64 protein-coding genes (2 of these 64 running past the window's edge) are annotated in these 52,381 nt (G+C 66.7%); 29 read left to right on the forward strand and 35 right to left on the reverse strand.

What is annotated here, in order from left to right; translation table 11 throughout:
* A protein-coding gene (lepB, locus tag GGR48_RS03475) for a signal peptidase I (protein ID WP_183950460.1) crosses the window boundary here: on the forward strand, positions 1-328 show its 3' portion. 470 nt of this gene lie to the left of the window's left edge; the window shows 328 of its 798 coding nt (coding positions 471-798); its start codon lies off the left edge, out of view; it ends in the stop codon at positions 326-328.
* Between the two features lie 26 nt (positions 329-354).
* Positions 355-990 carry a ribonuclease III gene (gene rnc, locus GGR48_RS03480; protein WP_240456218.1) on the forward strand — a complete coding sequence of 212 codons (636 nt, stop codon included), beginning with the start codon at positions 355-357 and terminating at the stop codon, positions 988-990.
* A 127-nt stretch (positions 991-1,117) separates the two neighbouring features.
* On the opposite strand, the gene GGR48_RS03485 is transcribed toward rnc, so the two are convergent.
* Positions 1,118-1,339: a hypothetical protein gene (locus GGR48_RS03485; protein WP_183950461.1), complete on the reverse strand. Its 222-nt coding sequence runs from the start codon at positions 1,337-1,339 to the stop codon at positions 1,118-1,120.
* 138 nt (positions 1,340-1,477) lie between these two features.
* On the opposite strand from GGR48_RS03485, the gene era reads away from it, so the two are divergent.
* Positions 1,478-2,374, forward strand: a complete 897-nt coding sequence (era, locus tag GGR48_RS03490; protein WP_183950462.1) for a GTPase Era — start codon at positions 1,478-1,480, stop codon at positions 2,372-2,374.
* A gap of 181 nt (positions 2,375-2,555) precedes the next feature.
* On the opposite strand, the gene queG is transcribed toward era, so the two are convergent.
* The gene (queG, locus tag GGR48_RS03495) at positions 2,556-3,605 is read right to left on the reverse strand and encodes a tRNA epoxyqueuosine(34) reductase QueG (protein WP_183950463.1); all 1,050 of its coding nucleotides are present in this window, start codon (positions 3,603-3,605) and stop codon (positions 2,556-2,558) included.
* 39 nt (positions 3,606-3,644) lie between these two features.
* Between queG and GGR48_RS03500 the strand changes: the two genes are divergently transcribed.
* From GGR48_RS03500 to msrB, 3 genes are read left to right on the forward strand one after another with little or no spacing between them, the layout of a single operon-like run.
* The gene (locus GGR48_RS03500; RefSeq protein ID WP_183950464.1) at positions 3,645-4,562 is read left to right on the forward strand and encodes an ABC transporter ATP-binding protein; all 918 of its coding nucleotides are present in this window, start codon (positions 3,645-3,647) and stop codon (positions 4,560-4,562) included.
* Positions 4,559-5,782, forward strand: coding sequence for an ABC transporter permease (locus GGR48_RS03505; protein ID WP_183950465.1), 1,224 nt, complete (start codon positions 4,559-4,561; stop codon positions 5,780-5,782). Before GGR48_RS03500 ends, GGR48_RS03505 begins: the two co-directional genes overlap by 4 nt.
* Before the next feature lie 56 nt (positions 5,783-5,838).
* Positions 5,839-6,333 (forward strand): peptide-methionine (R)-S-oxide reductase MsrB, encoded by a 495-nt coding sequence (gene msrB / locus GGR48_RS03510; protein WP_183950466.1) that lies wholly within the window; start codon positions 5,839-5,841, stop codon positions 6,331-6,333.
* A 151-nt stretch (positions 6,334-6,484) separates the two neighbouring features.
* On the opposite strand, the gene GGR48_RS03515 is transcribed toward msrB, so the two are convergent.
* Positions 6,485-6,997: a CHAP domain-containing protein gene (locus tag GGR48_RS03515; protein ID WP_183950628.1), complete on the reverse strand. Its 513-nt coding sequence runs from the start codon at positions 6,995-6,997 to the stop codon at positions 6,485-6,487.
* 206 nt (positions 6,998-7,203) lie between these two features.
* Positions 7,204-9,066 (reverse strand): M1 family metallopeptidase, encoded by a 1,863-nt coding sequence (locus GGR48_RS03520; RefSeq protein ID WP_183950467.1) that lies wholly within the window; start codon positions 9,064-9,066, stop codon positions 7,204-7,206.
* Between the two features lie 106 nt (positions 9,067-9,172).
* Here GGR48_RS03520 and GGR48_RS03525 point away from each other — a divergent pair, with 106 nt between their 5' ends.
* Positions 9,173-9,580 (forward strand): HIRAN domain-containing protein, encoded by a 408-nt coding sequence (locus tag GGR48_RS03525; RefSeq protein WP_183950468.1) that lies wholly within the window; start codon positions 9,173-9,175, stop codon positions 9,578-9,580.
* Positions 9,581-9,671: 91 nt separating this feature from the next.
* Here the strand turns inward: GGR48_RS03525 and GGR48_RS03530 are convergent, their stop codons facing one another.
* The 3 genes from GGR48_RS03530 to GGR48_RS03540 form a co-directional block, all read right to left on the reverse strand.
* Entirely contained in the window at positions 9,672-9,908 is a 237-nt protein-coding gene (locus tag GGR48_RS03530) for a hypothetical protein (protein ID WP_183950469.1), read from the reverse strand.
* A gap of 177 nt (positions 9,909-10,085) precedes the next feature.
* The gene (locus GGR48_RS03535) at positions 10,086-10,469 is read right to left on the reverse strand and encodes a hypothetical protein (RefSeq protein ID WP_183950470.1); all 384 of its coding nucleotides are present in this window, start codon (positions 10,467-10,469) and stop codon (positions 10,086-10,088) included.
* Positions 10,466-11,143 (reverse strand): EI24 domain-containing protein, encoded by a 678-nt coding sequence (locus GGR48_RS03540; RefSeq protein ID WP_183950471.1) that lies wholly within the window; start codon positions 11,141-11,143, stop codon positions 10,466-10,468. Before GGR48_RS03540 ends, GGR48_RS03535 begins: the two co-directional genes overlap by 4 nt.
* 154 nt (positions 11,144-11,297) lie before the next feature.
* On the opposite strand from GGR48_RS03540, the gene GGR48_RS03545 reads away from it, so the two are divergent.
* The gene (locus GGR48_RS03545; RefSeq protein WP_183950472.1) at positions 11,298-12,290 is read left to right on the forward strand and encodes an adenosine kinase; all 993 of its coding nucleotides are present in this window, start codon (positions 11,298-11,300) and stop codon (positions 12,288-12,290) included.
* A gap of 183 nt (positions 12,291-12,473) precedes the next feature.
* On the opposite strand, the gene GGR48_RS03550 is transcribed toward GGR48_RS03545, so the two are convergent.
* The 8 genes from GGR48_RS03550 to hisB all read right to left on the reverse strand — a co-directional run bounded on the left by GGR48_RS03550 (position 12,474) and on the right by hisB (position 18,337).
* Positions 12,474-14,012 carry an amino acid permease gene (locus GGR48_RS03550; protein ID WP_183950473.1) on the reverse strand — a complete coding sequence of 513 codons (1,539 nt, stop codon included), beginning with the start codon at positions 14,010-14,012 and terminating at the stop codon, positions 12,474-12,476.
* Between the two features lie 331 nt (positions 14,013-14,343).
* Positions 14,344-14,721, reverse strand: a complete 378-nt coding sequence (locus GGR48_RS03555; RefSeq protein ID WP_183950474.1) for a histidine triad nucleotide-binding protein — start codon at positions 14,719-14,721, stop codon at positions 14,344-14,346.
* A gap of 17 nt (positions 14,722-14,738) precedes the next feature.
* Positions 14,739-15,053, reverse strand: a complete 315-nt coding sequence (locus GGR48_RS03560; RefSeq protein WP_183950629.1) for a phosphoribosyl-ATP diphosphatase — start codon at positions 15,051-15,053, stop codon at positions 14,739-14,741.
* Between the two features lie 32 nt (positions 15,054-15,085).
* Positions 15,086-15,241, reverse strand: coding sequence for a hypothetical protein (locus tag GGR48_RS03565; RefSeq protein WP_183950475.1), 156 nt, complete (start codon positions 15,239-15,241; stop codon positions 15,086-15,088).
* 417 nt (positions 15,242-15,658) lie between these two features.
* Positions 15,659-16,420: an imidazole glycerol phosphate synthase subunit HisF gene (gene hisF / locus GGR48_RS03570; RefSeq protein ID WP_183950476.1), complete on the reverse strand. Its 762-nt coding sequence runs from the start codon at positions 16,418-16,420 to the stop codon at positions 15,659-15,661.
* A complete protein-coding gene (gene hisA / locus GGR48_RS03575) occupies positions 16,417-17,151 on the reverse strand; it encodes a 1-(5-phosphoribosyl)-5-[(5-phosphoribosylamino)methylideneamino]imidazole-4-carboxamide isomerase (RefSeq protein ID WP_183950477.1) in 735 nt (244 codons plus the stop codon). Before hisA ends, hisF begins: the two co-directional genes overlap by 4 nt.
* Positions 17,148-17,753: an imidazole glycerol phosphate synthase subunit HisH gene (hisH, locus tag GGR48_RS03580; RefSeq protein ID WP_183950478.1), complete on the reverse strand. Its 606-nt coding sequence runs from the start codon at positions 17,751-17,753 to the stop codon at positions 17,148-17,150. The genes hisA and hisH overlap by 4 nt, the downstream gene beginning before the upstream one ends.
* On the reverse strand, positions 17,750-18,337 hold the full coding sequence (hisB, locus tag GGR48_RS03585; RefSeq protein WP_007406107.1) for an imidazoleglycerol-phosphate dehydratase HisB: 588 nt from the start codon (positions 18,335-18,337) through the stop codon (positions 17,750-17,752). The genes hisH and hisB overlap by 4 nt, the downstream gene beginning before the upstream one ends.
* A 71-nt stretch (positions 18,338-18,408) precedes the next feature.
* Here hisB and GGR48_RS03590 point away from each other — a divergent pair, with 71 nt between their 5' ends.
* Together GGR48_RS03590 and fumC are read left to right on the forward strand one after the other, a co-directional pair.
* Complete coding sequence (locus tag GGR48_RS03590; protein WP_183950479.1) at positions 18,409-18,894, forward strand: SspB family protein; 486 nt, start codon at positions 18,409-18,411, stop codon at positions 18,892-18,894.
* 713 nt (positions 18,895-19,607) lie between these two features.
* The gene (fumC, locus tag GGR48_RS03595) at positions 19,608-20,999 is read left to right on the forward strand and encodes a class II fumarate hydratase (protein WP_183950480.1); all 1,392 of its coding nucleotides are present in this window, start codon (positions 19,608-19,610) and stop codon (positions 20,997-20,999) included.
* Positions 21,000-21,095: 96 nt separating this feature from the next.
* Here the strand turns inward: fumC and GGR48_RS03600 are convergent, their stop codons facing one another.
* Entirely contained in the window at positions 21,096-21,737 is a 642-nt protein-coding gene (locus GGR48_RS03600) for a trimeric intracellular cation channel family protein (RefSeq protein ID WP_240456173.1), read from the reverse strand.
* A gap of 147 nt (positions 21,738-21,884) precedes the next feature.
* On the opposite strand from GGR48_RS03600, the gene GGR48_RS03605 reads away from it, so the two are divergent.
* Both GGR48_RS03605 and GGR48_RS03610 read left to right on the forward strand, forming a co-directional pair.
* On the forward strand, positions 21,885-22,193 hold the full coding sequence (locus GGR48_RS03605; protein WP_183950481.1) for a glycine zipper 2TM domain-containing protein: 309 nt from the start codon (positions 21,885-21,887) through the stop codon (positions 22,191-22,193).
* A gap of 178 nt (positions 22,194-22,371) precedes the next feature.
* Positions 22,372-22,935 (forward strand): glycine zipper 2TM domain-containing protein, encoded by a 564-nt coding sequence (locus tag GGR48_RS03610; protein ID WP_183950482.1) that lies wholly within the window; start codon positions 22,372-22,374, stop codon positions 22,933-22,935.
* Positions 22,936-22,995: 60 nt separating this feature from the next.
* Here GGR48_RS03610 and GGR48_RS03615 read toward each other — a convergent pair whose 3' ends face one another.
* On the reverse strand, positions 22,996-23,217 hold the full coding sequence (locus GGR48_RS03615; protein ID WP_183950631.1) for a hypothetical protein: 222 nt from the start codon (positions 23,215-23,217) through the stop codon (positions 22,996-22,998).
* Positions 23,218-23,350: 133 nt separating this feature from the next.
* On the opposite strand from GGR48_RS03615, the gene GGR48_RS03620 reads away from it, so the two are divergent.
* From GGR48_RS03620 to GGR48_RS03630, 3 genes are all read left to right on the forward strand, one after another.
* The gene (locus tag GGR48_RS03620) at positions 23,351-24,085 is read left to right on the forward strand and encodes a hypothetical protein (protein WP_183950483.1); all 735 of its coding nucleotides are present in this window, start codon (positions 23,351-23,353) and stop codon (positions 24,083-24,085) included.
* 64 nt (positions 24,086-24,149) lie between these two features.
* Positions 24,150-24,524 carry a fluoride efflux transporter CrcB gene (gene crcB, locus GGR48_RS03625; RefSeq protein WP_183950484.1) on the forward strand — a complete coding sequence of 125 codons (375 nt, stop codon included), beginning with the start codon at positions 24,150-24,152 and terminating at the stop codon, positions 24,522-24,524.
* Positions 24,521-25,618: an RluA family pseudouridine synthase gene (locus GGR48_RS03630; RefSeq protein WP_183950485.1), complete on the forward strand. Its 1,098-nt coding sequence runs from the start codon at positions 24,521-24,523 to the stop codon at positions 25,616-25,618. The genes crcB and GGR48_RS03630 overlap by 4 nt, the downstream gene beginning before the upstream one ends.
* 258 nt (positions 25,619-25,876) lie before the next feature.
* On the opposite strand, the gene GGR48_RS03635 is transcribed toward GGR48_RS03630, so the two are convergent.
* Positions 25,877-26,251 carry a glycine zipper 2TM domain-containing protein gene (locus GGR48_RS03635; protein ID WP_183950486.1) on the reverse strand — a complete coding sequence of 125 codons (375 nt, stop codon included), beginning with the start codon at positions 26,249-26,251 and terminating at the stop codon, positions 25,877-25,879.
* Between GGR48_RS03635 and GGR48_RS17900 the strand changes: the two genes are divergently transcribed.
* The 4 genes from GGR48_RS17900 (at position 26,196) to GGR48_RS03650 (ending at position 28,334) form a co-directional block, all read left to right on the forward strand.
* Positions 26,196-26,333 (forward strand): hypothetical protein, encoded by a 138-nt coding sequence (locus GGR48_RS17900; RefSeq protein ID WP_206362564.1) that lies wholly within the window; start codon positions 26,196-26,198, stop codon positions 26,331-26,333. The genes GGR48_RS03635 and GGR48_RS17900 overlap by 56 nt on opposite strands.
* 443 nt (positions 26,334-26,776) lie before the next feature.
* Positions 26,777-27,442 (forward strand): HAD-IA family hydrolase, encoded by a 666-nt coding sequence (locus GGR48_RS03640; RefSeq protein ID WP_183950487.1) that lies wholly within the window; start codon positions 26,777-26,779, stop codon positions 27,440-27,442.
* Complete coding sequence (locus GGR48_RS03645; protein WP_183950488.1) at positions 27,439-27,654, forward strand: hypothetical protein; 216 nt, start codon at positions 27,439-27,441, stop codon at positions 27,652-27,654. Before GGR48_RS03640 ends, GGR48_RS03645 begins: the two co-directional genes overlap by 4 nt.
* Positions 27,651-28,334 (forward strand): ATP12 family chaperone protein, encoded by a 684-nt coding sequence (locus GGR48_RS03650; protein ID WP_183950489.1) that lies wholly within the window; start codon positions 27,651-27,653, stop codon positions 28,332-28,334. Before GGR48_RS03645 ends, GGR48_RS03650 begins: the two co-directional genes overlap by 4 nt.
* A 555-nt stretch (positions 28,335-28,889) precedes the next feature.
* Here GGR48_RS03650 and gmk read toward each other — a convergent pair.
* From gmk to rsmI, 8 genes are all read right to left on the reverse strand, one after another.
* Positions 28,890-29,549 carry a guanylate kinase gene (gene gmk, locus GGR48_RS03655; protein WP_183950490.1) on the reverse strand — a complete coding sequence of 220 codons (660 nt, stop codon included), beginning with the start codon at positions 29,547-29,549 and terminating at the stop codon, positions 28,890-28,892.
* An 80-nt stretch (positions 29,550-29,629) separates the two neighbouring features.
* The gene (locus tag GGR48_RS03660; RefSeq protein WP_183950491.1) at positions 29,630-29,836 is read right to left on the reverse strand and encodes a hypothetical protein; all 207 of its coding nucleotides are present in this window, start codon (positions 29,834-29,836) and stop codon (positions 29,630-29,632) included.
* Entirely contained in the window at positions 29,833-30,042 is a 210-nt protein-coding gene (locus GGR48_RS03665; RefSeq protein ID WP_183950492.1) for a hypothetical protein, read from the reverse strand. Before GGR48_RS03665 ends, GGR48_RS03660 begins: the two co-directional genes overlap by 4 nt.
* A gap of 69 nt (positions 30,043-30,111) precedes the next feature.
* Complete coding sequence (gene gshB, locus GGR48_RS03670; RefSeq protein ID WP_183950493.1) at positions 30,112-31,074, reverse strand: glutathione synthase; 963 nt, start codon at positions 31,072-31,074, stop codon at positions 30,112-30,114.
* Between the two features lie 61 nt (positions 31,075-31,135).
* Positions 31,136-31,507, reverse strand: a complete 372-nt coding sequence (locus GGR48_RS03675) for a YraN family protein (RefSeq protein ID WP_183950494.1) — start codon at positions 31,505-31,507, stop codon at positions 31,136-31,138.
* Positions 31,508-31,519: 12 nt separating this feature from the next.
* Positions 31,520-31,930 carry a hypothetical protein gene (locus GGR48_RS03680; RefSeq protein ID WP_183950495.1) on the reverse strand — a complete coding sequence of 137 codons (411 nt, stop codon included), beginning with the start codon at positions 31,928-31,930 and terminating at the stop codon, positions 31,520-31,522.
* Between the two features lie 72 nt (positions 31,931-32,002).
* A complete protein-coding gene (locus GGR48_RS03685) occupies positions 32,003-32,371 on the reverse strand; it encodes an STAS/SEC14 domain-containing protein (protein WP_183950496.1) in 369 nt (122 codons plus the stop codon).
* A 61-nt stretch (positions 32,372-32,432) separates the two neighbouring features.
* Complete coding sequence (gene rsmI, locus GGR48_RS03690) at positions 32,433-33,302, reverse strand: 16S rRNA (cytidine(1402)-2'-O)-methyltransferase (RefSeq protein ID WP_183950497.1); 870 nt, start codon at positions 33,300-33,302, stop codon at positions 32,433-32,435.
* Between rsmI and GGR48_RS03695 the strand changes: the two genes are divergently transcribed.
* Positions 33,301-34,533, forward strand: coding sequence for a penicillin-binding protein activator (locus GGR48_RS03695; RefSeq protein WP_420854081.1), 1,233 nt, complete (start codon positions 33,301-33,303; stop codon positions 34,531-34,533). The two genes, rsmI and GGR48_RS03695, sit on opposite strands and share 2 nt — an antisense overlap.
* The gene (cutA, locus tag GGR48_RS03700; protein ID WP_240456174.1) at positions 34,530-34,859 is read left to right on the forward strand and encodes a divalent-cation tolerance protein CutA; all 330 of its coding nucleotides are present in this window, start codon (positions 34,530-34,532) and stop codon (positions 34,857-34,859) included. The genes GGR48_RS03695 and cutA overlap by 4 nt, the downstream gene beginning before the upstream one ends.
* 148 nt (positions 34,860-35,007) lie before the next feature.
* On the opposite strand, the gene hemW is transcribed toward cutA, so the two are convergent.
* On the reverse strand, positions 35,008-36,171 hold the full coding sequence (gene hemW / locus GGR48_RS03705; RefSeq protein ID WP_183950498.1) for a radical SAM family heme chaperone HemW: 1,164 nt from the start codon (positions 36,169-36,171) through the stop codon (positions 35,008-35,010).
* On the opposite strand from hemW, the gene GGR48_RS03710 reads away from it, so the two are divergent.
* Both GGR48_RS03710 and GGR48_RS03715 read left to right on the forward strand, forming a co-directional pair.
* A complete protein-coding gene (locus GGR48_RS03710) occupies positions 36,170-36,790 on the forward strand; it encodes a CAP domain-containing protein (protein ID WP_338110541.1) in 621 nt (206 codons plus the stop codon). The genes hemW and GGR48_RS03710 overlap by 2 nt on opposite strands.
* A 29-nt stretch (positions 36,791-36,819) precedes the next feature.
* A complete protein-coding gene (locus tag GGR48_RS03715; RefSeq protein ID WP_183950499.1) occupies positions 36,820-37,206 on the forward strand; it encodes a hypothetical protein in 387 nt (128 codons plus the stop codon).
* Positions 37,207-37,345: 139 nt separating this feature from the next.
* Here the strand turns inward: GGR48_RS03715 and rdgB are convergent, their stop codons facing one another.
* The gene (gene rdgB / locus GGR48_RS03720; protein ID WP_183950500.1) at positions 37,346-37,972 is read right to left on the reverse strand and encodes an RdgB/HAM1 family non-canonical purine NTP pyrophosphatase; all 627 of its coding nucleotides are present in this window, start codon (positions 37,970-37,972) and stop codon (positions 37,346-37,348) included.
* The gene (gene rph, locus GGR48_RS03725; protein ID WP_183950501.1) at positions 37,969-38,685 is read right to left on the reverse strand and encodes a ribonuclease PH; all 717 of its coding nucleotides are present in this window, start codon (positions 38,683-38,685) and stop codon (positions 37,969-37,971) included. Before rph ends, rdgB begins: the two co-directional genes overlap by 4 nt.
* A 286-nt stretch (positions 38,686-38,971) precedes the next feature.
* On the opposite strand from rph, the gene hrcA reads away from it, so the two are divergent.
* Positions 38,972-40,012, forward strand: a complete 1,041-nt coding sequence (gene hrcA / locus GGR48_RS03730) for a heat-inducible transcriptional repressor HrcA (protein WP_183950502.1) — start codon at positions 38,972-38,974, stop codon at positions 40,010-40,012.
* A gap of 12 nt (positions 40,013-40,024) precedes the next feature.
* Positions 40,025-40,570: a nucleotide exchange factor GrpE gene (gene grpE / locus GGR48_RS03735; RefSeq protein ID WP_183950503.1), complete on the forward strand. Its 546-nt coding sequence runs from the start codon at positions 40,025-40,027 to the stop codon at positions 40,568-40,570.
* A 165-nt stretch (positions 40,571-40,735) separates the two neighbouring features.
* On the opposite strand, the gene GGR48_RS03740 is transcribed toward grpE, so the two are convergent.
* The 3 genes from GGR48_RS03740 to GGR48_RS03750 all read right to left on the reverse strand — a co-directional run bounded on the left by GGR48_RS03740 (position 40,736) and on the right by GGR48_RS03750 (position 44,688).
* Complete coding sequence (locus GGR48_RS03740) at positions 40,736-41,854, reverse strand: flagellin N-terminal helical domain-containing protein (RefSeq protein ID WP_240456175.1); 1,119 nt, start codon at positions 41,852-41,854, stop codon at positions 40,736-40,738.
* 158 nt (positions 41,855-42,012) lie between these two features.
* A complete protein-coding gene (locus tag GGR48_RS03745; RefSeq protein WP_183950504.1) occupies positions 42,013-44,094 on the reverse strand; it encodes a LamG-like jellyroll fold domain-containing protein in 2,082 nt (693 codons plus the stop codon).
* A gap of 159 nt (positions 44,095-44,253) precedes the next feature.
* Complete coding sequence (locus GGR48_RS03750) at positions 44,254-44,688, reverse strand: copper chaperone PCu(A)C (RefSeq protein ID WP_183950505.1); 435 nt, start codon at positions 44,686-44,688, stop codon at positions 44,254-44,256.
* A 179-nt stretch (positions 44,689-44,867) separates the two neighbouring features.
* Here GGR48_RS03750 and dnaK point away from each other — a divergent pair, with 179 nt between their 5' ends.
* Together dnaK and dnaJ are read left to right on the forward strand one after the other, a co-directional pair.
* The gene (gene dnaK, locus GGR48_RS03755) at positions 44,868-46,766 is read left to right on the forward strand and encodes a molecular chaperone DnaK (RefSeq protein ID WP_183950506.1); all 1,899 of its coding nucleotides are present in this window, start codon (positions 44,868-44,870) and stop codon (positions 46,764-46,766) included.
* 175 nt (positions 46,767-46,941) lie between these two features.
* Positions 46,942-48,072: a molecular chaperone DnaJ gene (dnaJ, locus tag GGR48_RS03760; RefSeq protein WP_183950507.1), complete on the forward strand. Its 1,131-nt coding sequence runs from the start codon at positions 46,942-46,944 to the stop codon at positions 48,070-48,072.
* 30 nt (positions 48,073-48,102) lie between these two features.
* On the opposite strand, the gene GGR48_RS03765 is transcribed toward dnaJ, so the two are convergent.
* The gene (locus GGR48_RS03765) at positions 48,103-48,885 is read right to left on the reverse strand and encodes a hypothetical protein (protein ID WP_183950508.1); all 783 of its coding nucleotides are present in this window, start codon (positions 48,883-48,885) and stop codon (positions 48,103-48,105) included.
* A gap of 228 nt (positions 48,886-49,113) precedes the next feature.
* On the opposite strand from GGR48_RS03765, the gene GGR48_RS03770 reads away from it, so the two are divergent.
* Entirely contained in the window at positions 49,114-49,623 is a 510-nt protein-coding gene (locus GGR48_RS03770) for a thioredoxin family protein (RefSeq protein WP_183950509.1), read from the forward strand.
* Between the two features lie 247 nt (positions 49,624-49,870).
* Here GGR48_RS03770 and purB read toward each other — a convergent pair whose 3' ends face one another.
* Complete coding sequence (gene purB / locus GGR48_RS03775) at positions 49,871-51,187, reverse strand: adenylosuccinate lyase (RefSeq protein WP_183950510.1); 1,317 nt, start codon at positions 51,185-51,187, stop codon at positions 49,871-49,873.
* Between the two features lie 249 nt (positions 51,188-51,436).
* On the opposite strand from purB, the gene GGR48_RS03780 reads away from it, so the two are divergent.
* Positions 51,437-51,865, forward strand: coding sequence for an EF-hand domain-containing protein (locus GGR48_RS03780; RefSeq protein ID WP_240456176.1), 429 nt, complete (start codon positions 51,437-51,439; stop codon positions 51,863-51,865).
* 353 nt (positions 51,866-52,218) lie between these two features.
* Here GGR48_RS03780 and GGR48_RS03785 read toward each other — a convergent pair whose 3' ends face one another.
* Positions 52,219-52,381 carry the end of a 50S ribosomal protein L25/general stress protein Ctc gene (locus GGR48_RS03785; RefSeq protein ID WP_183950512.1) on the reverse strand. It continues 452 nt past the right edge of the window, so 163 of the gene's 615 nt are visible here — the last part of the coding sequence; its start codon lies beyond the right edge, outside the window — the gene reads right to left on this strand; its stop codon occupies positions 52,219-52,221.

Consider the following 52,381-nt stretch of genomic DNA (forward strand, 5'->3'; position numbering starts at 1 on the left):
GCAGGGGGTGTGCCGCTATGCCCGGTTCCGCGAGACGCTGCCGGGTGGCAAGAGCTATGACGTGCTCGACCAGGGCGATTTCCCCGATCGCGACGATACGATCGTCTACACGGTGCCGGCCGGCAACGTCTTCCTGATGGGTGACAATCGTGACGACTCGGCGGACAGCCGCTTCGCACCGCCCATGGGCATGGGCTATATTCCGATGGAACGGCTGGAGGGGCGTGCGGCGGTCACCTTCTTCTCGACCGACGGCACTGCCGAATGGATCAAGCCCTGGACCTGGGTGTCGGCCGCACGCTGGAGCCGGATCGGAGAAGGGTTTTGAGCGCGCTCGACAGCTGGCTGGCCGGGATGTTCGACCAGCCCCCCAAGGATAGCGCCCCCTTCCAACGCGCGCTGACCCATGGCAGCCAGGCGGCGGAAAATTACGAGCGGCTGGAGTTTCTGGGCGACCGCGTACTCGGCCTCGTCATGGCGGAATGGCTGTGGGAGCAGTTCCCCAGCGAGCCCGAAGGACAGCTGTCGCGCCGGCTCAACTCGCTGGTGACCGGCGCGGTGTGCGCCGATGTCGCGCGCGATCTGGGCGTGCGCGATCATTTGCGGCTGGGCAAGCAGGCGCGCGACGATGGCGCGTCGGACAGCGACAATGTCCTGGGCGACGTGATGGAGGCGCTGATCGGCGCCTGGTATCGCGAGGCGGGGCTGGAGGCGGCGCGGGCTTTCATCCGCAAAGCCTGGGGCGACCGGGTTCATTCGCAGGGGAAAGCCCCGCAACATCCCAAGTCGGCGCTGCAGGAATGGGCGGCCGCGCATAATCGCAAGGCGCCGGAATATGTGGTGACCGACCGCTCGGGACCGCATCATGCGCCGCGCTTCACGGTGACCGTCCGGATCGGCCGGACTGCTGAGGCGAGTGCGGAGGGGGCGAACAAGCAGGAGGCCGAGACGGCGGCCGCCAAGGCGTTGCTGGCAAAGTTGAAGGCTTGAGGGATTTCCTTGGGCTTCGACTTCGCTCAGCCTGAACGGCTGTTCTGGAAGACCGCCGCACACCCCGACCTCCGTTCAGGCTGAGCGAAGTCGAAGCCCACGCCCCAACCTCACCCAGCCATCGACGTTAACGCCCCTTGGCGGCGGCCGCTTCCTTCTTGGCCTGCACCTTGGCGCGGTGATGCCCGACTGCGCAGCCCGCCGCCGCGCCCAGCACCGCATGGCCCTTGCCGACGAAATGCCCGCCGACCGCGCCGACCGCCGCACCCTTCAGGCAGCCCTTGGCCGACGCGGGGCCGGCGACGGTCAGCAGCGCGGCGGCCGACAGCGCGGTGAGAAGGGTCTTCATAGCGTCTCTCCTTTCACTCGAAATCGTGGCCGGAAAAATGCGCGCTGGTCCGTGGCCGTTCCGTGATCCGGCCATTACATTCTCTTCATACGGGCGGACCGTTGCGGGAAGGGGGCGGGGCCTGTACCGCTGATGCCCATGACTGAACAACGTTGCGGCCTCGTCGCCGTCGTCGGCGCCCCCAATGCCGGCAAATCCACCCTCGTCAACGCGCTGGTCGGCCAGAAGGTCGCCATCGTCAGCCCCAAGGCGCAGACGACCCGCGCCAAGCTGCTCGGCGTTGCGATCGAGGGGGATGCGCAGATCCTGCTGGTCGACACGCCCGGCATCTTCGAACCCAAGCGCCGCCTCGACCGCGCGATGGTCGCCGCCGCCTGGGAAGGCGCGGAGGGGGCCGACATCCTGGCGCTGGTGGTCGACGGCAAGGGCGGCATCGGCCCCAAGATCCACGCCATCGCCGAGTCGATCGCGCACCGGCCCGAGCCCAAGCACCTTATTCTCAACAAGGTCGACATCGCCGACAAGGCGCGGCTGCTGACCCATGCCGAAAAGCTGAACGAAGTCGTCAAGTTCGACGAGACCTGGTTCATCTCGGCGCAGACCGGGGATGGCTTGCCCCAGCTGAAGTCCCGCCTCGCCGCGCTGATGCCCGAGGGGCCGTGGCATTACCCGGAAGACCAGGTGTCCGACGCGACCGAGCGTGCGCTCGCCGCCGAGGTGACGCGCGAGCAGATCTATCTCCAGCTCCACGCCGAGCTGCCCTATGCCAGCGCGGTCGAGACCGAGGCGTATAAGGAGCGCGAGGACGGATCGGTCGAGATCCACCAGCAAATCCTGGTCGAACGCCCGACCCAGCGCGCGATCGTGCTGGGCAAGAACGGCGTGCGGATCAAGGAGATCGGCGCGCGGGCGCGGGCGCAGCTGTCCGAACTGCTGGGACAGAAGGTGCATCTGTACCTGCATGTGAAGGTCAAGCCGGGCTGGGACGAGGATCGGTCGGTTTACAAGGATATCGGGTTGGATTGGGTGGAGTGATGTGTTGGGTGGGGGCTCGGTGAGACACCGGGCCCTCCCCCATCCCCTCCCGCTTGCGGGAGGGGCGTGTTGCTTGGCTGATGGCCCGCATAAGCAACGGGATCATCGCTTATAGAAGCGCTCACCGTTCGGGCTTGGCACGCCCCTCCCGCAGGCGGGAGGGGATGGGGGAGGGCAGGGGCTAGGCAACAGACCCGCCAAGCCGCCCCAAAGCCCACTCTACCGCCTCCACCACCACCGGGTCATCATCCCCCAACAACCCCCGCAACACCGGCACCAACGCCGCCGCGCCGCTATTCCCCGCCGCGATCGCCGCATTGCGCACCATCCGATTGCGCCCGATCCGCTTGATCGGCGACCCCGCAAACACCTGGCGAAACGCCGTATCATCCAGCGACAGCAAATCCCCCAGTTCCGGCGCGGTCAGCTCCGCGCGGGGATGGAAGGCCATGTTCGCCTGCGCCGCCGCCGCGAACTTGTTCCACGGGCAGACCGCCAGACAGTCGTCGCAGCCATAGATGCGGTTGCCGATCGCAACCCGGAACTCCTCCGGGATCGGCCCGGCATGCTCGATCGTCAGATAGGAGATGCAGCGCCGCGCATCGAGCTGGTACGGCGCTGGAAACGCATCGGTCGGGCAGGCTCGCTGGCACGCGTCGCAGCGGCCGCAGGTGTCGCGCGCCACCGCATCGGGCTCCAGCGCCAGCGTGGTGTAGATTGCGCCGAGGAACAGCCAGCTGCCATGTTCGCGGCTGACCAGATTGGTGTGCTTGCCCTGCCAGCCCAGCCCCGCCGCCTCGGCCAGTGGCTTTTCCATCACCGGCGCGGTATCGACGAAGACCTTCAGGTCGCAAGCCGCCTCGTGCGCCAGCCAGCGGCCCAGCGCCTTCAGCTGGCGCTTCACGACATCGTGGTAATCCGCCCCCTGCGCATAGACCGAGATGCGGCCGATCCGCCCCTGATCCGCCAGCCGCATCGGGTTTTCGGCCGGGGCATAGCTGACGCCCAGCGAGATGATGCTCTTCACCTCGGGCCACAGGCTGGCGGGGCTTTGCCGCTGGTGCGCGCGGTCGGCCATCCAGATCATCGATCCGTGCCGCCCCTCGGCCAGCCATTGGTGGAGCCGCTCGACCGTCCTGGGTGCGGCATCGGCATGGGTGATGCCGATCGCGGCGAAGCCCAGTTCGGCCGCCTTCGCCTTGATCCGGGTTTCAAGCTTGTCTTGCGCCACATCGGCCCGCTACCACAGGGGATCAGGGAGGGACAGGGCTTGGACAATCAGTGGGCGGTCAGCGCCACGGGCCTGGCAAAGCGTTTCGGGGAGCGCCGCGTGGTCGACGGGGTCGACATCGCGGTGCCGACCGGCGCGGTGTATGGCGTGCTTGGCCCCAATGGCGCGGGCAAGACGACGACGCTGCGCATGTTGCTGGGCATCATCGAACCCGATGAGGGGCAGCGTATGCTGCTCGGCCATGCCCATCCGCGCGATGCCAGCGACCTGGTCGGCTATCTGCCCGAGGAGCGCGGGCTGTATCCGGCGATGAAGGCGCGCGACGCGATCGCGTTCATGGGGGCGCTGCGCGGGCTGGACTGGAAGACGGGCCGCGCGCGGGCGGGCGAACTGCTCGAACAGGCGGGGCTGGGCCATGCCGCCGACAACAAGATTCGCAAATTGTCCAAGGGCATGGCGCAGCTGGTCCAGTTGCTCGGCTCGGTCGTGCACCGGCCGAAACTGCTGGTGCTTGATGAGCCCTTTTCCGGGCTGGACCCGGTCAATCAAGAACGGCTGGAAGCATTGATCCTCGGCGAGCGGGACCGGGGGGCGACGATTCTGTTCTCCACCCATGTCATGGCGCATGCCGAGCGGCTGTGCGATCGGCTGGCGATCATCGCGGGCGGGCGCCGTCGGTTCGAGGGGACGGTGGACGAAGCGCGCGGCACCCTGCGTGCCCGGGTCCGCTACCGCCCGCGCGATCCGGAGCGGGTGTCGCCCGACCTGCTGCCCGCCGATGCCGTGCGCGAGGGCGCGGACTGGCGCTTCCCGCTGCCCGATGAAGGGATAGAGCCGGTGCTGGGCCGATTGCTGGCGGCGGGCGCGGGCATCCTGAACCTGTCGATCGAGCGCCCCAGCCTGCACGAGGCGTTCGTCCGCATCGTCGGCGAAGCCGCCATGGAGGCCAAGGCATGAGCGCGCGTCGCCTGATCCGCCAGACGATGACGATCGCCCGGCGCGATTTCATCGCCACCGTCTTCACGCCGATCTTCCTGCTGTTCCTGTTCGCGCCGCTGATCATGGTGGCGTTCAGCACCATCGGTGCACTCGGCGCCCGTCAGGCCGCCGATCATGGCAGCGAGCGGGTGCGCATCGTCGCGATCGTGCCCGATGCCGTCGCCCCCGCCATCGCCGAAGCCGACCGCCGGGCGCGCAAGGTGTTCCGCCGCGACGAGGAGCCGCCCGCGCTGATGACCATGACGCCGTCGCGCGATGTCGCGGGCCAGGCGCGTGCGACCTTCGAGGCGGGGGGATATGACGCGACGGCGGTGCTCTATGGCCCGCTCGACCGGCCGACCGTCCTTTACGGGCCGCGCGGCGCGCGCACCGCCGACTATCTGGCGGTGCTGGCGGGCAGCGCGCTGGCGGCGGAGCGGCTGGGAGGGACGTTGCCCAGCATCTCGCCCACCAAGATCGCCTTCACCCGCCAGCGGCCCACGTTGGGCGGACAGAACCAGACCGCGTTCCTGGCGGTGTTCGGGGTCTTCTTCCTGACCCTGTTCCTCGCAGGCCAGGTGGTCGGCACCATGGCCGAGGAGCGGTCCAACAAGGTGATCGAGGTGCTGGCCGCCGCCGTGCCGCTGGAGGCGGTGTTCCTGGGCAAGCTGTTGGGTATGTTTGGGGTCGCGGTGCTGTTCATCGGCTTCTGGGGCACGGTGCTCGGGCAGGTGACCAGCCTGTTGCCGCCGAGCTTCGCGGGGATGGTCGGCGAATTGTCGCCGGCGGTCGGGCTGCCGATGTTCGCGCTGCTGTTCATCGCCTATTTCACCATGGCCTATCTGCTGCTGGGGTCGGTGTTCCTGACGATCGGGGCGCAGGCATCGACCATGCGCGAAATTCAGATGCTCTCGCTGCCGATCACGATCGTGCAGGTCGGCATGTTCACCCTGACGCTGAGTGCCCTGTCCGAACCCGATAGCTGGCTGGCACGGGCGGCGGAGATTTTCCCGCTATCCTCCCCCTTCGCGATGGCGGGGCTGGCGGCGGCGGACGATGCGCTGTGGCCGCATGCGCTGGCGCTGGCGTGGCAGGGGCTGTGGGTGGCGATCTTCGTGACCATGGGCGCGCGGCTGTTCCGACGCGGGGTGCTGCAATCGGGGAGTTCGCAGCCCTTTTGGAAGCGTAAGCGGGGGTGAGGCGTGCCAAGCGGGATGGCCTTTGCGTAAGCTCTTGGCCTTCCTATCTTGGGTTTATGACCGCATCATCCTCGGATCGCCGTACTTTCCTCTCGCTCCTGGGGCTGGGCACGCTCGGCGTCGGGCTGTCGGCCTGTGGCCGCGAGGCGGTGGCGGCGGAGCGCTTCCCCGTGTCGATGAGCGATGCCGCGTGGAAGCAGAAGCTCGGACCGGCGGCCTATGATGTCCTGCGTCACGAGGGCACCGAGCGGCCCTATAGCAGCCCTCTCAACGGCGAACATCGCAGCGGCATCTTCGCCTGCAAGGGCTGTGCGCAGCCGCTCTTCTCATCGAAGACCAAGTTCGAGAGCGGCACGGGCTGGCCGAGCTTCTGGGCGCCCTTGCCCAAGGCGGTGGGCACGCGCCGCGACCGGTCGCTGATGATGGAGCGGGTGGAGGTGCATTGCAGCCGCTGTGGCGGGCATCTCGGCCATGTCTTCGACGATGGGCCCAAGCCGACGGGCAAGCGCTACTGCATGAATGGCGTGGCGATGACGTTTCGGGCGGCTTAGCGTGTCGCTGGGCGGGAATTCCCGTGGCCTTCGACTTCGCTCAGGCTGAACGGGGTTCGTAGTAGTAGCTCGGCTTCACCCCTCACTCCGTTCGCACTGAGCGAAGTCGAAGTGCACGCTCCGCGTTTCGTGAATATACTCGAACCGCGAATTACTGGATCGGCGCCGCGAAGGTCAGGATGCCGTTGACGCGGCCATCGGTGTTGGAGGCGATTTCGGTGGCGGGCAGCGGTGCGACGCTGGGCTTGTGACCGGCATAGATGAAGCCCTTGGTCGGATAGGCCGAGGTGCCCAGGCCGCCATTGGGGCCGTACCAGACCTTGACCATCGACCAGTCGTTGTTCGGCGAAATGTCGATCGCGCGGACGTCGCGCTCGATGCCGCCGCGGCGCGACCAGTTGGCATGGGTCAGGAGGACTTCACGGTCGCTGACGACCTTGCTGACCATCGCGACATGGCCGACGCGCATGCGGTGGGTCGCCTCGAACGCCAGGACCGAACCTTCCGCCGGCATATGGCCACGCTCGTAGCGGCCCTCGGCCTGGCCCCACCAGGTGTTGGCGTTGCCGTGAATATCGATGCCCGAAATCTCGCGGGCGTAGGGCGCACACTGCCAGAATTGAGCTGCGGCGGGAGCGGCCATCATCAGGCTGCACGATGCCATCAGCGCGAATCGCACTGCAAATGCCTTGAACTTCACATGACCCCCCGGTCGGAATGTCGGTGTGAGTGTCGATTAACCGGGGCTAAACGCGTTGGAAAGCGCGGCCGGAACCATATCCGGTGAACGGTGTTTGGGCGGCGGTGACTTGAAAATACGGCGGCGAAACGAGTTTTTCGTTCCTCGTTTCGCCGCTCGATAGGCTCGGCTTATCGCCCCAGGAGGCGATCGACCGTCACCTGCGTCACCGAGTGATAGCCGGGACGCGCCTTGTCATAGATTCGCTTGGCCAGCGCCTGGCCCCACGCGCCCTGTCCCTGAAGCTGCTGGAACAGCGGCGCGACGAACTTGCGGCGCCCTTGCGAGGTCAGGAACTGCTCGGCCGACGCCTCGGCCGGCGGATAGCGGTTGGCCAGCGCCAGCTTCAGCCAGGCGAAGCGGATTTCGCTATTGCCCGTTTCGTTCCAATGGAACCGCCCGTCGAGTGCGGCGAGCCGTTCGGCCGACAGCTGGCGCGGCAGTTGGTCGAGGAAGCGGACATATTCCTGCGTCGTCACCTTGTCCGGCACCGCCGAGACCGGGCCACCCGCCGCGAAGGCCTTGGCCGCCGCGTCGATCGCGGGGAAGGCGTCGGAGCGGACATGGACGGCATTGGCGGGGATGCCGGGCTGATAGACCCATTGGTCGACACCGATCTTCGCATCCTCGCCGGGCTTGAGCAGGTTTTTGCGCAAATCGGCCAGGAAGCCCGCACTCGTCTGCGGCTGGAAGGCATGGCGATCGAAATAGCCGCGCAAGTAAGCGTCCCAGCGCGCGCGGCCGACGACCGACTCGATCGTCCGCAGGAAGGTCGCGCCCTTGTCATAGGCGATCTGGGTCATGCCGTCGTCGGGGTCGCGGGCGGCGTTCAGGTCGAGATGCAGCTTGGTGTCGGGCGATTGCGGGCCGCCGGCTTCCTTCACGGCGTTCATCATGTCGGTCCAGGCGAGGTCGGCCTCCATGGCGGCGCGGCGCTTGCCGTACATCGACTCCATGATCCGGTTCTCGAAATAGCTGGTGAAGCCTTCGTTGAGCCAGAAATCGTCCCAGGTCGCGTTGGTGACGAGATTGCCCGACCAGCTATGCGCCAGTTCGTGCGCGATCAGGCTGACGAGACTGCGGTCGCCCGCCAAGACGGTCGGCGTCGCGAAGGTGAGGGTCGGGTTCTCCATGCCGCCGAACGGGAAGCTGGGCGGCAGGACGAGGACGTCGTAGCGACCCCAGCGATAGGGGCCGTACAGCCCCTCGGCGGCGGTCACGAATTTGTCGAGCCCGGCAAACTCCCAGGCCGATTTGTCGAGCATCGCGGGTTCGGTCCAGATGCCGGTGTTGGCGCTTAAGGACTTGAACTTCAGGTCGCCGATCGCAAGCGCGATCAAATAGGGGGCGACCGGCTTGTCCATGCGATAGCTGGCGGTGTGGCGGCCGCCCTCGCACGGCGTCTCGGCCGTCCGCTCGCCGCTCATCACGACGGTCAGCGCGCAGGGGGCGTTGACGGTGGCGTCCCAGGTCTGGCGGATGCCGGGCGAATCCTGGGTCGGAATCCAGCTGCGGTTGAGGATCGCCTCGCCCTGGCTGAACAGATAGGGCTGCTTCTTGCCCGCCGTCTGCTCGGGCGACAGCCATTGCAGCGCCTTGGCCCCCGGCGCGGAGGCATAGGCGATCTTGACGGTGCGCGCGCCGTTCAGCGTGATGGTCAGCGGTGCGCCGTGCACCTTGTCGACCGCGCCGACCGTATAGGGCAGGGGCCGGTTCTGCGCGTCGGTGACGGTGACGATGCGCAGGCCGTTATCGTCGACCACCAACTGCCTGGCGTCCGCCTTGGCATCGACCGACAGCGTCGCGACGCCTCGTACCACATGGGTGTCGAAATCGGCATAGAGGTTCAGCGAGACATGGGTGACCCGCGCCTCCAGCGGCCGGGCATAGCTGTGCACGTCGCGCGCATCGGCGCTGGTCAGGACGGGGGCGACCATGGGGGCGGAGGAAGGGGCTTGGGCGGCGAGCAGCATCGCCAGGGCGGCCAGGGACATGGGGACTCCGAATGGGACAGGATGATTGCACCATAGCGCGATCGTCAGGGAATGGGAGGGGCGGTGCCCTCTGGACGCGGGGCGCCGCCGCCACCAGCTAGGGGCGATGGACGAGATGACGCTGGCGGTGGTGGGGATCGACTTCCCCAATGAGGACAAGGCGCGGAGCAACCGCCGGTTCGAGTGGCTGGCCTCCGTCATCGGCGATCCGGTGACCTTGCAACCCGAGCCGCGCAACCGCCACGATCCCAATGCCATCGCGGTCTTCAGCGCGCGAGGCGTGCAGGGCGGCTATCTCTCGGCCGAACGCGCGCCGCTGGTCGGTGCGCGTATCCGTCGCGGAGAGGAGGTGCAGGCCGTCTTCCAGGGACTGGACAAGGCGGTCGCCTATATCCGGGTGCGCTTCGGCGGCGGCGCGCCGACCCTGCCCGTGTCGAAGCCGGCCCCGACCGGTCGCGGCGATGGGAATGACGATTTCTATCCCGATGCCGAGGGGCCGGACTGGGGTGCCTGAGACCCCCAAAACAAAAGAGGGAGCCGAAACCGGCTCCCTCTCCACGCATCGGATGCGTTGACCTTTGGGCGGGAGGACCCGCCCGGCAAGATCAGTTGCTGTCCGCGCTGTCGTCCTTGACGATCGCGACGACGCCGATGGCGACCACGCCAGCAGCGATCAGCGCGGCGAGGATGCCGCCGCCGGCCAGCTTGTTGCCCTTGGCGGTCGGAGCCGAAGCGCGAACCGACTTCGAAACCGACAGGCTGGCGGCCGGGTTGGTCGGAGCGGCAGCAACCGGAGCAGCGACGAGGGCGGTGGCGGCAACAGCAGACAGGAACTTCATCATATATAATCTCCCATGGCGAACGACCGCCAAGACGCGGCATTGTTCATCGTCCCGATAGCGCAAAAGGATCGGAGGACAAAATTGTTCCCGCACTGCATCAATTTTTTTTCGACACTGTGGGAACCATATCGCACATTCCGTATAGGGAATGTCGATTAGGGCCGTAACGGTTTTGTCTCAGCGGCCACCATCACGCCGCGTCAGCGCGGCGACGCAACTGGCGCGATCGATCGCGCTGCCATCGGGTTCGCGCGCGTCGATATAGGATACGCGCGGCTCGCCACCGTCCTTGGGATAGAGATAGGCGTCGAGGACGCAGAACTTGCCCTGATATTGCAGCTTGCGCGCCTGTCCCTCGCGGACATCGGCATCGGCCGCGCCGAACAGCTTGGTCAGCCCCGCCGCATCCTGGCCCAGCACCCGCTCCAGGCCGACACTGGTATAGGGCACGGGGACGGGCGCCATGCCACGCACCGGGGCGGCGGTCTGGGTGACGGTACAGCCGGCCAGCGCCATGGGGGGAAGCAGGAACAGCGCGGGTCGGCGCCAATGGGGGGTCATGCGGGTCGCCTCCGATGAAAGACATGCGTCGCCATGCTCGCGCCCAGAACGGGGGCCAGCAGGTTGAGCCCCGGAACCACGAACAGCACCGCGACGGCAAGCCCCAGCAGCAGGCGCCGCGGCCCGGTCGCCTTGCGCCAGCGACGCATCGCGCCCGCATCCATATGCCGCGCCGCCACCATGTCGCCCAGATCGCGCGACAACAGCCAGCCATTGACCAGCAGGAACGCCGCCGCCGTGCCGATGCCGGTGGCCAGCAGCACGATATAGAGCGGCAACAGGATCAGGTTGATCGCGATCACCCGCCCCGCCGAGCCGAGGCCCATCGCCAACCCGCGCGCCAATGGAACGGGGCGGGCGCTCGCCAGCGCCTGCGGATAATGGCGCGTCTCGACGGCGGCGACGATGTCGTCGGCGAACAGGCCGATCACCGCCATCGCCACCGCGCGAAAGGCCAGCCACAGCGTCACGATCTCGACCACCACGACCAGCGCCGCTGACCAGCCGCCGGCCTGCGCGCCCAGCCATCCCGCCAGCGCCGCGCGGACGCCCCACCACAGCGCGATGCCCGCCACGACGAAAACCGCCAGCGTCACCGCCAGCGAGCGGATCAGGACCCGGCGGATGACGGGATCACCCAATTGCCCCAGCGACAGGAAAAAGGCGCGGATCATGGCCGCAGGGATGGCGCGGGCGAAGGGGGCAAGTCAATGCGCGCAAACGGGTTTTGCGGGGCCTGGGGCGGGTGCCGTGTCGTCGATCTTGCGCGGGGGTAGCGTGCTGACTAGGGCGGCGGGCATCACAGCTTGTTTTCCCGGAGTCCGTTACTTGACCAACCCCACTTACGACGTGGTGGCGATCGGCAATGCCATCGTCGACATCCTTGCCTCCGCCGAGGATGACTTCATTGCCGAAAACGGCATGACCAAGGGCGCGATGCAGCTCGTCTTCTCGCCCGAGGAGGCCGATGCGCTGTACGCCAAGATGGGTCCCGGTCGCGAGATTTCGGGTGGCTCGGCCGCCAACACGCTGGCGGGCATCGCCGCGCTGGGCGGCAAGACCGCGTTCATCGGCCAGGTCGCCGACGACCAGCTGGGCGAAGTCTTCGCGCACGACATCCGCGCCGCGGGCGTCCGCTTCGACACCCCGGCCCGCGCGGGCCAGCCGACCACGGCGCGCTGCATGATCTTCGTCAGCCCCGATGGCCAGCGGACGATGAACACCTTCCTGGGCGCATCGCACTATCTGCCGGCCGAGGCGCTGGACCGGTCGCTGATCGCCGATGCGGCGTATCTGTACATCGAAGGCTATCTCTGGGACCCCGAAGAGCCGCGCGCTGCGATGCGCGCCGCCATCGAGGTCGCGCGCGAAGCGGGCCGCAAGATCGCCTTCACCGCCTCCGCCGAGTTCGTGATCGACCGTCACCGGGCCGATTTCCTTGCGCTGATCGACGGCGGCATGATCGACGTGATCTTCGCCAACGAAACCGAGATCGTCGCGCTGACCGAGACGGCGGATGTCGAGGCGGCGGTCGCCTCGCTGAAGGACAAGGTCGAAACGCTGGTCGTGACCCTCGCCGAAAAGGGCGCGCTGGCGCAGCGCGGCGATGAGCGCGTGACGGTTCCCGCCCATCCCGTCGACAAGGTCGTCGACACGACGGGTGCGGGCGATCTGTTCGCCTCGGGCTTCCTCTATGGCCAGACGCATGGCCAGGACCTGAAGGCCTCGCTGACGCTGGGCGCGGCCTGCGCGGCCGAGATCATCAGCCATTTCGGCGCGCGTCCGCAGGTCGACCTGAAGACGCTGGCCGCCAGCCTCTGAGCGGCTGGCTTGCCAGCCAGCCGAAGGACGCAGGCTGAACCGAGCGACTGACAACCCGATCCTCCCCAAGCTGTGCTTGGGGAGGGCGACCATCCGAAGGATGGTGGAGGGGCAGGAGCCGCAAAGCAAAAGGCCCGGAGGATCACTCCTCCGGGCCTTTTTCGTGCCTTCGCGATAAGCCGATCAGCGGTCGATCGGCTTGGCCACTTCGGGCTGCATCGCGGGGTCGTCGACCACGTCGATGATGCCGCGCCCGACATGGCTGCGCTTGCGGCTGTAGAGGAAGTAGATCGCCAGACCCACCGCGCCCCAGCCCGGCAGGACCAGGATCGCGATCAGCGGCAGCGAGAAGTACAGATACGCGCAACCGATCATCGCGGCGGGCGCGACGATGAACACGGCGGGCGTGCGGAACGGCCGCTTGCGGCTCGGATCGGTCTTGCGCAGCACCATCACCGACAGCGCCACCATGAAGAAGGCGAACAGCGTGCCCGAGTTGGAATAGTCCGCCAGCTTGCCGACCGGCAGAAAGGCCGAGGCGATGGTCGCGGCGATACCGGTCACGATCGTCACGACGTGCGGCGTGCGATAGCGCGGATGCACCGAGGCGAGCTTTTCGGGTAACAGGCCGTCACGCGCCATGGTGAAGAACACGCGGGTCTGGCCGAACATCATCATGAGGACGACCGAGGGCAGCGCCAGCGTGGCGGCCAGGCCGATCAGATTGCCGATCTTTTCCCAGCCGATGGTACGCAGGACGTGCGCCAGCGCCTCGCGCGAGCAGGACAGCGGCTCGGCCGCGCCACTCGCCACGATCGCCTTGCACTGTGCGGCCAGTTCCGACGTGCCCGGCGACAGGACGACGCCGGCGGCATCGCGCACCGGCTGCGCGCCCAGCGGCGAGCCGATCGCACCCGCCGAGACGAGCAGATAGAAGACGGTGCAGAACAGCAGCGAGGCGATCAGGCCGATGGGCACGTTGCGCTGCGGATTCTTGGTCTCCTCGGCGGCGGTCGACACCGCGTCGAAGCCGACATAGGCGAAGAAGATCGACGCGGCCGCGCCGGCGACACCGGTTAGCCCGGTGGGCATGAACGGCTCGAAATGCGCACCGTTGATCACCGGCACCGACAGCGCGATGAACAGGGTGAGCGCGGCGACCTTGATCGCGACCAGGATGGCGTTGACGCGGGCGCTCTCGGTGGTGCCGACGACCAGCAGCCAGGTGACGAGCAGCGAGATGATGACGGCGGGCAGGTTGATATAGCCGCCCGAGGAGGGGCCGTTGACCCACTCCATCGGTATGTCGATGCCCAGCAGGTTGCGCAGCTGCCCCACGACATAGCCCGACCAGCCGACCGCGACGGCGCTTGCACCGACCGCATATTCGAGGATCAGCGCCCAGCCGACCATCCAGGCCAGTAGCTCGCCCATGACCGCATAGGTATAGGTATAGGCCGAGCCCGCGACCGGCACCATCGAGGCCAGTTCGGAATAGCAGAGGGCCGCCACCGCGCAGACGAACCCGGCGAGGATGAACGAAATCATCATGCCCGGCCCCGCCTTTTGCGCGGCTTCGGAGGTGAGAACGAAGATACCCGTGCCGATGACGGCGCCGATACCCAGCATGGTGAGCTGGAACGCGCCTAGCGATCGTTGCAGCCCCTTCTTCTCGGCGGTCGCCAAAATGGCGTCCAGAGGCTTAACGCGCCCGAAAATCATGAATGTCCAATCCCCCCAAGGGAAGGGCCGCCCCGACATGGGACGCGCCCGGAGTCCGGTGAATGGTCGGGGAAGTTAGCTGCAATTTTATTACGCGCAATCCCTAAGGTGCGCGGGATGCGGTCGGGGGAGTGGAAAGGCGCTTCTTTAAGCCCCTCCCGCAGGCGAGTTTCAGGTCGGTCATGCCCCCGGCATGATCTAAACGATGCGGGGCATCGTTTACCTGAAACTGGGTTTGGGGAGGGCAGAAGGTCTCACCGAGACCATCGCTCGTGGCTTTTCCCTCCCCCATCCCCTCCCGCCTGCGGGAGGGGCGTGCCAAGAGCCTGAGTCAGCGCGCCAGCATCGGGCCGAGCGGCTTGCCCGCCAGGATATGGACATGGAGATGCGGCACCTCCTGCCCGGCATCCGCACCGATATTCGCCAGCAGCCGGTATCCCGGCTCGACTGCGCCTGCTTCCCGCGCGACATGGCCGACCGCGCGGACGAAGCCGACAATTTCCGCCTCGCCGGCGCGCGCGGAGAAATCGTCCCACGACACATAGGCCCCACGCGGGATCACCAGGATATGCGTCGGCGCATGCGGGGCGATGTCGTGGAACGCGACCGCCCATTCATCTTCGTAGACACGGCTAGACGGGATTTCGTCGCGCAGGATCTTCGCGAAGATATTCTGGTCGTCGTAGGGAAGGGTGGCGTCGATCGGCATCGAAATTCTCCGTGGGATTAACGGGGCCGCGCGGCCTTTTCGTCATGCCCCGACACGCCCTCGCGCCGTGCCAGTTCGGCGCGGACATCGTCCAGCGTGTGGCCGGTATCGGCCAGCAGCACGATCAGGTGGAACATCAGGTCGGCGGCCTCGGACACGATCTTGTCGGGCTGCGCCATGGCGGCGATGACGGTCTCGACCGCTTCCTCGCCCAGCTTCTGCGCGATCTTGGGCCGCCCCTTGGCGAAGAGGCTCGCGGCATAGGAGGTGGCGGCGTCGCCTTCGTCGCGGCGGGCGCGGATCGTGGCTTCGAGGCGGTCGAGCATGTCCATGGCGGCGTGGGTGGCGCGGCGGGGCGCCCGCGTCAATCCTTGCGATTGCGGCGGCGCATCAGGTGGCGCAGCAGCCAGATCGCACCGATCGCGAAGACGAACAGGCCGATGTCGGACCATTCGGGATGGCTTCGCGGCTTGGGCACTCCGCTATGCGCGGCGGCGGTGGTCAGGGAGGCGAGGGGCATGGGGGTGTTTTAGCAGGGTGGCGGGCGGGGGTCATCCGGGGGATTTTTGTTCACGCGAAGACGCGAGGACGCGAAGATTTTTGGTGCGCGCGGAGGCGCGGAGACGCGGAGGGTCTGGTTGTTCGGCGGGCGGTGGCCTGCACATCTGACCGGGTGCGTGTCTCCCGATCGACGGGGCAAGCTCCCCACACTCCGTTCAGCCTGAGCGAAGTCGAAGGCCAAGGGATAACCGCGCCGCTGGGCAGAGCGCTGGGCGTGCGCTTCGACTTCGCTCAGCGTGAACGGAGGAGGGGTTCAGGTGGCGAGCGGAAGACGTTTCACGTCAGTGTGGAAGGTCCATCGCCAACCCCGCAACCACCCTCTCCGCGCCTCCGCGCGAACCAAAAATCTTCGCGTCTTCGCGTCCTTGCGCGAACATCAATGCGCCCGAACCGGCACCCCCGCCGCCGCGAGCGCCCGATGCGCATCGGCAATCGACGCATCGCCGAAGTGGAAGATCGACGCCGCCAGCACCGCCGAGGCGTGACCGTCACGCACCCCCGCGACCAAGTCGTCCAGCCCGCCGACGCCGCCGCTGGCCACCACCGGCACGCTGGTCCGGTCGGCGATGGTGCGGATCAGGTCGAGGTCGTATCCGCCACGCGTCCCGTCCCGGTCCATCGAGGTGACCAGCAGCTCGCCCGCGCCCAACTCCGCCAGCCGCAGCGCATGTTCGACCGCATCGATGCCCGTAGCGCGGCGCCCGCCATGGGTGAACACCTCCCAGCCGGTCGCCGTCCGCCGCGCGTCCACGCTGGCGACGCAGCACTGGCTGCCGAATCGCTCGGCGATGTCGGAGACGACCTCCGGGCGGCTGACGGCGGCGGAGTTGACCGCCACCTTGTCCGCCCCCGCCAACAGGAGCGCGCGTGCATCCTCCGCCGTGCGCACCCCGCCACCCACGGTCAGCGGCATGAAGCACACCGCCGCCGTCCGCCGTACGACGTCCAGGATGGTGCCGCGCGCCTCATGGCTGGCAGTGATGTCGAGGAAGCAGAGTTCGTCCGCGCCTGCCGCGTCATAGGCGCGCGCCTGCTCGACCGGATCGCCCGCATCGATCAGGTCGACGAAGTTGACGCCCTTGACCACCCGACCGTTGGCAACGTCGAGACAGGGGATGACGCGCGCGCGGACGGTCATGCGGCTGCGGCCACCGACAGGGCCGCCGCCAGATCGAGCCGCCCGTCATAGAGCGCCCGGCCGGTGATGACGCCCTCGACCCCATCCTTGTGATGGACGGCCAGCATATGGATGTCGCCGATCCCCGCCACCCCGCCGCTGGCGATGACCGGAATCCGTACCGCGCGGGCGAGGTCGACCGTTGCGGGCACGTTGCAACCCTTCAGCATCCCGTCGCGGCCCACATCGGTGAACAGCAGCGAGGCGACGCCCGCATCCTCGAACCGGCGCGCCAGATCCTCGACCGAGACGGTCGACACATCCGCCCAGCCGCGCGTCGCAACCATGCCGTCCTTGGCATCGACCGCGACGACGATGCCGCCGGGATAGGCCTTGGCCATGTCACGCACGAAGTCGGGATTCTCCAGCGCCGCGGTGCCGATCACGACGCGCGACACGCCCAGGTCGAACCAGCGCTCGACATTCTCAGGGTTACGGATGCCGCCGCCCAACTGGACATGGCCGGGAAAGGCTTTGACGATCGCCTGCACCGCCTCGCCATTGACCGATTCGCCGGCAAAGGCGCCGTCGAGGTCGACGACATGCAGATGCTGCGCGCCCGCGTCGGCGAAGAGCATCGCCTGATGGGTGGGATCGTCACCATAGACGGTCGCGCGGTCCATATCGCCCTCGGCCAGGCGGACGACCTGGCCGCCCTTCAGGTCGATGGCGGGGAAGACGATGAGGCTCACGGATGCCACTCCAGGAAACGGGTGAGGAAGGAGAGGCCATAGCGCTGGCTCTTCTCGGGATGGAATTGCGCGCCGACCACGGTGTCGCGGCCGATCGCGGCGGTGACGGGACCGGCGTGATCGGTGGTCGCCAGCACATGCTCGCCGCTAAAGGCATAGCTGTGCAGGAAATAGGCCTCGCCCGGCACGATCAGCGGATGCTCGCGAGTCGGGCGGACATCGTTCCAGCCCATATGGGGCACCTTCGCGGTCGGATCGGAGGGGATGAGTCGCGTCACGCGGCCGGAAATCCAGCCCAGCCCGCGATGCTCGCCCATCTCGTCGCTGGCGTCCGCGAGCAACTGCATGCCCACGCAAATGCCCAGGAACGGCCGCGCGCGGGTGAGGGCGGCGTCGCGGAGCGCCTCCTCCAGCCCGTCGACGCTCCGCAGGTTCGCGGCACACGCTCCGAATGCCCCGACGCCCGGCAACACGATCCGGTCGGCCTTAGCAATGACATCCGGATCGGCGGTGATGACCACATCGCTCGCCCCCGCCGCGCACAGGGCATTGTCGACCGAGTGGAGATTGCCCGACTCGATATCGATCAGCGCCAGCGTCACAGCATGCCCTTGGTCGAGGGGATGGCGTCGGCCTTGCGCGGGTCGATCTCCACCGCCATCCGCAGCGCGCGAGCGAGCCCCTTGAAGATGCTCTCGGCGATGTGGTGGTTGTTGTGGCCGTGCAGCAGCTCGACATGGAGCGTGATGCCCGCTTCCTGTGCGAAGCTGTGGAACCAGTGCTCGATCATCTCGGTCTGGAGCGTGCCCAACATCGGATTGGTGAACGGCACCTTCCACACCAGCCAGGGGCGGCCCGAAATGTCGAGCGCGGTGCGGGTCAGCACTTCGTCCATCGGCGAAAGCGCCTCGCCGTAGCGATAGATGCCGCGCTTGTCGCCCAGCGCCTTGGCAAAGGCCTGTCCGATCGCCAGCGCGCTGTCTTCGGTCGTGTGGTGGCCGTCGATATGCAGGTCGCCCTCGACCTTGACCGACAGATCGATCAGCGAATGCCGCGACAGCTGGTCGAGCATGTGATCGAGAAAGCCGATGCCGGTGGCGTTCTGATAGACGCCGGTGCCGTCGAGATTGACGGTGACGTCGATGACGGTTTCCGCGGTGGCGCGGTGGACGGTGGCGGTGCGCATGGCCTCCCCATAAACACCTATCCGTCCTATGCAATCTTGACCCGCGATCAAAGGCCGCTAGTCCATGGGCCATGACCGAAGGATTGCCCGACAGCCTCATCCCCTATGACGACATCGTGCAGGAGGCCCTGCGCGCCGTGGTGGGGCGTGTACTCGGCCCGGTGGCGGAGACGGGGCATCTGCCCGGCACGCACCATTTCTACATCACCTTCAAGACGCAGGCACCCGGCGTCGACATCCCGCAGCGGCTGATGGAGCGGTTCCCGGACGAGATGACGATCGTCCTGCAGAATCGCTTCTGGGACCTGACGGTGGACGAGAATCGCTTCTCGGTGGGGCTCAGCTTCAACCAGGTGCCCTCCAAGCTGGTGATTCCCTATTCGGCGATCACGCGCTTCCACGACCCGGAAGTGCAGTTCGAACTGGGCTTCCACGTCGCCGACGATCCCCAGGGCGATCCCGATCCGCACGACTCGGCCGAGAATGACGAGCCGGTCGCCAAGCCGGTCGAGGACGGCAGCAACGTCGTCGCGGTGGATTTCAAGCGGAAGAAATGATGTCGCGCAGAGGTGCGGAGGACGCAGAAGATGTCCCGCGCCTCGCCAGCGAAGCCTGTTTGCTGCCGGCGGATGGGGCAAGGCCGTAGACGGCCATAAAGCGAACCCCCTCCGCATTCTCCGCGCCTCTGCGCGAACCAAAATCCTCTTCCCCAGCGAAGGTGGGGCCCAGGCTCCACCAGGCGGAAGGTGTGCGAGCCATTGCGGGGGAGGCCAACTCCCGCGCTATCGATAGCGCACGGTAACTGAACCCTGGCCTGCGCCGGGGTGGCGGGATGGGCGTAGCTGGATCGAAAATCCATCCGCTTCCGATTGAGTCCCCTGATCATTACCCGGGCCCCCACCAAAACCGAATCGAGCGGAAGAAATGATTTCGCGCAGAGGCGCAGAGGACGCAGAGATGCCCTGCGCTTCGCCGGCGAATCCTGTTCACCACCGGCAGATGGGGCAAAGCCGTAGACGGCCACGAAGCGAGCCCCCCTCCGCGTTCTCTGCGCCTCCGCGCGAACCAAAATCCTCTTCCCCGGCGAAGGCCGGGGCCCAGGCTCCGCCAGGTAGAAGCTGTGCGAGCCATTGCGGGGGAAGCAAACTCCCACGCTATCGATAGCACACGGTGACTGAACCCCGGCCTTCGCCGGGGTGGCGGCATCTATCGAGCATGATTGGCGTGGCCGGATCGGGGAACCCATCCGCCCCCGGTGAGTCCCTCCATCATGACCCAGACCCGCACTGAAACCGACTCGATCGGCCCGATCGAGGTTCCCGCCGACGCCTATTGGGGCGCGCAGACCGAACGCAGTCTCGAGAATTTTCCCTTTGGCGAGCGGGAGACGATGCCGGTCGGCATCGTCCATGCGCTGGCCATCGTCAAAAAGGCGGCCGCGCGAATCAATCGCGGCCATGGCCTGACGGCGGACAAGGCCGATGCGATCGAGGCGGCGGCACAGGAGGTGATCGACGGGCGGCATGACGATCAGTTTCCGCTGGTCATCTGGCAGACCGGCTCGGGCACCCAGTCCAACATGAACGCCAATGAGGTGATCGCCGGCCGCGCCAACGAGATGCTGACTGGCACGCGCGGCGGCAAGTCGCCGGTCCATCCCAATGACGATGTGAACCGGGGCCAGTCCTCCAACGACACCTTCCCGACCGCTCTCCATGTCGCCGCCGCCATCGCGGTGACGCGGCAACTCTTCCCCGCGCTCGACCGGCTCCACACCGCGCTCGATGCCAAGGCGAAGGCGTGGGACGACATCGTCAAGATCGGCCGCACCCATTTGCAGGATGCGACGCCGCTGACGCTGGGCCAGGAATTTTCGGGCTATGTCCAGCAACTCGCCAATGCCCGCGACCGGATCGAGGGGACACTCCACCGCAATATCCTGCCGCTAGCGCAAGGGGGCACGGCGGTCGGCACCGGGCTGAACGCACCGAACGGCTTTGCCGAGGCGATCGCCGCCGAGATCGCCGAGGCGACCGGCATTGACTTCGTGACCGCGCCCAACAAGTTCGAGGCGCTGGCGAGCAATGACGGGCTGGTCGACCTGCATGGCACCTTGAACGTGCTGGCGGTGGCGCTCACCAAGATCGCCAATGACATCCGCTTGCTCGGCTCTGGCCCGCGTTCGGGGCTGGGCGAGCTGGAACTGCCCGCCAACGAGCCGGGCAGCTCGATCATGCCGGGCAAGGTCAACCCGACCCAGTGCGAGATGCTGACCATGGTCGCCGCGCAGGTGATCGGCAACAATGCCGCCGTGACGGTGGGCGGCTTGCAGGGGCATCTGGAGCTGAACGTCTTCAAGCCGCTGATCGGCGCCAACGTGCTGCGCTCGATCCATCTGCTGTCGGTCGGGATGGAGAGTTTCGCCGAGCGCACGGTCGAGGGGATAATGGTCAATCGCGACCGGATCACCGAACTGCTCGACCGCTCGCTGATGCTCGTGACCGCGCTGGCGCCGGAGATCGGTTATGACAATGCCGCCAAGATCGCCAAGCATGCGCATCAGCAGGGCCAGACGTTGAAGGAGGCCGGGCTGGAGCTGGGGCTGGTCGACGAGGCGACCTTCGACCGGGTGGTGCGGCCGGAGTTAATGCTGGGACGGTGAGGGGGATTCCCTTGGGCTTCGACTTCGCTCAGCCTGAACGGATTTCAGGGTGTTACCTCCGTTCAGCCTGAGCGTAGTCGAAGGCCACACGAAACCCTATCCGCGCTCCTCAAGCCCCCTGGCCGGATAGGCGGGCAGGGCGATCCGGTAATGGATCGCCGCCCCGCGCAGCAGAAATCCGGCCAGCGCCGCGATCGGGCCCGCCAACGGCACGCCGAGCGCGGTCAGGATCACATAGCTGGTCGAGGCGAGCGCGGCGGCAGTGACATAGAGTTCGGGGCGCATCAGGATCGACGGCTCGCCCGCGATCACGTCGCGGATGATGCCACCGACACAGGCCGACACCACGCCCAGCATCGCCGCCGGGATCGGCGTGATGCCATAGCCGCTCGCCTTGGCCGCGCCGTACACGGCATAGGCGGCCAGTCCCACCGCGTCGAACCAGTCGAGCGCGCTGCCACGCCACCATCGCTCGGGTGTGGCCCAGACCGCGACGGCGGCGGCGAGGCACACCACCGGCACGCGGGCATCATGCACCCAGAAGACCGGCGCATCGATCAGCAGATCGCGCAGCGTACCCCCGCCGACTCCGGTGATCAGCGCGAAGAAGACCAGGGTCACCATCGTCTGGCGATGCTTGGCGGCGACCAGCGCGCCCGACACGGCGAACACCGCCAGCCCGGCGAGGTCGAGCCAAGGCATCGCGGCGGGCAACATGGCGGTGGGTTCGGGCAGCATCGCCCCCGGTCTTAGGGCGGGGACGGGCGGGGGGAAAGGCCGTCGCAACGATGCCCTTCGATGAACGGCACGTTATGTTTGGTTCATGCAACGGACAGTAGGATGCGAACGTTACGGCATCAGATCATGTTTGAAAGGAAGATTGTCATGCGGAAATTGATGCTCGCGCTGGGTTGCACCGCCATGGTCGTCCCCTCGATGCTCGTGCCGGTCACTGCCGCCGATGCGCAGCGCCGGTACAAGTATCGCGAGTGGCGCGACGATCGCGGCCGCGTCCGCTGCCGCAAGCCCGATGGCACGACCGGTCTGGTCGTGGGTGGCGTCGCCGGTGCGCTGCTGGGTCGTACGATCGACACGCGCGGCGACCGCACGCTGGGCACGCTGGGCGGTGCCGCCGTCGGCGCGCTGGCCGGTCGTGAGGTCGAGCGCGGCACGAGCAATCGTCGCTGCCGCTGATCGCGGCCTTCCATTCGGAAAGCCAAAGGGGCGTCACCTTCGGGTGGCGCCCTTTTTCTTGTGTCGTTCCTGCCGTTACTGATGTCCCATCCATGAACGAAAGGTAGTTTTCAGTTAACGAAACGACTCCCGCAGACAAGGCGTTGAACCCGCATCTTTGAAAGACGGGAGTATCGTCATGCGTATCGCAATTCTTTCGGCCACGCTGGCCGCAATGACTTTTACCGCCGTGCCGGCGGCGGCCCAGAGCAATGGCTGGGAAGCCCGCCGCGAATATCAGAACGAGGTTCGCGACGCCCGCCGCGACTATCGCCGCGACGTCCGCAACGCCGACTCGCGCCGCGACATTCGCGAGGCGCGCCGGGAGTATCGTGAGGATATTCGCGATGCGCGCCAGGACTATCGCCGCGACATGCGCAACGTCCGCTGGCGCAACTACGACTATAACCGGTTCGAGCCGGGCCAGCGCGGATACTATCCCGAGCGCTATTATCGCGACGGCCGCTATTACCAGCCGCGCGCGCTCGGCCGGAACGACCGCATCTATCGCGGCATGAACGGCCGCTTCTATTGCCGCCGCAATGACGGCACGACCGGTCTGGTGGTCGGTGGTCTCGCCGGCGGTGCGCTGGGCAATGTGATCGCGGGCGGGGGTTCGCGTCTGCTCGGCACGGTCATCGGCGCCGGCGGCGGCGCGCTGCTGGGCCAGCAGATCGATCGCGGTCAGGTCCGCTGCCGCTAAGCCCGACAGGCTTCGGAATGACGACGGCCCGGCATGTTCGCATGCCGGGCCGTTTCACGTTCAGATCAGGCCGCCGCCCAGCATCAGGCGCAGGCCGAAGATCAGGATGAGGATCAGGTTGAGGTTGCGTCCGCCATTGCGCGACGACAGCGCGCCCACCGCCGCCCCGACGATGGCGATCGGAATGACGAACCAATAGCCCCAGGCGAAGAAGGGCAGGAACGGCACGATGCCGAGCAGAAGCGCGACGACGCCGATGACGATCGAGAACAGATTCAGCATGGGGCTCAAGATGGCGGCGCCGAACGCGATATACAAGCATGCCACACCGCTATCCCGGTGCGGGACATAATCCGATGCACATCGGATCGACCCCATTAACGATCGGATGATCGGCGCATGCTAAGGGGGCGGCATGACGGTCCTGTCCTTGCGAATCCTGGTCCCGCTCACCGCCCTGCTGCTGGCCGGTTGTGGTGCCAAGACCGATGACGATGCGCAGCTGAACGCGCTCGACAATGAACTGGCGGCGATGAACGAGGCGCGGCCGGCGCAGGACCCGCAACTGGCCGAGGCGCTGGCCGGGCAGATCATGGTCGATCCGGGCCTGACCCAGACGTCCAACTCCAATGCGGTGCGCCCGCCCAACCGGCCGGACAGCGATCAGGTGCCTGTCCTGCCGCCGCCGGGCGATCCGGTCGACCCGCGCACGTTGAAATCCGCGCCGAAGGCTGTGGAGGATTGTCCCGAATGTCGCGCCTCGGGCAAGGCGCTGACCCTGGCGGCGCTGGCCGGGCAGCAGGCGGGCAATGGCCCGTGCCTGGCCGGGCTCGGCTACTCGGCGGGGTGGGCCGCGCGACTGCCGGCGTCTTTTGCGATCTATCCCGGCGGCCGGGTGAGCGAGGCGGCGGGCAATGACGCCAATGGCTGCGGCTTGCGAATCGTCAGCTTCCGCGCGGGCGGCGGCGTCGACAAGGTCGTCGACTATTATTTCACCCGCGCCACCGCCGCCGGCTATAACGCCGAGCACAAGCGCGACGGGGCGCTGCATGTGCTGGGCGGTACCAGGGGCGCGGCGGCCTATATCGTCTATACCACCGCGCGCGCCGATGGCGGCACCGATGTCGACCTGATCGTCAAGGGCGGCTGAGCCGGCGGGGCGCGTGCAACCATTCTTTGCGCGAAAGCCGGCATTGCGCTAGGGGAGGGCGGTTATGTCTCCGCTTCTTCTCGTGATGCTGGGCGGCGCGCTGGGATCGGGTGGGCGATATCTGACGGGGCGGGTCATGTCCGACACGCTCGGTCCGGCTTTTCCTTACGGAACGCTGACCGTCAACTGGGTGGGATGCCTGTTTATGGGTATCCTGGCCGGGGTGCTGGCACGCACGGGCGCATCGGAGGGGTGGCGGCTGTTCATCGGCGTCGGGATTCTGGGTGGGTACACCACCTTCTCGTCCTTTTCGCTCGACACCATCACATTGATCGAACGCGGACAGACGGGAATCGCGCTCGGTTATGTCGCGCTGTCGCTATTGGGTTCGCTGGCCACACTGTGGGCCGGGCTTTGGGTTACAAGGATTATGGCATGACGGACTCGGTCCGCCAATTCACGGTCGGTTACGACGATGACGGCATCCGGCTGGACCGCTGGTTCAAGCGCCATCTGCCCGACACCAGCTTCACCACCGTCGCCAAATGGGCGCGGACCGGCCAGCTGCGCGTCGACGGCGCGCGCGCGACGCCGGGCGACCGCATCACGGCCGGCCAGGTGCTGCGCGTACCCCCGGCCGAGCCCGCGCTGGCCGAGAGCGCCAAGCCGACGACGCGCCCGCGCCATATCCTGTCCGAGGATGAGGAATCGTTCGCGCGCGAAATGGTGATCCACAAGGATCGCGACGCGCTGGTCCTGAACAAGCCGCCGGGTTTGGCGACGCAGGGCGGGACGAAGACGACCACCCATGTCGACGGCCTGCTCGACGCGCTGCAGTTCGAGGCGGAGGGGCGGCCCAAGCTGGTCCACCGGTTGGACAAGGACACGTCGGGCGCGCTGCTGGTCGCGCGCAACGCGCGGTCGGCGGCCTTCTTCGCCAAGGCGTTTTCGGGGCGCACCGCCAAGAAGATCTACTGGGCGCTGGTCGTCGGCGTGCCCTCGATCGAGGACGGTACGATCGAATTGCCCATCGCCAAGCAGCCCGGCACCGGCGGTGAAAAGATGCATGTCGACGAGGAGAATGGCCAGGCGGCACGCTCGCGCTACCGTGTGATCGAGCGGGCGGGCAATCGCTGTTGCTGGGTCGAGTTGCAGCCGTTCACGGGGCGCACGCATCAGCTGCGCGTGCACATGGCAGCGATCGGCCACCCGATCGTCGGCGACGGCAAATATGGCGGCGCGGCGGCGTTCCTGACCGGCGGGATCAGCCGCAAGATGCATCTGCACGCGCGCCGCATCCGCGTCGACCATCCCGATGGCGGGCGCATCGACCAGACCGCCGAGCTGCCCAGTCATTTCGCCGAATCGATGAACCAACTGGGCTTCGACGAGATTCGCGGCGACGTCCTGCCCCAGGACGAGGATCGCGGCCCGCCGCCCAAGGACGTGCTGAAGCAGCGCGCCAAGGCGCATGCCAAACAGTATCGCAAGGAACGGCGCGGCGAACGGCGGGGTCGGGGGGCGCGGCAGTAACAGCCGTGCGCCCAGCGCTCGCGACCGCCACCGCCCCGAACATTGCCCCGAAACCTCGTTCAGGCTGAGCGTAGTCGAAGCCAACGCAGCGCCCCGTCCGCAAGCGAATCCCATGCGCTTCGACTTCGCTCAGCGCGAACGGCGGGATGGGATGATGAATGGGCAGGGTGAACGCGGCGGGTATGACAAACCCCGCTGGCCCAAGGGCCAGCGGGGCTGTTGTCTGACGGAGGGGCCGAAGCCCCTCACGCCCGGTTATCAGCGGCAATAGCCGGGGTTGTTCGACTTCTCGATCGCATGACCGGCCAGCGCACCGGCGCCACCGCCCAGGATCGTGCCGAGGGTACGGTCACCCCGGCTGTCGATCGTACGGCCCAACAGGCCACCGGCGATCGCGCCGACGATCGTGCCCGTGGTGCCGTTGTTGCAACGCTGCGGGCCGCGCGCATAGCCGCGATTATCGTAATAGCGGCGCTCGTAACGCGGGCCACGGTTGTAACCGTCATAATAGGCGTCGCCATACGCGCGCTCATAACGGTCGCCATAGTAACGCTGCGCCGAGGCGGCGGTCGGAACCATGGCCGTCGCGCCGACGGCAAGGGCGGCTGCAGCGAGCGAGAGCTTCTTGAACATCGTCATCTCCCTTGATCTTCAATCCGGCGGCGGCGGGATGATTCCCGTCGTCGTTGAGAAGCTTTTGCCCGATTCGGTGTGATGCGATGCTGAATGTGGTTGTTAGCCAATATTCATCAAAATATTCGGTCACTGACATCTTAGGGGGGCATGATGACACCGTCGATGCTGCCTTACGGCCTTCGCACCGTCGCATGGGCAGCCATGCTGACGGCAACGCCTGCGGCATTGGCCGTCAACCGGGTGCCGGTCCCGCCGGCATTTACCGTCCGTGACGATCCCGCCGTTTGCTACTGGAACGCGAGGGAAGGCCGGTCGATGATGCCGTGCTGACCAAATTGGGAAGGCAATATGGCCGCCAGACGGGGATGCTCTCCGCACGCGCGTCCATTCCATATTGCTGCATCGGTGGCATCCTCTATCGCATGCAGCAGGCCGGTTTCCGGCGCGTGAACTTTCACGGCCTCTGATCGGAATGGTGCGCCCGCGCTTCCCCCGGCCGGCGGGGCGCGATAGGAGGGCGCGATGACGCGACCGCGCCTTGCACTGTTCGATTGCGACGGCACCCTCGTCGACAGCCAAGCCAATATCTGCCTCGCGGCGGTGGAGGCGTTCACCATGGCCGGGCTGACCCCGCCGCCTGCACCGGCCATCCGCCGCATCGTCGGCCTCAGCCTGGTCGAGGCGATGCAGGTCCTGGCACCCACGCTGGGTGAGGATATGCACCGGCAATTGGCGAGCGATTACAAGGCGGCCTTTTTCCGCCTGCGCACCGAAGGCGCGATGGAGCCGGAGCCGCTGTTCGACGGTATCCCCGCGCTGCTCGACCATCTGGCCGCGCAGGGCTGGCTGATGGGCGTGGCAACGGGCAAGTCCGATCGCGGGCTGGCGCGCGTGCTGGCCGAACATGGGCTGGCGCATCATTTCATCACGCTGCAAACCGCCGACCGCCATCCGTCCAAGCCCGATCCCTCCATGGTGCTGGCCGCCATGGCCGAAAGCGGGGTCGCGGCCGGGGATGTGGCGATGATCGGCGATACGAGCTTCGACATGGCGATGGGCAAGGCGGCGGGCGCCTTCGCGGTCGGTGTCGCCTGGGGGTATCATGACGTGCACGAACTGGTGAGAGCGGGCGCCGATGTCGTCGCACAGGAGGTGGCCGACCTCCCGGCGCTGCTGGTGCGGCCATGAGCGGGCGCGACCCGGCGCGGCGGCGCTGGTTCATCATCGCGGGCGTGCGCCTGATCGGGGTGGCGGGGGCGCTGCTCGGCGTGGTGCTGGTATCACGCGGTGTGACTTGGCCGCACAAGGTGCTGGGCGTCGCGATCGTCATGTCGGCCCTGGCGATGATCGCGATCGTACCGGCGGGGCTGGCGCATCGCTGGCGGAGTGGGGGTAAATGAAGCGGTTCTGGACGAACGTCACCATCGATGCCGATCGCGTCGTCCGACTGGACGACCGGCCGGTGCGGACACCCGGCCGCACGCCCTTGGCGCTTCCGACGGCGGCGCTGGCCGAGGCGGTGGCGGGCGAATGGCGCGACGTGGCGGAGACGGTCGACCCGCGCGCCATGCCGCTGACCGGGCTGGCCAATGCCGCGATCGATCGGATCGCCGCCGACCCCACGCCGTTCGCGGACGGGCTGGCGCGCTATGCCGAGACCGATCTGCTCTGCTACCGCGCCGATTCGCCGCCCGAGCTGGTGGCGCGGCAGGTGGCGATCTGGGACCCGCTGCTCGACTGGGCGCGCGATCGCTATGATGTGCATTTCACGCTCGTCACCGGGATCATGCACCGGCCCCAGCCCGGGGCGACCGTCGAGCGACTGGCGGCGGCGGTGGGCGCGCTCGATCCGTTCCGGCTCGCCGCCTTGTCGCCGGTGGTGACGATCACCGGTTCGCTGGTGCTCGCGCTGGCGTTGCTCGAGAGCGCGGCGGCGGCCGATGCCGTCTGGACGGCGGCGCATGTCGACGAGGATTTCCAGGCCGAGGAGTGGGGCGAGGACTATCTCGCCATCGAAGCACGCGAGGCCAAGCGACGCGAGTTCGACGCGGCGGTGCTGTTTCTGGCGGCGTTGGGGTGAGGTTGGTGGCCGGGGCAGGGCGTGGGCTTCGACTGCGCTCAGCCTGAACGGGGGTGGGGGTGTGCGGCAGCTCTTGGCACCGTTGGCCTTTTCCCGCCCTCCGTTTGCACTGAGCGAAGTCGAAGTGCACGGGATTCGCTCGCGGCCAGGCTTTCCCTTGGGCTTCGACTACGCTCAGCCTGAGCGGGGGTGGGGGTGTGCGGCGGCTCTTGGCACCGTTGGCCTTTGCCCGCCCTTCGTTCGCACTGAGCGAAGTCGAAGTGCACAGGCTTCGCTCGCGGCCAGGCTTTCCCTTGGGCTTCGACTGCGCCCAGCCTGAATGGGGGGTGGGGGTGTGCGGCGGCTCTTGGCACTGTTGGCCTTTTCCCGCCCTCCGTTCGCACTGAGCGAAGTCGAAGTGCACAGGCTTCGCTCGCGGCCAGGCTTTCCCTTGGGCTTCGACTACGCTCAGCCTGAGCGGAGGTGGGGATGTGTGGCGGCCTCTGATAAAGTTGGCCATCTCCCATCCTCCGTCCGCGTCCAAGTCGACGCAGACGCCCCCGACCGGCCCAGCGCTTACTTCGTCGTCAGCTTCCGGATGAACCCGATCAACCCGGTCTGGCGCGAGCGTTTCAGGCGTTCGGCCTGGAGGATGGTCTTCACCCCCTGGAAGCATTGCTCGACATCGTCATTGACCAGGACATAGTCGTACCCGTCCCAGTGGCTGACCTCGTTGGTGGCGCGCGCCATGCGGGCGTCGATCACCTCGATCGAGTCGGTCGCGCGGCGCTCGAGCCGCTGGCGCAGTTCCTCCATCGACGGCGGAAAGATGAAGACGCGCACCACGTCGCCGCCCGCGATCTGGAACAGCTGCTGCGCGCCCTGCCAGTCGATGTCGAACAGCACGTCCTTGCCGGCGGCCAGCATCGCCTCGACCTGCGCGCGCGGGGTGCCGTAGCGATTGTCGAAGACGTGCGCCCATTCGAGGAACTCGTCATTCGCCACCATGCGGCGAAATTCCTCGAGATCGACGAAGTGGTAATCCTTGCCTTCGACCTCGCCGGGGCGAATCCCGCGCGTCGTCGCCGACACCGACATTTGCAGGCCGGAATCGTCCGCCAGCAACTTGCGCGCGATGGTCGACTTGCCCGCGCCCGATGGCGAGGACAGCACGAACAACATGCCGCGGCGCTTCAGCTTGTGGGGATCGTCGGAATGGGCGGGCGAGTTGGGCATGCCTGCCTTTGACGCACGCAGTTGCAGCGCGTCAAGACATGCTTGACGCGCTGCGGTAGATCGACCGTTCGGTCGTGGGATCAGTAGTGGCCGGTGACCTTGCCGGCCTTGCGACGGTCATAGGCCTTCTTGGCCGCATAACCGCCACCGAGCAGCAGGCCGAGCGGCCCCAGGCGGCGCATGCCGCCGACCGCCAGCGCGCCGAGCGCCGCGCCCTTCAGGCCGTTATTGCCGTCACGACGGCTGACTTCGCGCCCGACAAGCGCGCCGATGATGCGTCCGATCATTGTGCTTCTCCAAAAACGCGGTCCTTGAGCTCGCCGGCGCCACGCAGCACCGCCCAGCCCACGGCATAGGTGATCGCCATCGGCAGCACGATCTTCAGGACATTGGCGGTCACCGCACCGATGATCGCGCCATCAGCGACGCCATCGTCACCCGACATGCCATCGATTGCGGCACCCACCATCGCACCAATCGTCGTTGCACCCATCGCGAACACACCCTTCCTTTCTCGCGAGAAGGAAAAGCCCGGACAAGGACAGGAGTTCCGCCTGTGGGATCAGGCGCGGGCGGCGACCTTGCCCTCGATCGCGGTCCAGATCATCGCGGCGACATCGGTGCCGTCGAACTTTTCGATCGCGACGATGCCGGTCGGGGAGGTGACGTTGATCTCGGTCAGCCACTCGCCGCCGATCACGTCGATCCCGACGAACAACAGGCCGCGCCGCTTTAGTTCGGGCCCCAGCACCTCGCAGATCTCACGTTCACGCGCCGTCAGCTCGGTCTTCTCCGCCGATCCGCCGACCGCCAGGTTGGAGCGGATCTCGCCCTCGCCCGGCAGGCGGTTGATCGCGCCCGCGACCTCGCCGTCGATCAGCACGATCCGCTTGTCGCCCTTGGCGACGGCGGGCAGGAAGGCCTGCACCATATGCGGCTCGCGGTACGCGGTATTGAACACCTCGATCAGCGCCGACAGGTTCGCGCCGTCGCGGCCGACCTTGAAGATCGCCTTGCCGCCATTGCCGTGCAGCGGCTTGATGACGATCTCGCCATGCTCGGCCAGAAAGGCGCGCGCCTCGTCAAGCGAGCGGGTGACCAGGGTCGGCGGCATGAACTGCGGATAGTCGAGGACGAAGACCTTTTCCGGCGCGTTGCGCACGCTGCGCGGATTGTTGACGACCAGCGTCGTCTCGGCGACCCGCTCCAGCAGATGCGTGGCGGTGATATACCCTAAGTCGAAGGGCGGGTCCTGCCGCATCAGCACGACATCGGCCTCGTCGCCGAGGTCCAGCTTCACCGGCTCGCCGAAGCGGTAATGATCGCCCGCGACGCGCTGCACGGTCACGGGATACGCCTTGGTCCACAACCGCCCGTCGGACCAGTTGAGGTCGCCCGCGTCATAGTGGAACAGCCTATGCCCGCGGTCTTGCGCCGACAGCATCAGCGCGAAGGTCGAATCGCCCGCGATGTTGATCTGGTCCATCGGGTCCATCTGGACGGCGACGGTCAGCGGCTGAGTCATGGGGCGTTCCTTCGTTCGGACGGGTCTTTGGCAGGGGAGGTAATGTTTCGCCCGCGTCCTGTCACCCGCACCATGCGTTTTCGATATGCCGAGGCCGTGTGCCCGGCGCGAGCAGGATGACGTCGATGCGAATATCGTCGCCCGGCCCGGCATAGGTCGGCATCAGCATTTCCGCCGCCGCCGCGACCCGGGCGAGACGCCGCTCGTCGATCGCGAAATCGAGTTCGGCAGCGGTCTTGCGCGTCTTCACCTCGACAAAGGCGACCAGCGCCCCGCGCCGTGCGATCAGGTCGACCTCGCCGGCGGGCGTGCGAACGCGCCGGTCAAGGATCGTCCAGCCCTTCAGCCGCAGCCACCATGCCGCGAGCCGCTCGCCGCGACGGCCGGATTGTTCGGCAGCGCGGCGGCGCTCATTGCCCTGCCCGTTCAACATCGGTTGATGAACTTACTTTGCGGCATCGCTAGGTCGTTCGATGATTTCAAATGTTGGAGACGCAGGCGAGAGGACATCCATGCAGGCCCAGCCAGTGACGAACTGATAATGGCTTACTGGGGCCATGATCTCCAACCATGACGGGGATTGGCGCCGTGAAAACGGGGCGCCGCTCACTCTGTAGGCAAAATGATCCTTTGCCATTCCCTGCCTTAATACGGGATCGTCCTCGGTAGATAACGGCATCTCATCGAGAAGCCTGACGATACATTCCCTCCCAAAGGCGACTCGAAGAAGCTCCTTATCACGCCCCGGCAGGATGAAATCGGCAGCTATGGCGTTCGTTTGCCAGTGAAAGCCCACCAGATCGCTTGCGCTGGCTTTGAGCGAGACGCAGATCTTTAAAGGCTCATAGATCACCAACGGCAGTCCTCCGGCATGAGCGGGATGTAAAACACATCTTAACGAAGGCGACCAGCGGCCTGTGCCTTGCGATCAGGCCGCCACTTCTTCCGATGCGGTCAACCAGGCCAAGCTATCCTCCGCGCGATCGAAGACGCGTAAGTAGGGCTGGGTCATCAGCCGTGCGATCTGCTGTCGCCCGATCGCGCTGCGGTTGATCATCGCGATGCGGCTGGCGCGGGGAAAGTCGCGCAAGCACTCGTGCACGGTCATGATCGCCTCGCGCGGCTGGACGGCGATGTCGCTCATGTCGATGCGCAGGCGGTAGCCGGGGCGAAAGCCGCTGCGCCGGAACGCGTCGACCAGTTCGCGGGCATAGCGCGTCGCGATCTCGGGCGTGAACAGCCCCGTCCAGCGTATGTCGAGCAGGTTCAGATCGTGGCGAAAGTCATAGGCGTACATGGTCGGCTCCCCGCTGCGATCATGGCCGGGGGAGCGTTGCCGAATCGCTAACGCACGCGGCCTAATCCTCTGATTTGTCACCCTTCATGACCAGCGCCCGGGCGTAGAGCGCCTTGCGGTCCAGCCCCAGCGCCTTGGCGACCTCGCTCGCCGCGCGACCGACCGGCAGGCGGGTCAGCGCCTCGGCCAGCGCGGCGTCGGCATCCTGCTCGCTGGCGGGGGGCGCTTCGCCCGGCGGGGCGACGACGATCGCGATCTCGCCCTTCGGCCCGCCCTCGGCATAGCGTGCGGCGAGGGTGGAGAGGGTGCCGGTCACCGCCTCCTCGAACTTCTTGGTGATCTCGCGCGTCACCGCCGCCTCGCGGTCGCCCAGCCCGTGCGCCAAGGCGGTCAGCGTCGCCGACAGGCGCGGTCCTGATTCGTAGAAGACCAGGGTCGCGCGGATGCCGGCGATCTCGGCGATGGCGTCGGCGCGCGCCTTTTCCTTGGGGGGCAGGAAGCCGGCGAACAGGAACCGGTCGGTCGGCAGACCCGCCAGCGTCAGCGCGGCGATCGCGGCGCAGGGCCCTGGGATCGTCACCACCGCATGGCCGGCGGCGCGGGCGTCGCGCACCAGCTTATAGCCCGGATCGGAAATCAGCGGCGTGCCGGCGTCGGAGACGAGTGCGACGGCCTCGGTCGCCATACGGGCGATCAGGCCGGGGCGGACATGTTCGGCATTATGGTCGTGATAGGGCTGCATCGGCCGCTTGGCGCCGATATGGCGGAGCAGCCCGGCGGTCACGCGGCTGTCCTCGACCGCGATGACATCGGCGCTTGTCAATATGTTGGCCGCGCGCGGGGACAGATCGCCGAGATTGCCGATGGGGGTCGCGACGATGTAGAGGCCGGGTTCGAGTTTATGTTCGGATTGGGTCACGGGGAGTGTCATGACAGAGGCAGGGCTGTTCGTACAACCGGGGGCCGCACATCCGGCGCTTCGCATATGGGGTGGCAAGCGGCTGAACCGCACGCTGGCGCTGGCGGCGACGCTGTTCCTGGGGGCGTGCCAGACCCTGGTCCCGCGCGGGCCGACCGAGGCCCCGCCGCCGCGCCCCGAAACCACCGCGCCGCGCCCCACCACCGAGGTCGAACCGGGCCTGCCACGCGACACAGCGCGCCACCGTGTCGCGCTGCTGGTGCCGTTGTCGGGCAGCAATGCCGGTGTCGGCCAGTCGATCGCCAATGCGACGATGATGGCGCTGCTCGACAGCCAGGCCGACACGGTGCGCATCACCAATTATGACACCGCGACCGGTGCGGCGGCGGCGGCGCAGAAGGCGATCGCCGAGGGCGCGCAGCTGATCCTGGGGCCGCTTTTGTCCGAGGATGTCCGCGCGGTCGCGCCGGTCGCGCGCGCCGCCAAGGTGCCGGTCATCAGCTTTTCCAACGATGCCGGCGTGGCCGGCGGCGGCACCTATCTGATGGGCTATACCCCGGCGCAGTCGATCGAGCGGGTCGTCGATTATGCGCGCGGGCGCGGGGTGACGACCTTTGCCGGGTTGGTGCCCAACGGCCTGTACGGCGAGCGCGCCTCGACCGCGTTCCTGCGCGCGGTGGAAGGGGCGGGGGGGCAGGTCGTCTCGCTCCAGCCCTATGGCCGGGTCGCGGGCGGTATCGCGGGCGCGGCGCAGCGGCTGAATGCCAAGGCGCCTTATGACGCGGTGTTGATCGCCGATGGCGGCGCGGCGGCGGCCACGGCGGCCCCGGTCATCAAGCGCGGATCGGGGGCGAACACCCGGCTGCTCGGCACCGAATTGTGGAATTCCGAATCGAACATCGCGGCGCGCCCGACGCTGAACGGTGCCTGGTTCGCCAGCGTGTCGAACAATTTCTACCGCCAATATGCGACCAAATACCGCGCCCGCTATCGCAGCGCGCCGTATCGCCTGTCGAGCCTGGGCTATGACGCGGTGCTGCTGACGGTGCGGATCGCGCGCGACTGGAAGATGAACGCGCCGTTCCCCGAATCGCGTCTACGCGCATCGGACGGTTTCGCCGGCATCGACGGCGCGTTCCGCTTCGGCCGCGACGGCGTGGCGCAGCGCGCGCTGGAGGTGCAGGAGATTCGTGACGGAACCTCGGTCACGGTGTCGCCGGCGCCGACCGGGTTCGGGGATTGAGCGGCGACGACCTGATCCTCGTCCAGTGCGCGGCGGGGAGCAGGGAGAATGCTGCGGCGATCGCCCAGGCGCTGATCGAACAGCGCCTGGCGGCGTGTGTCCAGATGACGCCGATCGAAAGTTGGTATCGCTGGGAGGGGGCCGTCCAGCATGCGCCCGAGCTGATGCTGACCATCAAGACGGTGCGGTCGCGGTTTGAAGCGCTGTGTCGGACGGTGACCGCGCTGCATGAATATGACGTGCCGGAGATCGTCGCGGTGCCGATCGTCGATGCGCTGCCCGCCTATGCCGACTGGGTGCGCGAGACGGTCGGGGCCGAGGGCTAACCCCTTCCTCCCCTGCAAGGGGAGGTGGCAGGGCGAAGCCCTGACGGAGGGGTGTCGCCGTGGGTAGGTGAGGTCTTCACTCGCAACCGGTGACACCCCTCCACCATCCTGCGGATGGTCCCCCTCCCCTTGCAGGGGAGGAACAATATTAAGTGTCGCCCAGCACCACCTCGCGCAGGATCGCATCGAGCAGCAGCGCGCCGGCCTCGGTCACGATCAGCCGATCGCCCTCGCGCCGCGTCAGCCCTTGCGCGCTCAGTCGGTCGACATTGGCCGTGTCGATCATCTCCCGGCCTTCCGCCAACGCGGCGACGCGGCCCAGATCGACCCCCTCGGTCAGGCGCAGGCCCATGACCAGCGCTTCGGTCGCGCGGGTGACGGGGGCGAGGTTTTCCTCCAGCTCGATGCCATGGCCGTTGCGCGCGACCGCTGACATCCAGTTCTCCGGCTTCTTGCGCCGCGCGGTGGCGACGCCTTCGCGGCGACCATGCGCGCCGGGCCCGATCCCGGCGTAATCGCCATAACGCCAATAGGTCAGGTTGTGGCGGCTCTCGGCCCCCAGCCGCGCATGGTTGGACGTCTCATAGGCGGGCAGCCCGGCGGCGGCGGTGATCGCGCGCGTCGTCTCGAACAGATCGGCGGCGGCGTCGCCGTCTGGAATCGTCAGCCGCCCGGCCGCCGCCTCGGTGGCGAAGCGCGTGCCGGGCTCGATGGTCAGTTGATAGAGCGACAGATGCTCGGTGCCATAGCCGATCGCGCGGGTCAGCTCGGCCTCCCAATCCGCCAGCGGCTGGCCGGGGCGAGCATAGATCAGGTCGAAGCTGACCCGGCCGAACTGCTCCTGCGCCGTCTGGAGCGCGCGCAACGCCTCATCGACCCCATGCGCGCGGCCGAGAAAGTGCAGCGCCCGATCGTCTAGCGCCTGTACGCCCAGCGAAGCGCGATTGACCCCGGCGGCGGCGAGGTCGGCGAAGCGCGCCGCCTCGACCGACGAAGGGTTGGCCTCCAGCGTGATCTCTATCCCCTCGGCAAAGCCCCAATGGCGCTCGGCGGCGTTCAGGATCGCGGCGACGGTGGCGGGCGGCATCAGCGAAGGCGTGCCGCCGCCGAAGAAGATCGAGGTCAGCCGCCGCCCCGGCAGCATGGCCGCTTCATGCGCCAGATCGGCGAGCAGCGCCTCGGCCCAGGCGGTCTGGTCCACCGACTCGCGGACATGGCTGTTGAAGTCGCAATAGGGGCATTTGGAGACGCAGAACGGCCAATGGACATACAGCGCCAGCGGCGCAGGGGACGGCGATATTGCGGAGGACATGATGCGCCCCGATATGGCGGCGATGTTCGCGCTTCGCCATCTCTTATCGTTGCCGTTGCTGACTCTCTTTCTGTCGAGCTGCGGTCCCGTCGTTCCTGCGACGCCGCTGTCGGGGGAGGCGCGGCCGGCCAGGGTCGTCGAACAGCGTTTGTCCGACTCGCCCGCGCCGCGCGGGGCGGGGCTGTTGCGACAGGCGATGCTGAACGGCCACCGGGCGGCCAGGGCCGAGGTGGGGTTGCCGCCGCTGACTTGGAGCGACTCGCTGGCGGCCAGCGCGCTCGCTTATGCGCAGGAACTGGCGCGGACCGGGCGTTTCCAACATGCCGAGCAGGTGCAGGGGCCGGCGCGGCAGGGCGAGAATCTGTGGACCGGCACGCGCGGCGCCTATCGTTATGACGAGATGATGGGCCATTGGCGCGCCGAGCAGCGTCATTTCGTGAACCTGCCGATCCCCAATGCCAGCCGGACGGGGCGGTTCGGCGATGTCGGCCACTATACCCAGATCGTCTGGGCACGTTCCACGGCGGTCGGATGCGCGATGGCGAGCAATGCGCGCGACGACTTTCTCGTTTGCCGCTATAGCCCGACCGGCAACGTCTTTGGCGAACGGGCCTTTTGACCCGGCGGGCGTCGCAAAGGAAAGCTCTTATGGCCAATCCCTATGATCCGATGGCGTGGATCGGTTTCTGGACCGCACCCGCCCGCTTCGCGGTGATGGCGGGCGAGGCGATGCTGAGCGCGCAGAGCGTGATCGCGACCCGCATGGGGGCAATGGCGACGGGCACCTCCTCGCCCGCCGAGATGACCCTGATGGTCAGCGAGAAGGTGAAGGCGTTTGACCAGTCGGCCAAGGTCTGGAAGCGCGATCAGGCGGCATTGTCGCGCCTGTCGCGGCACGACCCGCGCGGGGGCATGCTGGATGCATGGGAAGCGATGGCCCGCGCGATGCTGATCGGCGCATCGATGCCGCTGCAGGCCATGACGCCGGTGCACCGTGTGGTGACGGCGAACCAGAAGCGGCTGGCGAAGGGTTAGGACTTAAATCCTCCCCGGTACGGGGAGGGGGACCAGCCGCAGGCTGGTGGAGGGGGATCGCCGCAAAGGACGCAGCTAGCGGAAGCCCCCCTCCGTCAGGCCTTTGGCCTGCCACCTCCCCGTGCCGGGGAGGATTTTTTCAGAACACCGCTTTCACCAGCTGGCCGAACGCATCCGCGCGATGGCTGATGCGGTTCTTTTCGTCCTGGTCCATCTCGGCGAAGGTCTCGGTGCCGCCGATCGGCTGGAAGATCGGGTCATAGCCATGGCCCTTGTCGCCGCGCGGCGGCCAGACGATGGTGCCGTCGACGCGGCCCTCGAACCATTCGACATGCCCATCGGGCCAGCCGATTGCGAGCGCGCAGATGAAATGCGCGGCGCGGCTCATGTCGGGTTCCTCGTTCAGCCGATCCTCGACCGCGCGCATCGCCATGCCGAAGTCCTTTTCCGGCCCCGCCCAGCGGGCCGAGAACAGCCCCGGATCGCCGCCCAGCGCCTCGACGCACAGGCCGCTATCGTCCGACAAGGCGGGCAGCCCCGACAGGTCGGCGGCGGCTAGCGCCTTTAGCTCGGCATTGGCGACGAAGGTGGTGCCGGTCTCCTCGGGCTCGGGCAGGTCGAGATCGCCCGCCGCGATCACCTCCATGCCATAGGGCGCGAGCAGTTCGCGGAATTCGACGATCTTGCCCTTGTTGTGGCTGGCGAGGACCAGCTTGCCGGGTTCGAGCTTGCGGATCGCCTGACGGCCATTGCCTTCGCCGCTCATGCGCGGATCGCCCGGTCCTGCGCGGCGAAGATCTCGGTGCAGCCTATGCGCGCCAGACGCAGCAGACGCAGCAGCGCCTCTTCGTCATAGGTGGCGTGCTCGGCGGTCGCCTGCACCTCGGCGATATGGCCGTTTTCGATAAGCACGAAATTGGCGTCGGCATCGGCGTTCGAATCCTCGATATAGTCGAGGTCGAGGACCGGCGTGCCCTGATGGATGCCGCAGGATACGGCGGCGACCTTGTGGCGGATCGGGTCGCTGGTCAGCTTCCCCTCGGCCATCAGCGTGTTGACCGCCATGCGCAGCGCGACCCAGGCGCCCGAGATGGCGGCGGTGCGGGTCCCACCATCGGCCTGGATCACGTCGCAGTCGAGGGTGATCTGCCGCTCGCCCAGCGCCTTCAGATCGCAGACGGCGCGCAGGGAGCGGCCGATCAGCCGCTGGATTTCCTGGGTGCGGCCCGACTGCTTGCCCTTGGCCGCCTCACGGCTGCCACGCGTGTGGGTGGCGCGGGGAAGCATGCCGTACTCGGCGGTGACCCAACCTTCGCCCTTGCCGCGCAGGAAGGGGGGCACACGCTCCTCGACGCTGGCGGTGACGAGCACCTTGGTATCGCCGAACCCGATCAACACCGAACCTTCGGCGTGGCGGGTGAAATTCGGCTCGATGGTGATGGGACGCATCTGGTCGGGCATCCGGCCGGACGGGCGCATAGTCTTCTCCTTGTTCCTTGGCACCAGCCCTAACCGGCCCCCGCGCGATGCGCCAGAGACCAAGGTGGCGATCGGAAGACACTCCTCTTCTCTCTGCGTCCTCTGCGCCTCTGCGCGCAAAAAAGAAGGATGGTTCACGCGGAGGCGCGGAGACGCGGAGGAAGAGCCGAACAATCTCCGCGTCTCCGCGTGAAAAATTTCGCGCAGAGGCGCAGAGGGCGCGGAGAAGAAGAGAGGTCTTCCGATCGCGGTTGAGTGGCGCGCCACCCGTGCCTACATTTCCGTCATGGTCACACTTCCGATCACCGAGCTGACCGACCGGGCGCGCGATATTTTTCGGGTGGTGGTCGACAGCTATCTGACCAGCGGACAGCCGGTGGGGTCGAAGACGATCGCGCTGTCGGGGATCAACCTGTCGCCCGCCTCGATCCGCAATGTGTTACAGGAGCTAGAGGAGCGCGGGCTGCTCGCCGCGCCGCATACCAGCGCGGGGCGGATGCCGACCGATATGGGGCTGCGGCTGTTCGTCGACGGCATGATGCACGCGATGGAGCCGAGCGTCGAGGAGCGCGCCGCGATCGAGGCGAGGGCTGCCCGCTCCGGCCCGGTCGAGGAGGCGCTGGCGGCGACCACCGCCGTGCTGTCGGGCCTGTCGGCCTGTGCGGGTCTCGTCATGGTGCCCAAGCGCGAGATGAAGCTGCGCTCGATCGGCTTCGTGCCGCTCTCCGCGACGCAGGCGCTGGCGGTGCTGGTGGCGGAGGACGGCGCGGTCGAGAACCGCGTGCTCGAACTGCCGCTGGGCATGACGCCGTCGGCGTTGATCGAGGCGGGCAATTATCTGTCCGCGACGCTCGCCGGCCTGACGCTGGGTCAGGCGCGCGAGCGGCTGGAGCGCGAACTGGCGGCGGGGCGCGCGGCGCTGGACGGGGCGGCGCGGGCGCTGGTCGAACAGGGGTTGGCGGTGTGGAGCGAGGATGGCGAGCGGCGGCCGATCCTGATCGTGCGCGGGCAGGGGCGGCTGATCGATGCCGCCGCCGCCGCCGATCTGGAACGGGTGCGCGATCTGCTCGACGATCTGGAGGGCAAGCAGGAGATTGCCAGCCTGCTCGATTCCGCACGCGCCGGCGACTCGACCCGCATCTTCATCGGCGCGGAGAACAAATTGTTCGCGCTGTCGGGATCTTCGGTCATTGCGCGACCGTTCCGGAATCTCGACGGACAGGTGGTGGGTGTCGTCGGGGTAATCGGGCCGACGCGGTTGAACTATGCCCGCGTCGTGCCCATGGTGGATTTCACGGCGGCAACGCTCGCCCGAATGATGGGCTGAACAGGGATTATGATGAGCGACAATACGACCAACGCACCCCAGACCGACCTGCGCGAAGAGACGGCCGAGGCCGCGCCCGAAGTGGCGGGGCAGGATCGTCTGGCCGAGTTGGAGAACCAGCTGGCCGAGGCCAAGCAGCAATATCTCTATGCCCAGGCCGAGATCCAGAATGTCCGCCGTCGTGCGGAAAAGGACGCGGCCGATGCGCGCAACTATGCCGCGACGTCGTTCGCGCGCGACGTGCTGTCGGTGGCCGACAATCTTCAGCGCGCGCTGGCCGCGATCCCGGCCGACCTGCGCACCGACGACAAGTGGAAGGGGCTGGTGACCGGCCTCGACGCCACGGGTCGTGAGATGGAGAGCGTGTTGGGCCGCCACGGCATCACCAAGATCGAGGCGATGGGCCAGGCGCTCGACCCCAACAAGCATCAGGCGATGATTGAAATGCCCTCCGACCAGGAGCCGGGCACGATCGTGCAGGAGATGCAGTCGGGTTATATGATCAAGGACCGTCTGCTGCGCCCCGCGCTGGTGGCGGTGGCCAAGAAGCCGGAGTGATCCGGTCTCAGTGAAGTGACGGAAGGGCGGGCCGAAAGGTCCGCCCTTTTTTGTGGAGTCCCGCCCCCTCGTCATTGCGAGCGCAGCGAAGCAATCCAGTGTTAAATCACGACGCCCCGGATTGCTGCGCTGCGCTCGCAATGACGAGGGCGTGTGTCATCGGGTTTACTGACCGAGCAGCTTGAGCACGTCCTTCTGGCTCTGATTGGCCTGCGCCAGCATCGCGGTCGAGGCCTGCGCCAGGATTTGGGCGCGGGCGAGCTTGACCGACTCGTCCGAATAGTCGGTGTCCGCGATCCGCGAGCGCGCCTCCGACAAATTGGTCGTGCCGCTGGTCAGCGTGGCGATCGCGGACTCCAGCCGATTGCCGGTCGCGCCGAGCTGACCCTGGACGCTCGCCACGGTCGATAGCAGGGCATCGACGCGACTCATGGTGTGATCGGTGCGATAGCGGTTCATGACGTTGAGTTCGTCGACCAGCGAGAACTGGCGACGCACCAGATACGCGTCATAATTGTCATCTCGATCATAGGTCGTCCCATTGGGATCGTACCATTGATCACCATCGCTCTGATAGACGATCCGGCCGATGTCCTGCCGTGTGACCGTCGTCCCGCCGATCTTGCCGCGTGCCATGTAATCGTCGAACGTCACCAGATGCGATTGGCTCTGATCGCGAAATTTGGGGTCGGTCAGCCGACCTTGATAGCCCCAGGCCCAATAGCCATCGACATTGTCGCGGGTGAACGCGATCGGCACGGGATCGATCGACACCGGGATCGTATCGGCGATGTTCGGTCCGGCCTGGACGTTCAGCTTGACGCTGGCATCGACCAGATTGTTGTCGGCGTCGTAAACCGGCGCATTGGCGTTGAACAGGGCGACACCGTTGAACGATGCCGATCGGATCGTCTGATCGACTTGCGTGGCGAGCGCGGTTACCTCCTTCTGCAACGCCGCGCGGTCGGTCATGCTGTACGTCCCCGACCCCGCCTGCACCGCGAGTTCACGAACCCGTTGCAGCATGTTGGACACTTCCGTCAGCACGCCGTCCGCCGTCTGGATCAGCGAGACGCCGTCCATCGCGTTGCGCATCCCTTGCGTCATGCCGCGAATCTGCGCGGTCATCGAGCTGCTGATGGCGAGGCCGGCGGCGTCGTCCTTGGCCGAATTGATCCGCTGGCCCGAGGACAGCTTCGCCATCGACTGCGCCAGATCGGTATTGGCGCGCTGCGTGGCCGCCATCGCACGAAGCGCGGCGCCATTGGTATTGATGACCGTCATGGTAACTCCCATCCCGTGACGAGCGCGGAGTGATCCCCACGCGCGAACGGGATGGTTGACGCGATTTAACCATGATCGGCTATCCGGGTTTTTCCCGGATGGTCAGTGGTTTGGCGGTGCTGGGGGCGGGCGACACGGCGTCGCCCGCCCGATCGGCGTCAGCTACGCCGCGCGGTCAGCCACTGGTTGCTGGTCAGCGGCTTGGCGACGACGCGCACCTCGCCGATATTGCCGAAATAGCCGTCCTTGCGCGCGCCGTCCCACCAGGCGGCACCCAGGACCCAGGGCATGTCGGCGGCGAGCGCCGCGATGCCGACCTGGCCGGCGCTGTTGCGCAGCACCGGCGCGCCGTCGACATAAAGGACGGTCTCGTTGGCCACCGGATCGTTGACGATCGCGATGTGATACCAGGTGTCGACCATCACCTCGCCCGACCAGTTGGCCTGCGGATAGGCGGTGTTGGAGGCGGGCACGACCTCCCACTGGATTTCGCGCAGCGACGAGATGGCGAACAGGATCGGCGGCGCCTCCTTGTCGCCGCCGGCAAAGCCCGGCAGCTTGCCGCGATTGCCGTTGCGGGTCAGGATGTTGCCCCAGCGGTGGTTGGTCACCGTCCAGTTGGCGTCGATCTTGATGAACGCCTCGACCGTATAGCCCGCGCCGAAGGTCGCCGCGTTGATCGGCGCGTTGGTGGCGGTGGCGAAGGCGCTGCTGCGCGCGGTCACCTTGTCGGTGTTGCGGAAGCGGACGCTGCCCGGCGCCGAGGACAGGCGGTGGCGATCGGTCGACCAGACCACGTCCTCGACCATCGCCGGCCCCGACAGCGGCACGCGCGTCATCGGGTTGCGGCCCGTGACGTCGGGCAGCGTCTCGCCGACCTGGACGATCCGGCCATCGACGATGCCGCTCGCCACACGCCAGTGCGCGGCGGTTTCGGCGATCTTGGGATAGTCGTCGGCATCGCGCGGCAGCACCTCGGCCGGTGCGGCCGGCTCGGTATAGCCCGACAGCAGCGCGGTGCGGACGCGCGGCAGGATCGGCGTGCCCGCCGTCATCTCGGTATAGGCGAAGCCGGGCAGGAAGCGGGCGAAACGCTTCTTGAAGTCCATGGCGATGGTGAAGCGGTTGTTCGCATCGTCCAGCACCGCGCGGTCGAACTGGTTGAGCGTCGCCTTGGGCTTCTGCACGACCCAGGGCGAAAAGCTCATCACGTCGATCTTGTTGGCTGAGAAGTCGATCTCGTACAGCCGCATCAGCGCGTTGCCGCCCTGATAGGCCATCTGGTAATCGACGACCATCTCATGAACGGGATTGCCGAAGTCGTTGGTCTTGGTCAGCAGCGCGGCGCCGTGATGATGGCCGTTCAGCGTCATGAAGATCTGGTCGTTGTCGCGGATCAGATTGTTCCACAGCATCAGGCCGTAATCGGTTTCCAGCGGGCTCTTGCCGTCCTTGTCGATGTTCAGCAGCTGGTGGTTGGCCAGGATCACCGGCAGCGTCGGGTTGCGGCGGATCACGTCGCGCGCCCACAGGATGCCGGCGTCCGAGATGCGCCACGACAGCGACAGCACCATGAACTTCACGCCATACATCTCGAAGATGTGATATTCGTGGAAGCCGGTGCGATCCCGCTCGCGGAAGGTCGACTGGTTCTGCGCGCGCGTAGTCGGAAACCAGGTGAGATAGGGCTCGGCCGACAGGGTGCGCTGGGTATCGGTGCCCGCCTGCTGGTCGGCAGGGACGCGATAGTCCAGGTCGGATAGCACGTCGTGATTGCCCGCCAGGATCGAATAGGGGATGCGCGCCGTCTCCAGCCGCTTCATCGCGGCATCGGCCACCGCCCATTGCGCGGGCTTGCGCACCTGATCGACCACGTCGCCCAGATGAATGACGAAGGGGATCGAATAGGCCTTGGCGTTGTCGACGATCCACTGGGTCTGCGCGGCGAACGGCTCCGAGCCATATTTGCGCTGGAACTGGCGGTTCTCGTCGGCGGTCGCATAGCGCGAATAGAATTGCGTGTCGGGCAGCACCGCGATCGTGAAGCTGGTCGTGCCGACCGCGCTGGCCGTCGATGCGCTGGCGGTCGGCGTGGGATCGCTGTTCAGGCGCGTGTCATCGTCGCACGCCGTCAGCGCGCCGGTCAGCGGCAGCATCGACAGGCCGGCCGCGCCGCGCAGCAATGCGCGCCGGTCGGCGATCCGCCGCAGGCTGAAACGGGTGTCGTTCGTATCGGACATGGTCAAAAATCCCCCAATTTCGCTCGGTCGAGCAAAGTCGGGCGGCCTTTATGGGGCTAGTTTGACACATAAGGGACCGATTGATTACCGATTTGGGTCGGAGCCTGAAAAAATATTCCAGACGTCCGTCATTTTTCGGTCATTCGCCCCGTGGACCCGTCATTGCGGCGCCGGATCGCCCGCCGCGATCACGCGCGCGCCCTGACGCAGGCGGGTGCCGTCGGAAAAGGTGAGCAGCAGCGACAGGATGCGCCCCGGCTTCACACCCGGGTTCATGTCGTAGAGCATCACATGCCGACCGCCCGGCGTGAAGGGCACGGTCGCGCCGGCGGGGATGGGGACGCGGTCGACCTTCTTCATCGCCATGCCGCCCTCGTGCATCTCGCTGGTGATCGCGACATCGCTGCTGACCGAGATCAGGTCGACCGGCCTGGGGCCGCCATGGACGATGAAATAGGCGGCGGCCGGCCGGCCGGGGACGGCGGCCAGGCGGACCCAGCCCTCCTCGGCGAACAGCTCGGCCTTCTCGCTGCACCCGCCCAGCGGGACGCCCAAGGCCAGGGCGCAAAGCCCCAGAAAAACAGCGCGCCGCATGACATACCCTCCCGTTTCGGCAAATCCTGAAGCCATCCTAGGTTCCATCCAATCTTGCGGCAACAAAACGCCCACCTATATCCGCCTCGTGAACGGGGTTTTCGGGTTGCCGCTTTCGGGGCCGGCGAACCCCGGCATTGGACTTCCAGACTATGTTCTTGAGGGGCATTTAGAGACTTATGGCAAAAGTGATCGGCATCGACCTCGGCACCACCAACAGCTGCGTCGCTGTCATGGAGGGCGGCAAGCCCAAGGTGATCGAGAATGCGGAAGGCGCGCGTACCACGCCGTCGATCGTCGCCTTCGCCAAGGATGGCGAGCGCCTGATCGGCCAGCCGGCCAAGCGCCAGGCGGTGACCAATCCCGACAACACCATCTTCGCGGTGAAGCGCCTGATCGGCCGTCGTTTCGACGACCCCGTCACCAAGAAGGACACCGAGCTGGTTCCGTACACGATCGCGCGTGGGCCCAATGGCGACGCGTGGGTCAATGCGGGCGGCAAGGATTACAGCCCGTCGCAGATTTCGGCCTTCACGCTCCAGAAGATGAAGGAAACCGCCGAATCCTATCTCGGCGAGACGGTGACCCAGGCGGTCATCACGGTTCCGGCGTACTTCAACGACGCGCAGCGCCAGGCGACCAAGGACGCCGGCCAGATCGCAGGGTTGGAAGTGCTGCGCATCATCAACGAGCCGACCGCGGCGGCTCTGGCCTATGGCCTGGAGAAGCAGGACGGCAAGACGATCGCGGTGTATGACCTTGGCGGCGGCACGTTCGACATCTCGATCCTCGAGATCGGCGACGGCGTGTTCGAGGTGAAGGCGACCAACGGCGACACCTTCCTGGGCGGCGAGGACTTCGACAACAAGATCGTCGACTTCCTGGCGTCTGGCTTCCAGAAGGATGAGGGCATCGACCTCACCAAGGACAAGCTGGCGCTCCAGCGTCTGAAGGAAGCGGCCGAGAAGGCGAAGATCGAGCTGTCCTCGGCGCAGTCGACCGAGGTCAACCTGCCCTTCATCACCGCCGACCAGAACGGCCCGAAGCATCTGGTCAAGACGATCACCCGCGCCGATCTGGAGCGTCTGGTCGAGGACCTGATCCAGCGCACGCTGGAGCCCTGCAAGAAGGCGCTGGCCGATGCGGGCATGAAGGCCGACGAGATCGCCGACGTGGTGCTGGTGGGCGGCATGACCCGCATGCCGCGCGTCCGTGAGGTGGTGAAGAACTTCTTCGGCAAGGACCCGCACACCGGCGTGAACCCGGACGAAGTCGTCGCCATGGGCGCGGCGATCCAGGCGGGCGTGCTGCAGGGCGACGTCAAGGACGTGCTGCTGCTCGACGTGACCCCGCTGTCGCTGGGTATCGAGACGCTGGGCGGCATCATGACCAAGATGATCGACCGCAACACGACGATCCCGACCAAGAAGAGCCAGGTCTATTCGACCGCCGACGACAACCAGAATGCGGTGACGATCCGGGTCTTCCAGGGCGAGCGCGAGATGGCGCAGGACAACAAGCTGCTGGGTCAGTTCGACCTGGTCGGCATTCCCCCGGCGCCGCGCGGCGTGCCGCAGATCGAGGTCACGTTCGACATCGACGCCAACGGCATCGTCAACGTCTCGGCCAAGGACAAGGGCACCGGCAAGGAGCAGCAGATCCGCATCCAGGCATCGGGCGGTCTGTCGGACAACGACATCGACCAGATGGTCCGTGATGCGGAAAAGTTCGCCGAAGAGGACAAGAAGCGTCGCGCCGAGGCCGAGGCCAAGAACAACGCCGAGTCGCTGATCCACACCACCGAGCGTCAGCTCGCCGACAATGGCGACAAGGTCGACGCGTCGCTGAAGTCGGAGATCGAGGCGGCGATCGCCGAGGCCAAGACCGCGGTCGAGGGTGGCAACCCCGACACGATGAACGAGAAGGCGCAGGCCCTCGCTCAGGTCGCGATGAAGATGGGTCAGGCCATCTACGAGAAGCAGCAGCAGGCCGAGGCTTCGCCCGCCGCCGATGCCGGTGCGGCCAAGCAGGACGATGTGGTCGACGCCGAATTCTCGGAAGTCGACGACACCAAGTAAGGCCGTCGGCCCGGTCCATCCTCGGATGGGCCGGGCCATGGCTTTGAGGTTTTGAATACCGCCCCGGCGAGATGTCGGGGCATGAAGTGGCGAGGCGCTTGGCGGTGTCGCTCCGTCCGGCCTGACGGCACGGTCGGTGGGTGCACCATCCACACGCGCAGGGGCGAGACCGGGCATGAGCACGACGATCGACTATTATGAACTGCTCGAATGCGAGCGCACGGCGGACGATGCAACGATCAAGTCGCGTTACCGCAAGCTGGCGATGCAGTACCACCCGGACCGCAATGCGGGCTGCAAGGACTCCGAGGCCAAGTTCAAGGCGATCAGCGAAGCCTATGACTGTTTGAAGGACCCGCAAAAGCGGGCGGCCTATGATCGCTACGGCCATGCCGCTTTCCAGCAGGGCATGGGCGGTGGCGGCGGCCATGGCGGCCAGGATTTCGGCGCCTTCTCCGACATTTTCGAAAGCGTCTTCGGCGAGTTCATGGGCGGCGGACGCGGCGGCGGGCGGCAGCAGCCCCGGCGCGGCGCGGACCTGCGCTACGACATGGAAATCTCGCTGGAGGAAGCGTTCCATGGCAAGCAGACCGAGATCACGGTCGATGTCTCGGCCGCGTGCGACACCTGCGACGGCACGGGCGCCAAGCCCGGCACCAGCGCCAAGACCTGCCAGCAGTGCGGCGGCCACGGCAAGGTGCGCGCGCAACAGGGCTTCTTCGTGGTCGAGCGGACCTGCCCGGTCTGCCAGGGCGCAGGGCAAATCATCGCCGACCCGTGCGGCGACTGTCGCGGCGACGGGCGCGTCGAGAAGACCAAGACGCTGGCCGTCAACGTGCCCGCAGGCGTCGATGAGGGCACCCGCATCCGCCTGACCGGCGAGGGCGAGGCGGGCGCGCGCGGCGCACCCGCCGGCGACCTGTACATCTTCCTCCATGTGAAGCGGCACGCCATCTTCGAGCGCGAGGGCACGACCCTGTTCGCGCGCGCGCCGATCAGCTTCACGACGGCGGCGCTGGGCGGATCGCTCTCGATCCCCGGCCTCGACGGCCGGACCCACGACATCAAGATTCCGGCGGGCATCCAGTCGGGCAAGCAGCTTCGCCAGCGCGGCGCCGGCATGCCCGTGCTGCAAGGGCGCGGCACCGGCGACCTGGTCGTGCAGATCGAGGTCGAAACGCCGACCAAGCTGTCGACCCGCCAGCGCGAACTGCTCGAACTGTTCCGCGAAACCGAGACGGGCGACGAATGCCCCGAGAGCCAGGGCTTCTTCGCCAAGTTGAAGAGCGTGTTCGCGGGGGAGTGAGGCCAATCCGGAGATTGCCGATCGAACGGATCACGATCGGTCGGCATTCTCCGCCTTCGTCCGGCGCTGTCCGGCAAGATCGCGCCACAGGATCAGCGCGAAGGGTATGAGGACGATTGACGCGATGACGTTCAGCGCGATGATCCCAGCAAAACTTCCCCCGACCCTAGCGGCCGACGCCACATCGTCCTTCCAGAAGAACATGGCCCTTCGGGGCGCCTGAGGGTCATAGAGGATCGGCACGGTGCCGGTCGCCTCGACATAATCGATCCGGTCATGCGTGCCGCGAGCCCGGCCGTTCAGCACATCGACACTGCCTTCGATAGGGTGCGTCCCGCCGCGCGGCGTAAAGCGATATTGCACGGCATCCGTGCAGGCGGCTTTCCCACATCCTCTCGCATAATCGCGAATCAGTTCTGCCTCAGCGGGAACGCCGCGCACCGTCAAATCCGATGCCAGTCGATATCTGATGACATCCGGAATGACGAAATAGGCCTCAGCGAGCAGCATGACGATCGCGGCGATGACGGCCATGCCGATGCGTTTGGTACGAACGGGGTCATGGGTTCGGGCGCGCCGAAGGATGATCCAATATCCCAGAGTGCAGATCAGATAGAGGAACGCCGAGCCAGCGGCGAAGGGCAAGGCATCGCCGTGGATCAGGTCGTCAACTCTGTGCCCCTTGTCGAACAGCGCGGGCAGCCCCATTCGAAAGAATAGCATGGCCCCGACGATCAGCGGGCCGACCAGCGCGCGCTGGAGCGAACCCTTATCGCCCAAAATCGAGCGGCGATTTTCACCATCCTGCGCCATCGTCCTCCCCCTTCCGCTGAGCCGCTTCTTCGTCTCGCGCGATCGGCAATTTAGCCTGCTTAGTCCTGCATCATGCTGGCCTCACGATGAAAAGATGCTCACGGGAAGCGCCGTTGGGATCGATCGGGGCGACAAGATGGGCTTGGGCAGGGGCGTGCCGCATTGCCTTGCTTCGCACGGCATCCTGTTCGACACATTGGACACGCTGCTCGCAAAGGAAGCCCTGTCATGTCCTATCGCCAGTTCATTCTGCCGGTTCTTGCCGCCGTTGCCACGATTGCCGCCGCGCCGGTATCCGCGCCGCGCGTCGGGATCGCGAGTTTCGAGGCGCTGCCCAAGCCATTGCCGCTGCCCTATCATGCCGGTGACGCCAAGGCGCAGATTGCGGCGGCGCGGGCGCGTGCGGTCAAGGCGCACAAGCGGGTGCTGATCGATCTGGGCGGCAATTGGTGCCTCGACTGCCGGTTGCTGGCGGGGGTGATGGAAACGCCGCAGATGCGCGGCTTCGTCGCCAAGCATTTCGAGGTGGTGACGGTCGATGTCGGCCGCTTTGACCAGAATATGGATATTCCGGCGTCCTACGGCGTGAAGGGCCGGCTGGCCGGGGTGCCCGCCGTGCTGATCGTCGATCCGAAGACCAATAAGCTGATCAATGCGGGGCGCGAGACGGCGCTGGCCGATGCGCGGGCGATGACGCCGCAGGCGGTGGCGGATTGGTTGGCGGGGTGGGTGGGGTGATGTGAGACCCACATACCGGTCGTTCTGATAACGACTGGCTTTCCCTCCCCCAGCCCCTCCCGCTTGCGGGAGGGGAGAGGTTATGGGCGACCGTTTCCCCGCATAGCGCCCCTCCCGCAGGCGAGTTTCAGGTCGGTCATGCCTCCGGCATGACCTAAATGATGCGGGGCATCGTTTACCTGAAACTGGGCTGGGGGAGGGGAGTCCCTATCGGCACGTCACCACGCCGCTGGGACTCCCCCCATCATCACTCTTCGCCGAACACGCGCGCGAAGATCGTGTCGACATTCTTGTAGTGATAATCGAGGTCGAAGCGCGCCTCGATCTCTTGCGGAGACAGCGCCGCCGTCACATCCGCATCGGCCTTGAGCAATTCCATCAGCGACAGCTCGCCGTCCGACTCCCAGACCTTCATCGCGTTGCGCTGGACGAGGCGATAGCTGTCCTCGCGGCTCACGCCCGCCTGGGTCAGTGCCAGCAGCACGCGCTGCGAATGGACGAGGCCGCCCATCTTGTTGAGGTTCTTCTCCATCCGCGCCGGATAGACGACCAGCTTGTCGATCACGCTCGTGAGGCGGGCCAGCGCGAAATCCAGGGTGATGGTCGCATCGGGGCCGATATAGCGCTCGACCGAGGAGTGGCTGATGTCGCGCTCATGCCACAAAGCGACATTCTCCAGCGCCGGGGTCACGTAACCACGCACCATGCGGGCGAGCCCGGTCAAATTCTCGGTCAGCACCGGGTTGCGCTTGTGCGGCATCGCCGACGAGCCCTTCTGGCCGGGCGAGAAATATTCCTCGGCTTCCAGAACCTCGGTGCGCTGCAGGTGGCGGACCTCGGTCGCCAGGCGCTCGATCGAGCTGGCGATGACGCCCAGCGTGGCGAAGAACATCGCATGGCGATCGCGCGGGATGACCTGGGTCGAGACGGGCTCGACGGTCAGTCCCATCTTCTCGGCGACATGGGCCTCGACGCTGGGATCGATATTGGCGAAGGTGCCGACCGCGCCCGAGATGGCGCAGGTGGCGATGTCGGCACGCGCGGCGACCAGGCGGGCGCGGTTGCGGTTGAACTCGGCATAGGCTTGCGCCAGCTTCAGGCCGAAGGTCACCGGCTCGGCATGGATGCCATGGCTGCGCCCGATGGTCGGGGTCAGCTTGTGCTCATAGGCGCGGCGCTTGATCACGGCGAGCAGCGCGTCGAGATCCTCGATCAGGATGTCCGAGGCGCGCGCCAGCTGCACCGCCAGACAGGTGTCGAGCACGTCGGACGAGGTCATGCCCTGGTGCAGGAAGCGCGCCTCCGGGCCCGTACGCTCGGCGACATGGGTCAGGAAGGCGATGACGTCGTGCTTGGTCTCCGCCTCGATCGAATCGATCCGGTCGATGTCGAAGTCGCCGGCGGCCTTGTCGGCTTCCCAGATGCGCGCGGCGGCTTCCTTCGGCACCACGCCCAGCTCGGCGAGCGCGTCGGTGGCGTGCGCCTCGATCTCGAACCAGATGCGGAAACGGGTCTGCGGGTCCCAGATCCGGGTCATGGGGGCACGGGAGTAGCGCGGGATCATCGAGAACACCTTTTTAGGTCGTGGAAACGGCACGGCTCACCGCCGTCTTCCTCTCGGAATCGCGGTGTATCGTGCCGTTAGCAGGGACGAGCCGAGCCTTCAAACCCGACCCGCCTTTTCCTATATGGTAAAATGCAGATTGGGAACGTATCTCTAACGACGAAGATCGCGTCCCTGGTCTTCATAGTCATCGTTCGACCAGAGTAAGGGAGAGACGAGATGATGAAATATGCTTTTCTTGCTGGTGCCATGATGGTGTCTGCGCCGGTACTTGCGCAGACCACGACCGCACCCGCCCAGACCACACCGGCGGCACCGCAATCGGCGCCCGTAACCACGGCTGACCCGGCGCAAGCCGCGACACCGGCGGCGGACCCCGCCGCACCGACCCAGGCGGCCCCCGCCGAAGGCCAAGTGCAGGCGACCGGCAGCCAGATCGCGCAGGTCGTCGACACCCAGTTCCCGACTTATGACAAGGACGGCGACGGGCAGCTCAGCAAGGCCGAATTCACCCAGTGGATGGTCGCGTTGAAGTCGCAGACCGACCCGTCGACCAAGGCCGAGTCGCCCGCCACCAAGAAGTGGGTCGGCACCGCCTTCGCCCAGGCCGACAGCGACAAGAGCAAGAAGGTGTCGAAGACCGAGCTGACCGGTTTTCTGAGCCAGGGTCAGGGCTGATCGGCCAAAAGGAACGTCCCTCCGTTCCGAGCAATCCCTGAGCGGGGATAAGCGGGGTCGCCGGACCATGGGGGCCGGCGACCCTTTGCTTATGCGAGAGCTGATGTACCGGGATGATGTGAGATGAGCTCACCCCTCCCCTTCAGGGGAGGGGCCGGGGTGGGGCGCTTCCACGAGTCGGCAGTTTGCGGTGACGTTTCAACCCAACCTCTCCGCTAAAGGGGAGGGGCTTACGTTGATTCAATACGACGTCATCACGGTTTACGATGAAACAGGCACGAAAAAGGGCAGGGGCGTCGCCGCCACCTGCCCTTCTTTTCGTTCGCTGACCCGACAGGGAAAGCGAGGCCGGATCAGGCCTCTTCCGAACCTTCGGCCTGCGCCTCGGCGTCAGCCGCCTCGTCCTCGGCGGTCGAGACCGTCGGCGGAACGATGGTGGCGATCGCGAAGTCGCGGTCGTCGATGGCGGGCTCGGCGCCCTTGGGCAGCTTCACGTCCGAGATGTGGATCGAGTCG

Source organism: Sphingomonas pseudosanguinis (assembly GCF_014196255.1).
In the GTDB taxonomy this organism is placed as follows: domain Bacteria; phylum Pseudomonadota; class Alphaproteobacteria; order Sphingomonadales; family Sphingomonadaceae; genus Sphingomonas; species Sphingomonas pseudosanguinis.

Excerpts from the sequence above, each read along its gene's own strand:
- rnc (WP_240456218.1), top strand. The coding sequence starts at position 355 with ATGTTCGACCAGCCCCCCAAGGATAGCGCCCCCTTCCAACGCGCGCTG.
- GGR48_RS03485 (WP_183950461.1), bottom strand. The coding sequence starts at position 1,339 with ATGAAGACCCTTCTCACCGCGCTGTCGGCCGCCGCGCTGCTGACCGTC.
- era (WP_183950462.1), top strand. The coding sequence starts at position 1,478 with ATGACTGAACAACGTTGCGGCCTCGTCGCCGTCGTCGGCGCCCCCAAT.
- GGR48_RS03505 (WP_183950465.1), top strand. The coding sequence starts at position 4,559 with ATGAGCGCGCGTCGCCTGATCCGCCAGACGATGACGATCGCCCGGCGC.
- msrB (WP_183950466.1), top strand. The coding sequence starts at position 5,839 with ATGACCGCATCATCCTCGGATCGCCGTACTTTCCTCTCGCTCCTGGGG.
- GGR48_RS03515 (WP_183950628.1), bottom strand. The coding sequence starts at position 6,997 with ATGGCATCGTGCAGCCTGATGATGGCCGCTCCCGCCGCAGCTCAATTC.
- GGR48_RS03520 (WP_183950467.1), bottom strand. The coding sequence starts at position 9,066 with ATGTCCCTGGCCGCCCTGGCGATGCTGCTCGCCGCCCAAGCCCCTTCC.
- GGR48_RS03525 (WP_183950468.1), top strand. The coding sequence starts at position 9,173 with ATGGACGAGATGACGCTGGCGGTGGTGGGGATCGACTTCCCCAATGAG.
- GGR48_RS03530 (WP_183950469.1), bottom strand. The coding sequence starts at position 9,908 with ATGATGAAGTTCCTGTCTGCTGTTGCCGCCACCGCCCTCGTCGCTGCT.
- GGR48_RS03535 (WP_183950470.1), bottom strand. The coding sequence starts at position 10,469 with ATGACCCCCCATTGGCGCCGACCCGCGCTGTTCCTGCTTCCCCCCATG.
- GGR48_RS03540 (WP_183950471.1), bottom strand. The coding sequence starts at position 11,143 with ATGATCCGCGCCTTTTTCCTGTCGCTGGGGCAATTGGGTGATCCCGTC.
- GGR48_RS03550 (WP_183950473.1), bottom strand. The coding sequence starts at position 14,012 with ATGATTTTCGGGCGCGTTAAGCCTCTGGACGCCATTTTGGCGACCGCC.
- GGR48_RS03555 (WP_183950474.1), bottom strand. The coding sequence starts at position 14,721 with ATGCCGATCGACGCCACCCTTCCCTACGACGACCAGAATATCTTCGCG.
- GGR48_RS03560 (WP_183950629.1), bottom strand. The coding sequence starts at position 15,053 with ATGGACATGCTCGACCGCCTCGAAGCCACGATCCGCGCCCGCCGCGAC.
- GGR48_RS03565 (WP_183950475.1), bottom strand. The coding sequence starts at position 15,241 with ATGCCCCTCGCCTCCCTGACCACCGCCGCCGCGCATAGCGGAGTGCCC.
- hisF (WP_183950476.1), bottom strand. The coding sequence starts at position 16,420 with ATGACCGTCCGCGCGCGCGTCATCCCCTGTCTCGACGTTGCCAACGGT.
- hisB (WP_007406107.1), bottom strand. The coding sequence starts at position 18,337 with ATGCGCACCGCCACCGTCCACCGCGCCACCGCGGAAACCGTCATCGAC.
- GGR48_RS03590 (WP_183950479.1), top strand. The coding sequence starts at position 18,409 with ATGACCGAAGGATTGCCCGACAGCCTCATCCCCTATGACGACATCGTG.
- fumC (WP_183950480.1), top strand. The coding sequence starts at position 19,608 with ATGACCCAGACCCGCACTGAAACCGACTCGATCGGCCCGATCGAGGTT.
- GGR48_RS03600 (WP_240456173.1), bottom strand. The coding sequence starts at position 21,737 with ATGCTGCCCGAACCCACCGCCATGTTGCCCGCCGCGATGCCTTGGCTC.
- GGR48_RS03605 (WP_183950481.1), top strand. The coding sequence starts at position 21,885 with ATGCGGAAATTGATGCTCGCGCTGGGTTGCACCGCCATGGTCGTCCCC.
- GGR48_RS03610 (WP_183950482.1), top strand. The coding sequence starts at position 22,372 with ATGCGTATCGCAATTCTTTCGGCCACGCTGGCCGCAATGACTTTTACC.
- GGR48_RS03615 (WP_183950631.1), bottom strand. The coding sequence starts at position 23,217 with ATGCTGAATCTGTTCTCGATCGTCATCGGCGTCGTCGCGCTTCTGCTC.
- GGR48_RS03620 (WP_183950483.1), top strand. The coding sequence starts at position 23,351 with ATGACGGTCCTGTCCTTGCGAATCCTGGTCCCGCTCACCGCCCTGCTG.
- crcB (WP_183950484.1), top strand. The coding sequence starts at position 24,150 with ATGTCTCCGCTTCTTCTCGTGATGCTGGGCGGCGCGCTGGGATCGGGT.
- GGR48_RS03630 (WP_183950485.1), top strand. The coding sequence starts at position 24,521 with ATGACGGACTCGGTCCGCCAATTCACGGTCGGTTACGACGATGACGGC.
- GGR48_RS17900 (WP_206362564.1), top strand. The coding sequence starts at position 26,196 with ATGGCCGTCGCGCCGACGGCAAGGGCGGCTGCAGCGAGCGAGAGCTTC.
- GGR48_RS03635 (WP_183950486.1), bottom strand. The coding sequence starts at position 26,251 with ATGTTCAAGAAGCTCTCGCTCGCTGCAGCCGCCCTTGCCGTCGGCGCG.
- GGR48_RS03640 (WP_183950487.1), top strand. The coding sequence starts at position 26,777 with ATGACGCGACCGCGCCTTGCACTGTTCGATTGCGACGGCACCCTCGTC.
- GGR48_RS03645 (WP_183950488.1), top strand. The coding sequence starts at position 27,439 with ATGAGCGGGCGCGACCCGGCGCGGCGGCGCTGGTTCATCATCGCGGGC.
- GGR48_RS03650 (WP_183950489.1), top strand. The coding sequence starts at position 27,651 with ATGAAGCGGTTCTGGACGAACGTCACCATCGATGCCGATCGCGTCGTC.
- gmk (WP_183950490.1), bottom strand. The coding sequence starts at position 29,549 with ATGCCCAACTCGCCCGCCCATTCCGACGATCCCCACAAGCTGAAGCGC.
- GGR48_RS03660 (WP_183950491.1), bottom strand. The coding sequence starts at position 29,836 with ATGATCGGACGCATCATCGGCGCGCTTGTCGGGCGCGAAGTCAGCCGT.
- GGR48_RS03665 (WP_183950492.1), bottom strand. The coding sequence starts at position 30,042 with ATGGGTGCAACGACGATTGGTGCGATGGTGGGTGCCGCAATCGATGGC.
- gshB (WP_183950493.1), bottom strand. The coding sequence starts at position 31,074 with ATGACTCAGCCGCTGACCGTCGCCGTCCAGATGGACCCGATGGACCAG.
- GGR48_RS03675 (WP_183950494.1), bottom strand. The coding sequence starts at position 31,507 with ATGTTGAACGGGCAGGGCAATGAGCGCCGCCGCGCTGCCGAACAATCC.
- GGR48_RS03685 (WP_183950496.1), bottom strand. The coding sequence starts at position 32,371 with ATGTACGCCTATGACTTTCGCCACGATCTGAACCTGCTCGACATACGC.
- GGR48_RS03695 (WP_420854081.1), top strand. The coding sequence starts at position 33,301 with ATGACAGAGGCAGGGCTGTTCGTACAACCGGGGGCCGCACATCCGGCG.
- rsmI (WP_183950497.1), bottom strand. The coding sequence starts at position 33,302 with ATGACACTCCCCGTGACCCAATCCGAACATAAACTCGAACCCGGCCTC.
- GGR48_RS03710 (WP_338110541.1), top strand. The coding sequence starts at position 36,170 with ATGATGCGCCCCGATATGGCGGCGATGTTCGCGCTTCGCCATCTCTTA.
- hemW (WP_183950498.1), bottom strand. The coding sequence starts at position 36,171 with ATGTCCTCCGCAATATCGCCGTCCCCTGCGCCGCTGGCGCTGTATGTC.
- GGR48_RS03715 (WP_183950499.1), top strand. The coding sequence starts at position 36,820 with ATGGCCAATCCCTATGATCCGATGGCGTGGATCGGTTTCTGGACCGCA.
- rdgB (WP_183950500.1), bottom strand. The coding sequence starts at position 37,972 with ATGAGCGGCGAAGGCAATGGCCGTCAGGCGATCCGCAAGCTCGAACCC.
- rph (WP_183950501.1), bottom strand. The coding sequence starts at position 38,685 with ATGCGCCCGTCCGGCCGGATGCCCGACCAGATGCGTCCCATCACCATC.
- hrcA (WP_183950502.1), top strand. The coding sequence starts at position 38,972 with ATGGTCACACTTCCGATCACCGAGCTGACCGACCGGGCGCGCGATATT.
- grpE (WP_183950503.1), top strand. The coding sequence starts at position 40,025 with ATGAGCGACAATACGACCAACGCACCCCAGACCGACCTGCGCGAAGAG.
- GGR48_RS03740 (WP_240456175.1), bottom strand. The coding sequence starts at position 41,854 with ATGACGGTCATCAATACCAATGGCGCCGCGCTTCGTGCGATGGCGGCC.
- GGR48_RS03745 (WP_183950504.1), bottom strand. The coding sequence starts at position 44,094 with ATGTCCGATACGAACGACACCCGTTTCAGCCTGCGGCGGATCGCCGAC.
- GGR48_RS03750 (WP_183950505.1), bottom strand. The coding sequence starts at position 44,688 with ATGCGGCGCGCTGTTTTTCTGGGGCTTTGCGCCCTGGCCTTGGGCGTC.
- dnaK (WP_183950506.1), top strand. The coding sequence starts at position 44,868 with ATGGCAAAAGTGATCGGCATCGACCTCGGCACCACCAACAGCTGCGTC.
- dnaJ (WP_183950507.1), top strand. The coding sequence starts at position 46,942 with ATGAGCACGACGATCGACTATTATGAACTGCTCGAATGCGAGCGCACG.
- GGR48_RS03765 (WP_183950508.1), bottom strand. The coding sequence starts at position 48,885 with ATGGCGCAGGATGGTGAAAATCGCCGCTCGATTTTGGGCGATAAGGGT.
- GGR48_RS03770 (WP_183950509.1), top strand. The coding sequence starts at position 49,114 with ATGTCCTATCGCCAGTTCATTCTGCCGGTTCTTGCCGCCGTTGCCACG.
- purB (WP_183950510.1), bottom strand. The coding sequence starts at position 51,187 with ATGATCCCGCGCTACTCCCGTGCCCCCATGACCCGGATCTGGGACCCG.
- GGR48_RS03780 (WP_240456176.1), top strand. The coding sequence starts at position 51,437 with ATGATGGTGTCTGCGCCGGTACTTGCGCAGACCACGACCGCACCCGCC.